Here is a 57,671-nt window from a genome sequence, read left to right as displayed (position 1 = left end):
CTCGCCCCCGAGCATTCGTCGGACACCCGCCCCGAGGGCGACCTGCCGATCACCGCCGTCCCCACCCGGCCCGTGTCCGTGGAGGTGCCCGCATAGAGGACCGCACACCCATCCCGCGATGTCCGACACCCGCCCGATTCGACTTGCCCAGAGGGGACTTGCGCAGCATGCCGCTCAACCGACTCACCCTGATGCCCGAAGGCGTCGGCATAGATCTGCCGCAGGGATCGCCGCTGACAGGCATCGAGAACAAGACGTCCGAGCCATTGATCCCGTTCGGCTGCCGCTCAGGAGCCTGCGGGGCCTGCGTCGTCGAGGTCCTGGCCGGATCCGACGCGCTCGGGGAGACCGACCCCGACGAGGCGGACTTCCTCGAAGACCTGGGCTGGACGGAGGGAAACTACCGCCTCGCCTGCCAGTGCAGCCTGTGGGACTCGGCGACCATTCGCGTCGTGGCGAGCTGATCCGTCCTGCTGCCCGACTCGCCGGCGGCCGACGGTGGTCGACCGTCGGCACCTGACCGACGGCCTGGACGGAGCGCCCCGCACCAGGCCGACCCCACTCACGCCCCAGAGGAGCATCTGTTGTCCGTGATCGACCCGGAACCCCTCACCGCCCACCGCAGCGTGGCCGTGGCACAGGATCCCCGGCAGAGCATGGCCGTCCTCCCGGACTTCCTTCAGTACTCACTGACGATCTTCACAGGCAAGGCCCTTCCCCAGCAGAGGTCCCTCGGCTGGACCCCCACACTCCACCTGGTGACCGCAACGGCGTCGCTGGTCGCAGGCGTTGTGATCAGCGCTCTCGGCTGGGTGCTCAGCGGCGCCTTCCTGCTGCTTCTGCTGCCCGGCTGGGCGATGACCCTGCACGGCATGCGCAATCTGCGGATGATGGTGTACCACCAGTGCTCGCACCGGAACATGTACCGCAACCGCAAGCTGGACCGGGCCATCGGCCACGCGATATCGAGCGTGCTCGTCATCCAGAACTTCGAGCGCTACAGCCGTGAGCACGTCGCCGACCACCATGCGACCAAGCACATGACGTTGCAGGACCCCACCGTCCAGGCCTTCCTCGTCAGCCTTGACATGCACCCAACCATGACGCGTCGCCAGATGTGGCGCAGGCTCCTCGGCAAACTGGTCTCGCCGCGCTTCCACACCGCGTTCGCCGTCTCCCGTGTGCGGTCCTTCTCGAAGGACTCGGCGGGCCCGGAGAAGGCCCTGGCGCTCGCGCTGTACGGCACGGCAGCCGCGGCCGCCACGCTCACCGGCACCTGGCCGGCGCTGCTGGCCGTCTGGCTCGTTCCGCTCGTTCCGCTGTTCCAGATCAGCAACACCCTGCGCCTGTGCGTCAAGCACACCTTCCCCGAGCGAGGCCGGGAAGACCGGCACAGCAGGGCGTACTTCGCTTCCCTCAGCAACGCGATCTTCATCGGGGACCGGACCCCCGCGCCGGAGCTCTCCGCCGGGCGGCGCGCCCTCGCCTGGAGCCGCTGGACCCTGAGGATGCTGTTCGTGCACGCCCCGACCCGCTACCTCGTACTGACCGGCGACACGGTGGTGCACGACTACCACCATCGCCATCCGCGCAGCACGGACTGGTCGAACTACATCTTCGCGCGGCAACAGGACGCCGCGGAGGCGGAGGCGGCCGGAGATCTCAACAGGCCGCCCTACCAGGAGGTATGGGGGCTCGTGCCCGCCATCAGCCACGTCTTCGACTCGCTGGCCGCGGCCGACGCGGACGAGTTCGACGTGCACCGGCTGAAGTCCGTCAGCAAGCGCGAACTCTTCGCCGCCTTCGATGACTGAGCCCGTCACCCGAGGTGCCGGCACGCGGCCTCCTTCCCCTGCCCTCCCTCCCCTTCAGGAACTGCCGATGCGGACAACATCCCAGCACCGTGAACCAGCTCCACGAACGGTCATCCTCGGAGTCGCCGCCAGCGACAGCCACGCGGTGGCCAACCACCTCATCGCCTACTCACTGCGCGGCCTCGGCTTCGACATCGTCAACCTGGGAACCTGCACGCCGGTCGAGGAGTTCGCCGCGGCGTGCGAGCAGCACCCGGATGCCGAAGCCGTCCTCATCGGCAGCCTCAACGGCCATGTCCACGAGGACCTGCGCGGGCTCGACCAGGCCAAGCAGTCCGGCCGGATCACCTGTCCCGTCATCGTCGGCGGCAACCTGTCGGTCGGCAGCCACAAGGACGACTCCGCGCTGGACCGCCTCTACGCCGCGGGCGTCGACCACATCCTGTCCGACCCGGCGGAACTGCCCCGCCTCCTCGACGAACTGCGGGCGGCACGCAGCTGGAGCGCCGCCTCCGAGCTGGCGGCATCATGAGTCTGACCTCACTGCCGTCACGCGGTGTGGGACCGCATACCGCCCGCCGGCCTGCCGGACCGGACACGGAACCGGGAGCACTGCCGACGCCCGCCCAGTGCGCCGCGTACATCGCCGAACTCGGCAAGCCCACCGCGGCCGAGGTACTCGACCGGTGCCGGACGCGAGGGCGGGTGGCGATCCAGCCCCGGTGCGGAGTCGGCGGCCACGAGGAGATGAAGGCTCTTCTCACCACCCTGGAGGCCGAGGCCGCACCCGACATCCTCACGCTCACCATCGACTCGCACACCCGCCTCAAGCGGTTCGAGGAAGCACTGCGCACCCTCAACCGGCGCCCCACCGACCTGAACGGCTACCCCCTCGTGGCCCACGGCTGGCGCCGCGGCAGGGAGATCAACGAACTCCTCGCCGCGCCCCTGGAGATCCGGCACGGCTCGCCGGACGCGCGGACCCTCTTCGACGTGTCCGCGGCCTCCGGCATCACCTCCTTCGAGGGCGGCGGGATCTCCTACAACCTGCCCTACTCGAAGGCCGTGCCACTGGCCGAGTCGCTGGCCGCCTGGCACGACGTCGACCGGCGCTGCGGGGAGCTCGCGGAGCACGGCGTGGTGATCGACCGGGAGCTGTTCGGTACCCTCACCGCCGTGCTCGTGCCGCCCTCCATCAGCCTTGCCATCAGTGTCCTCGAAGCGGTACTCGCCGCCCGGGCGGGCGTGCGCTGCATCTCCGTCGCCTACCCGCAGGGGGGTCACCTCGCGCAGGACGTCGCGGCCCTGCGCAGCATCCCGGTACTGGCGGAGCGCTACCTCCCCGCCGACGTCACCGTCCACGCGGTGCTGCACGAGTTCATGGGTGTCTTCCCGCGCGAGCGCGGCAACGCCGAGGACCTGATCCTGTACGGGGCGCTGGTCGCGCGGCTCGGCGGCGCCTCCAAACTGATCACCAAGACCCACCAGGAGGCGTACGGCATCCCGGACACGACGGCGAACGTGGAGGGCCTGCGCCTGGCCGACCGTGCCAATTCGGTCCTCCTCGACTTCATCACCGTCGACCAGGACCAGGTCGCCCGGGAACAGGAGTGGATCCTCGCCGAGGTCGCCGATCTCGTCGACCCTCTCCTGGACCGCGCCGATCTGACGGACGCGATCGTCGAGGCTTTCGCGCAGGGCCTCCTCGACATCCCCTTCAGCGCCAGCCGGTACGCCGGCTCCGCTCTGATCCCCAGGCGGGACGGCACGGGAGCCATCCGCTACCGGTCGGCCGGCAAGCTGCCGTTCTCCGCGAGCAACCTGCGACGCAACGAGGAACTCCTGCAAGCCGTGGACGGCCCGGAACCGGGATTCGACGCCCTGATGCAAGGGCTGACCGACGACATCAACCACTTCCGGCACGTGTTCCGGGAAGAGGAACCGGCCGCCGCGGCGCGCTCGGCCTCCCCCGCCTCCCCGTCCCTTCCCGCCCCTTCGCCCAGCGAACCGAGGAACTGATCCGATGCGAGCTCTGCACGTCACCGAGCCCGGTGGCCCCACCGCCCTCATCTCCGCCGAACTTCCCGAACCCACGCCCCAGCCCGGCCAGGTCGTCGTCCGCAATGCGGCGATCGGCCTCAACTTCATCGACGTCTACTACCGCAACGGCACCTACCCCGCGCCCTACCCGCTCGTCCCCGGCCAGGAGGCGGCCGGTGTCGTCACCGCCCTGGGCGACGGCGTCGAGTCCGTCGCCCTCGGCGACCGCGTCGCCTACGCGACCCAGCTCGGCGCCTATGCCGAGTACACGGCCGTACCGGCGGCCAAACTGGTGCCCGTGCCCGAGCAGGTGTCGCTGCACGACGCGGCGGCGGTGCTGCTCCAGGGGCTCGCCGCGCACTACCTCAGCCACACCACCCATCCCGTGGCGCCCGGCGAAACCGTCGTCGTCCTCGCGGCGGCCGGAGGCCTCGGCCAACTCCTGGTGAACATGGCCGCGCACCGCGGTGCGACGGTCGTGGCCGTCGCCTCCAGCGAACAGAAGCGCAAGACCGCACTCGCCGCCGGCGCCCACCACGCCCTGCCCTACGAGGAGTTCGACCAGGCGGTGCGCGCACTCACGGACGGCCAGGGCGCGCACGTCGTCTACGACTCGGTCGGCGCGGCCACCTTCGGGACCAGCGTCAAGGCACTGCGCCGCCGCGGCACCCTCGCCGTCTGCGGCCTGTCCAGCGGCCCCGTTCCGCCCTTCGACGTGGAACTGCTCCGCACCTCCGGATCGCTCTACCTCACCCGCCCCACCCTCGCCGACCACGTACCGGACGCGCCGTCACTGCGTGCCGCGGCCGCCGAGCTCTTCGCCTACGTCGCCCAGGGCGTCGTACGGCCCACGGTGCACGCGCAGCTGCCCCTGGACGACGCGGCACGGGCGCACCAACTGCTCGAAGGCCGCGCCACCACCGGCAAGATCCTTCTCACTCCGTGAGCCGGGCGACGACACGACAGGAGGCCGGCGCAAGCCATGAGCGCTGACACCCATACGAGCACCGCGCCCCGGACCTCGGCGAGCGCATGGAAGACGACCGCCGGGCGCACCGGGTCCGGCGCGTTCCCGGCTCCTGTGCTCATGCTCATCGGGATGGTGAGCACGCAATTCGGCGCGGCCTTCGCCAAGCAGCTTTTCGGAACGGCCGGCCCCGCGACGATGACGGTGATGCGGCTCGGCTTCGCGGCCGTCGTACTGCTGCTGTGGTGGCGGCCCTCGTTACGCCTGGACCGCCGCACAGCGGGCAACGTCGCCGCTCTCGGAGTCGCCATCGCCGGCATGAACTTCTGCTTCTACCAGGCCATGGCCCGGATGCCGGTCGGTGTGGCCCTGACGGTGGGCATGGCAGGACCGCTCGCCGTGGCCGCACTGTCCTCGCGCCGGGCCAGGGACCGGCTGTGGATCGTGCTCGCGGCGGGCGGTATCGCGCTGCTCGGCTGGCAGGGCGGTACGGCCCGTCTCACCGGGCTTCTGATCGCCCTCGCCTGCGCGGTCTTCTGGGGGGCGTACGTGCCGCTGTCGGAGAAGGTGGGTGCGGTGCTGCCCGGCGGTGGCGGACTGGCGCTCGCCATGGCGTTCGGCGCGGTGTGCTCACTGCCCGCGGGACTGGCCGAGGGCGGCGGCGCGCTGGCCCGGCCCGAGGTGCTGGCCTTCGGGTTCGGCGTCGCGATGCTGTCCTCCCTCGTCCCCTACACCTGCGAGATGGAGACACTGCGCCGAGTGTCCGCGCTGGTCTTCGGGGTGCTCCTGAGCCTGGAACCCGCCATCGGCGCGCTGATCGCGCTGCTCGTGCTGCACGAAACGCTCTCCCTGACCCAGGCGTTGGGCCTGGTCGCCGTCGTGACGGCGTCAATGGGCGTCATCCGCAGTACGCGACCGGCCCGCGAACGGCCGTCCGCCGCTCTCACCGACTCCGGCCCCACCCTCATCCAAGGAACCGAAGAGAAATGATCGACACCGGCAGCAAGGCGGCGCTGGCAGGCAGCCCGGAGGGCCTGGAACAGCTCAGAGCCCTCCTCGACACGGCTCTCGGCGCCCTCGGCGACGCCGCACACCGGCGTGGTGGCCCGGTCCCTCCTGGCGGGCCGCCGGCGGCGGTGGCCGCGGTCCGCGAGGCGATGGGCGAGGGGAAGTTCCTCACCGACGAGCCCAGCGCCCAGCGGGTGACGAACCTCTTCGAGGCGTACGCGACCTGGGCGGTCGACCTGACGCACCCGTCGGCTCTGGCCCGCATGCAGTGCGCGCCCACGGCCGTGGCCGCCGCCGCCGAGCTGGTGGCAGGCGTACTCAACCAGTCGCTGCACGCCTGGGAGAGCGGTCCTTTCGCGCTCGAACTGGAGCGGCAGCTGATCAGGGAGATGGCCTCCTGGGCAGGCTTCGGTGACGAGGCGTCGGGCACCCTGACCCCCGGCGGCAGCATCTCCAACCTGATGGGGTTGCTCCTCGGCAGGGACAGTGTCCTGAAGGACACCGGCGTGACGGGCCCTCGGCCGGACGGCGTGTCCGCAGCCGGGCTCACGGGACGGCAGATCCGCCCGCGCGTCCTCTGCTCGGCGGCCGCGCACTTCTCCATCGCGCGCGCCGCGGGGTTCCTCGGCCTCGGCCGGGACGCCGTGCTGACCGTGCCGGTCGACGGACGAGGTCGCATGCTCGCCGGCGAGGCGGCACGGATACTCGCCGGCCTCGGCCCCGACGAGATACCGGTGGCGCTGGTCGCGACGGCCGGTACCACCGACCACGGCTCGTTCGACCCGCTGCCCGAACTCGCGGCCCTCGCCGCCGAGTACAGGATGTGGCTGCACGTCGACGCGGCCTACGGCATCGGCGCGCTGTTCTCGCCGACGCTGGCCCCGCTCCTCGACGGACTGGCCGAGGCCGACTCGATCGCCTTCGACCTGCACAAGTTCGGCTGGACCCCGGCCTCTTCGAGCGTGTTGCTGGTGCGCGACCGGCGGCACATGGACTGCCTCGACCAGCAGGCCGTCTACCTGAACCCGTCCGACGACGAGACCTTCGGTTTCACCTCCCTGCTCGGCACGTCACTGCAGACCACCCGGCGTTCCGATGCCTTCAAGATGGCCGCTTCGCTGCTGGCGGTCGGTCGCGAAGGCATGGGCACCTGGGTGGACACCTGCCACGAACTGGCGCACCACGCGGCGGCACGGATCGCCGCCACCGACGGCCTGGACCTGGTGGCCGAGCCGATCCTCAGCACGGTGATCTTCCGCTGCCGGGCTTCGGACACCACCCCGGTGGCGGACGAGAACGCCTGGAACGCGGCGGTGCGCAGGAAGCTCATGACGCAGGGCCGGGCGCTGCTCGCCCGCACGAAGATCACCGGCCCGGACGGCACCCCACAGGTCCACCTGAAGCTGGTCTTCCTCAACCCGACGACAGCCAGGGAGGAGATCGACGCACTGATCACCGACATCGCGGCCGCAGCCCGTGAACTGGCACAGGAGGAACCGGCGTCCGCCCGGACGACTCCTTTCGAACACGTCTAGTGCTCTGACCGGGAAGGTTCGCCGGGGGGCCGTTCCGGCGGCTGGGGGTGTGGGGGCTGAGCCTGTTGCGGGCCGGTGAAGTATCGCTCGCAGCGCCGAACAGTTCACCCTCGCGACATGCCTGGACGGCCCCGGGCCCGACCAGGCGTCCGGGCAGCGCCCGGAACGCCGGCCCGTACCCGTCGCCTGCGTCGAGCAGTTCGTGGTGTCGGTGTGCTGTCGGTTGCCGGTGACGTGTGGCGGTGTGCTGTCGGTGCTTTGTCGGCGGGGTCTGGAACGTTTCGGACAGGTCCTGCCGGGCGTCATCCGGCAGGCGTGAACACGCGAGGAATCACTATGCGCACTCACGTCACGATCATCGGTGCCGGGCTCGGCGGTCTCATGCTCGCCCGTGTCCTGCACGTCCATGGAATCCCGTCGACGGTCTACGAGGCGGAGTCCTCCGCGACGGCGCGCACGCAGGGCGGGTTGCTCGACATCCGCGACTACAACGGACAACCGGCCCTGCAGGCGGCCGGCCTGATGGACGAGTTCCGCGGCATCGTCCTGCAGGGACGTCAGGCGATGCGGGTCCTGGACCAGGACGGGAAGATCCTGCTCGACCTGCCGGACGACGGTACGGGCGGCAGTCCCGAGGTGCTGCGCGGCGAGCTGCGGCGGATGCTGCTCGACTCGCTCCCCGCAGGCACCGTCCGGTGGGGGCACAAGGTCAGCGGTGTCCGTTCCCTCGGCGACGGCCGCCAGGAGGTGGCCTTCGCCGACGGCACCACCGTCGTCACGGGCCTGCTGGTCGGCGCTGACGGCGCCTGGTCGAGGGTCCGGCGGTTGCTGTCCGACGCGACGCCCGAGTACATCGGCATCTCGTTCGTCGAGACCTACCTGTTCGACGGCGACACCCGGCACCCGACCAGCGCGAAGACCCTCGGCGCCGGAGCGACGATGGCGCTCGAGCCGGGAAAGGGGATCATGGCTCACCGGGAGCGTGACGGGAACTTCCACTCCTGGGTGATGCTCTCCAAGCCGCAGGACTGGTTCGCAGGCATCGACTTCACCGATCCCGCCGCGGCCACCGCGCGGATCGTGCGGGAGTTCGACGGCTGGGCGCCGGAGCTCACCGCGCTGATCACCGACGGCGAGACCCCTCCGGTCCTGCGCACTCTCCACACCCTGCCCATCGACCACCGGTGGGAGCGGACACCGGGGGTGACCCTGCTCGGTGACGCCGCGCACCTCACGGGCCCGAACGGCGAAGGCGCCAACCTGGCCATGTACGACGGCGCCGAACTCGGCAAGGCCATCGCCGCTCACCCTGACGACATAGAGACCGCGCTCACCGAGTACGAGCAGGCGATGTTCCCCCGCAGTGCCGCCTCCGCCGCCGGGCAACCCGATCTCCACGAGGTCCTGGGCGACGACACACCCCACAGCCTGATCAACAAGTTCGCCGGGAGCTGAGCGTTCTGTCCGCCTTGGTTCGCCGGGTTGTTCAGGCGACTGCAGCGGTGAGGAGGCGTCCGCCCCAGCGGACGCCCTTCTCGCCGCGGACGCGGGAGCGTTCCCTGCGCTCGGCGGCCAGGAGGTCGCGGTGGCGTGCGTTGGCGTTGCGCCACCGCAGGTAGGCGGGCCTCGATCGAGTTGGCCCACGAGGCGTAGGTCGGGGTGAAGCACCGTTCGACCTTGTTCTTCTTTGCCCATTGAGGGATGTCGGCACCGGGTACCGGATCTCCGCCGAGCTGCGGGCCCGGGCCGGCGCGCAGGACCTGAACACCTGGGACATCGACCTCGACGCCACCTGCGGGAACAGCCGCCAGGTGGCGTCGTCGCGGAGCCGGACGGGCACGAGCCTGGCCGTCGGGCGGTGCCAGAAACCCCTGTCGGTCGTGATCCCGGCTCACTGCCGGACCTGCCACCGCGGCCGAACCCGTCGGCCGCCGCGCGGGGAAAACCCGGAAGCCTCGCAGGTCGAAGATCTGCGAGGCTTCCGATCCAGGTGGGACGCCGGCGGAACTCGCGGCATCAGGACGTACGGTCGCGGACGAGGGCGGCGAGCCGCGCGAGACCCTCCTCGATCCGTGCGGGGGTGAGCACGCTGAAGGAGAGGCGGATCTGGTGCGTACCACCGCCCTCGGGATAGAAGTAGCGCATCGGGGTCCACAGCACCCCGAACCGGCTTGCCGAGTACTCGAGCATCGCGGCGTCGGCTTCGAAGGGCAGCGAGACGACCGCGAACATGCCGCCGCCCGGGACGTTCCAGGTCGTCCGGGGAAGCGAGCCGTCGTCCGGGGCGGGGAAGTACCTGTCCAGGCCGGCCAGGACCGCGGCGAGGTTGCGACGGTAGACCTCTGTCTCGCGCTCGGTGGCCCTGGTCATGCTGCAGTTGTTCGCCAGCAGCTTCCCGCCGATCACCGCCTGGGAGATGGTCGACGTGTTCAGCGTCAGCATGCTCTTGAGCTTGGCGAGCTGGTCCGCGAGCAGCGGGCCGTCACCGGGACCGAGGCCCGAGACCGGTTGGTCGGCAACCAGATAGCCCACGCGGGCGCCGGGGAAGGCCGTCTTGGCGAAGGAGCCCGCGTAGACGACGCGTTGGGCGGTGTCCAGTGACTTGAGCGAGGGCAGGCGCCGGCCGTCGGCGTTGAACAGGGAGTACGGGTTGTCCTCGATGACGAGGACGTCCTCCCGCTCCGCGACGTCGAGGAGCCGCCGGCGATCGGCGAGGCTCATGCTGAGTCCACTGGGGTTGGCGAAGTCCGGCACCACGTAGCAGGCGCGCGGGCGCAGTCCCCGCTGCCGGGCTCGGCCTATCTGTCTCACCAGGTCGTCGACGTCGATGCCCCCGGTCCCCTCCGCGACGGGGAGGACCGGCATGTCCATCAGGCGCGCCGCCCCGAGGAAACCCACGTAGGTCGGTGCCGGGGCCAGGATCACGTCCTTGCTGCCCGTACGCAGGGCGCGCAGCAACAGGACCATCGCCTCCTGGCAACCGGTGGTCACCACGACGGACTCGGGGACGGCGGTCACCCCTTCGTCGACGGCCAGGTGCCGCACCAGGAGGTCCGTCAGCAGCCCCTTGGTGTGTCCGTACTGGAAAAGCGCCGTCCGTACCTGGTCGGGGTCGAGGCCGCGCTCCACTTCGAGATACTTGCGGAATCGCTCCAGGTAGTCGTGAATCTGCAGCGGATCGTAGAACTCCTCGTAGGGCCGCCCGGCCGCGAAGGACACGGCCTCCGGGAATCGCCCCGCGATCTCGTTGAGGAGCGTCATGGAACTCAGCACGGGATCGGACAAGGAGCCGTGCAGATCTCCCAGGTGGAGCGTGGCACCACTGGCGCTGCCTGTGATCATGAATACACCTTTCCGTGTGGTGCGGGTCAGCTGTGCGGGATCCTCCGGGGAGCTGTTTCGACGGCGTACGCGGCGGCCAGCCGCCGTATGTCCCGCTCGACTTCCGCGGTGCTCGCTCCGGACAACGCGAACTTGCCGGCGCTGGGGAAGACGGTGATGTCGTCGTTGATCGTCTGGCCGATGTCGGGGATGTCGGACAGCACCACGGAGTCCGGGCACGTGTCGAGACCCCGGATCTGCTTGACCACGCAGGGCTCGCTCCCCGGCAGTGCGGAGTAGAGCCAGCCGGAGGCGCCGACGTCCTCGTGGTCCAGGATGCTGGTGAGGGCACCGACCTCGGACGGCAGTCCCATGCAGGCGAGGACGGACTCGCGGACCAGGTCCACGCCGTAGACCGCGCGGAGGGAGTCGCTGATGTAGGCGCCGCCGAAGCGGTTGCCGACCTCGAGGAAGACCAGCTCGTCGTCGGGGGTGAGGAACACCTCCAGATGGAAGGTGCTGGTGTGAAGCCTCAGCGATTTCAGCACGAGTGCGGTGAAATCGGTGATCCGTGCCAGCGTCGAGGCGTCGTCGAACGTGACGGCCGAAAGATGCCGCTCGCCGTTCTGGAAGTTGAGGCAGTCGCCGATGTACCGGGAGGCGCTGATGAAACGGATCTCGCCGTCCCGTACCACTCCGTCGACATGGCACACGTCGCCCTCGATGAACTCCTCGACCTCGTGATCGTCGGGGATGCCGTGGGCCCGGGCATGAGCGAGGAACTCCGTTCCGTCGCGGAAGACCAGGATGCCGAAGCTGCCGGCCTGCCGTTGCGGCTTGAGAACGATCCGGCCCGGCACAGCGTCCGCGATCTTCTCGAGGTCGGCGTACGGAGTGGCCGCGTCCACCGCCCAGAACGCGGGGACGCGTATGCCGCCGCTCCGCATGACCTCCTTCATGCGGACCTTGTCGCGGCAGAGCAGCGCCGTCTCGGTGTCGACTCCCTGTACACCGAAGTGGTCGCGCAACCGCGCCGCGGGCAGCGTGACGTGTTCGTACATGGCGACGACGGCGGTCGGCGGGCCGAGTTCCACGGCGAACTCGTCGACCAGGCGGATCATCTGGTCAAGGGCCCGGTCGTAGTCCTCGAAGTCCAGCGTGTGCGGCACGTCGAGAACGCCGATGCGGGCGAACCGCCGCCGCGCGGCGTGTGACATGCGCTCGGCGACATGCCGGTGCACCAGCAGGGACACCTGATGCTCGCCGAACTCGATCGAGTCGATGTGGTGTTCGGCGAAGCCGAGATGGACTACATGACTGCTCGTGGTGTCCACGGCAGTTGCCTCCTTCGGGGTCCAAGTGTCACGAGTGGGAGATGATCAGGTCGGTGTGCCGGCGCCCGTTCCCCGCGGGCACGGAGCCCCCGTCGTGGGTCAGGCCTCCTGCCCTGTGGTCACGTGGGGACGGCCTCTCGGGCGGGCCGCCCGGAGGCAGCGGCCGCGTCGAGGGCGGTACGGACCGTCCTCACCACCCGCTCCGCGGTGAGGCCGTAGTGGTTGACGAGGTGTTCCTGGTTGCCGACCGTGTCGACGAACTGGTCCGGCATGCCAAGTCGCAGCACCCTCGTGGGCGCTGCCTCCGCCAGTGCTTCGGCCACCGCGCCACCGAGACCGCCGCCGCGCCAGTGCTCCTCCAGCGTCACCACGAGTGAGGCCGGCCGGGCCGCGGCCACCAGTGCCTCCGTGTCGAACGGCCGCAGGGTGTGCATGTTCAGCACGGTCGCGTCGATGCCCTGTCCGGCCAGGACGTCCGCCGCGGTGAGGCAGGCGAGCACGGGGTACGGACCGCAGCTCGCGAGCACCACGTCGCCGCCCTGGCGCAGCGTCTGCGCCTTCCCGATGACCGGCGGCGGCGCCGCGGGCAGGGCAGGCGTCGCTTTGCGGCCGAGCCGGACGTAGAGCGGTCCGGGCAGGTTCGGGCTCTGCTCGACGAAGGCCTCCGTGGCGGCGGCGTCGGCCGGCACCACCACGGTCATCCCGGGCAGTACCCGCATCACGGCGAGGTCCTCCAGGGCCTGGTGGGTCGGGCCGAGGTGGCCCGCGGCGAGACCGCCGTGAGTGGCCATGATGCGGACCGGCAGCCGGTTGTAGGCGATGTCGATCTTGATGGCTTCCAGTGCCCGGGACGTGGCGAAGGCGGCCATCGTGTTGACGAACGGGACCCGCCCGCACGCCGCCATCCCGGCGGCGATGCCCATCAGGTTGTGCTCGGCGATACCGAGGTTGAGGTACTGCTCGCCGGCCGCCTCGGCGTACTCGGCGTTGAACAGACCGGTGTCGGAGTCCAGGCACATCAGCTCGGGGCGGCGCTTCAGCAGGGGGAGGAGACGGTCCCGGTACGCCTCCCTGGTCGCGCGGCTCATCCCTCGGCCTCCGGAGCTCGCAGGGCGCGGACCGCCCGCGCGTGGGTGCGCGGTGACAGGGTCACGTAGTGGCTGGCGCTGCGGCCGGCCAGGAACGGCAGCCCCTGGCCCTTGACCGTGCGGGCGATCAGCACGCTCGGCTTGCCCGGTTCCCACGGCGCGGCACCCAGGTGGTCCGCCAGCCGGTCCGGGTCGTGGCCGTCCACGTCGCGGACCGCCCAGCCGAAACTGCGCCAGCGGTCGGCCAGCGGTTCCATCGGCGCGATGCCGTCGGTGGCACCGGTCAGCTGCAGTCCGTTGCGGTCCACCACCGCGACCAGCCGGTCCAGGCGCAGCGACGCGGCCGCGATGGCCGCCTCCCACACCGAGCCCTCCTGGAGCTCGCCGTCGCCGAGCAGGACGAAGGTGCGCGCGTCACGGCCGGCGTACCGGGCGGCCAGCGCGAACCCGCACCCCAGCGCGAGTCCGTGGCCGAGCGATCCGGTCGGCATCTCCACACCGGGCACCGCGCGCACCGGATGACCCATCAGTCTGCTGCCGGGGCGCCCGTATCCGGCGAGTTCCGCGACCGGGAAGAAGCCCCGTTCGGCCAGCGTCGCGTAGAGGCCGACGGCGGCATGGCCCTTGCTGAGCAGGAAGCGGTCGCGATCCGGGTCGTCCGGCCGCAGCGGGTCCACGTTCAGCACCGAGAAGTACAGCGCGGCGAGCACGTCGGCGCAGGAGAACGCACCGCCGAGGTGGCCGCCCTCGGGCCCCGCGCACATGTCGACGACGTGGGAGCGGATACGTGCGGCAACCGTGTCCAGGACGGCCCGCTCCAGGACCGGGGTGACGGTCATGAGGCGGCCTTCGCGAGCGTGGCCACCATGTCCCTGTTCGCCCACACCTTGTCGAAGGCGTCCGCGTACAGGCCGAGCAGTTCGCCCGCCCCCGGGTGGAGGTGACGTTTCTGGATGGTCAGGGAGTCGGCGATGACCGCGCGGGTCACCGGGTAGCCCTCGCCCTTGACCGTTCCGCGTGCGCCGGTCACGGACCACGGGTAGCCCGAGCCGAAGCCGACGCGGTCCACGAACACGTTCTGATCGGGCAGCGGCATGAGCTGGTACTGCGACATCGGTACGCCCTCGGCCCGCAGCAGTCGCCGCAGAGCCGAGCGCAGCGCCTCCGGTGGCACGCCGTCCAGGCCGAACGCGGCCGGGTCGAAGCGGAACCGCAGGATGTGCCAGGCGTGGGTGGTGTCCGGGAGCGCGGTCGGCACCTGCAGGCCGGGCAGCTGCGAGAGTCGTGCGAGGAACTCGGTGACGTTCTGCTGCCGCGTGCGCTCGTACCCGTCGAACCGGGCGAGCTGCGCGTTGGTGAACGCGGCCTGGAGGGCGTTCATCTTGTAGTTCCAGCCCAGGCCGTGGGACACGTAGTCGCGCTCGCGGCCGGCCTCGATCACCTCGCCGAACTGCCTGCCGCGGCGCATCGCCTCGGCCAGTTCGGCGTCGCGGGTCACCAGCAGGCCGCCCTCGCCGCAGGTCGGTATGTTCTTGCTGACCTGGAGGCTGAAGGCGCCCGCGTCGCCGATCCCGCCGACCGGCCGCCCATGGTGGGTGGCTCCGGGAGCCTGCGCGGCGTCCTCGATCACCGCGAGGCCGTACTTGCGCGCGATCGCGGTGATCCGGTCCATGTCGGCGGGCGCGCCGTGCAGGTGCACGGGGACGATCGCCTTGGTCCGGGGCGTGATCCGGCGCTCCATGTCGTCCGGGTCGATGTTGAAGGTGACCGGGTCGATGTCGGCGAAGACCGGAACGGCCATCTGGTGCACCGGTGCGAGCCCGGTCGCGATGAAACTGAGCGCGGGCACGATCACCTCGTCCCCCGGTCCGACGCCGAGCGTGGCCAGGGCGAGGGCCAGGGCCGCGGTGCCGTTGGACACCGCGACACAGTGCTCGAAGCCGAAACGGCGGGCCCAGTTCTCCTCCAGGTCGGACACCGGATTCACCCCGTCGGTGTCGGACACCAGCCGTGCGCCGTCGAGCGCGTCGAGGACGGCCTTGCGGTCCTCCTCCTCGACCAACGGCCACTGCACACGGCGCCGGTCCCTCGGCACGGCCGCCGTGCCGCCGAACGCTGCCAGCTTGCTCATCACTCTCCACTCCACAGGGCCACGGTGGTCGATACGTGTGTGGTCACAGCCGCACCGCCGCCGCACCGACGGCGTCGACCGCACGCTCGTACGTGCCGCGCAGCGCCGTGACGTGGTGCGCGATGTCGGATGCGGCCGCGGCCGGGTCCTCGAGCCCGTGCGCACCGGTGAACCGCAGTCCGGTCCACGCGTGCGCGACGGCCTCGACCGCGCGTCCCGCTCCGGCGAGCGCCGGATCGTCCCATTCGCGGCCGCAGCGGCGCAGCAGCTCACCGTGGAGTGATGCCTGCGCCTGCATGGCCCAGCCGAACGGGTACAGCTCCCGCAGCGCGCCGGCGTCCGCGGCCCGGCACCGGTCGAGCAGTTCCGCGGCGAACTCGCCGTATCCGGCGAGACCGGTGCGGGCGGAGGTGGTCGTGGTGAAGCCGTCGACGTCGGTGCGCAGGTAGCCGCCGAGCAGTTCGGGCGTCAGGGGCGCCGGCGGGACGTCGAGGCGGACGTCGAGACACCGCCGGCCGATCCGTGAGTCGCTGAAGAACTTGTCCTGGACGTCGGTCGGGTTCGCCGAACCCCAGCTCAGCAGGAACTTCTCGATCGGGACGGCACCGCGGAACGCGGGCGGCATCGCGTCCGAGACGTAGACCACCCCGCGGGTCTCGTCCAGGCCGTAGATCACCACCAGGTGCGCGGCGTGCACGTCTCCGTACGCGGGCCGGAACGGCAGGTGGTAGTTGTCCACGGCCGCGATGACCAGCCGGTCGTCGGCCAGCGCCGCACGCACCTCCCGCCAGACGTCGTTCTCGTCGGCGGGCTGCCACCAGCGCGCGTGCAGTTCGTGGTGCGGTGCCAGGGCGGCGCCGAGGTCGGTGCCCCCGGACTCGTCGGCGGGGCACGGGTAGTAGAACTCCTCGGACCTGACGTCACCCTGCAGGTGCAGGAACCGCCAGCCCGCGCCGAGCACGGCCAGCGGGTCGGCCCCCTCCCGTATCAGGAGGGCGCCGAACGTGGACTGGAGGCAGCTGACGAGGTCGCGGTACCACCACTCGGGTTCCGCTCCGTTGATCATGTACGTCTGTGTCGTCACGTCGACGGTCATGTCAGGGCTCCGTCCGCTGGAGGGTGACCGCGAAGACATGCACCGCGACGTTGCGGGGCAGCAGGATGCCGGTGAGGCCGGCCCGCCGGGTGACCGGCACGCGCTGGGCCCACATCACGGCCGGAACGCCTCGTTGCACGTGGTGCGGGTAGTGCATGACGAGGCTCTCGAACGCCTTGACCTCGCCGAACCAGGCGGGCGCCGCCCAGAAGTCGGAGATCCGCAGCGGTTCCGTGTCGACCGAGCCGTCGGCGAAGTTCAGCTCGACGGTGTCCTCGCAGCGCCGTTCGGACGCCGCCAGGACATGGATCCAGTCGTACCGGCCCTCAGGGACCCGGATGAACTGTCCGGCGCAGCGGACATTGTCCGGTCCGTCGCAGACCGGAGGAAACTCGAAGGGAACACCGGCCACGTGGACAAGGCTCTTGCCCGCGGGCAGGTATTCGGCCGCAAACGAGTTTCGCCATACATTGAACGCCCCCGCTCTGGTCTCCGTCGCCGCGGAGATGGCTATGTTGTTGCGATGGCCGGAGATGTCGACCGTATCGCACAGCCTGCTTCGGGCGGAGGACACCGAAATATCTGTCAAGTGACCCACCTCATCGATATGCCATTTTACGTCCCAAATCTAGCCCGGTCATTCACGCTCTTCGTCCGTACCGTGATTACCTTGAATACCCGAAACGCCGTTCGGCGCACTCGCCGGGTAATCATGTCGACTATTCCGGTCGGCATGGTCACGGCCGGAGCGCGACGGCGCGCAGCTTCTCGTAGTACGGCAGGTGGTAATCGCGATAGGCGCGCAGTGTCGGGTCCGCCGCGACCGTCTCCGCTCCACTGCCCGAACTGCGTGCGAAGCCGGCGGTCCGGCTGGTCGACCGGTGCCATTTGCTGGTCGACTGCCATTCCGACCGCATTCCGGGCTGCCAGCTCAGCGCGTCGGGCAGGAAGGGGATGCCCACGGCCTCGCAGTACGCCCGGACGGTGTCGGCCGGCCGGTCGAGCAGGTCGTCGGAGTCGATGACGACCGGCGTGGTGCCGGTGGCGGCCTGCACGGCGGTGAAGATCTCGTACAGCCGGGCGAAGCCGATCTCGTCGCGGCCGAGGTCCGGGTTGAGCGCATGATGCGACGCGATCGCCTCGGCCGGGTCACGGATGATGAAGGTGTGCGTCGCGACCGAGAGGAATTCCTCGTCGGCGAGGAGCGCCGGGTACGGGAAGTCCGTGGTGTCCTTGAAGAACACCGGCCTTTCCGCCGCGATGGCACGAAGCGCCGCCAGCACATCCTGCTCGGTGTGCGCGATCCGGTCGCCGACTTCCACCTCGCCGAAGTCGACCACCCGGGAGAACGGCTCGTGCACGACGACACGGTCGTCCCGCTCCGTCATCATCCGCGCGAACGCGGTGGAACGGCAGCGCGGCGCGCTCCACAAAGCGAGTACCGCTGTCCGCCCCGATGTGTGTCCCACGATTTCCCCTCGTCTCTTGTACGCAGTCTCTTGTGCGCAGAGAGCCAATGCGACAGGTATTCAAGGCAAGAGTGGCACAGCGGCCGGCCGCACCACGTAATCAGAATTCGCAGCCACACGGCGGAAAAGTCAACGAAATGCGTCCCCGTCGATGAACTTATCGCGGACGCACAAGGTGCCGGTGTGCTCCTAGTTTTCTTTCCACGCGACGGACCGGTTGTCCCGTCCGGTCAATCAGTGGTTCTAATACGGAGGTCACGTGTCAGCGACACCAGAGCGCCTGAGTGACCGCAGGATCGCGGTGCTCGCCAGCAGGGTCGGCGCGGACGAGAAAAGGCTGTTCGACGCTTTCGACCGGCGAGGTGTCCCCTTCGACCACGTCGACACGCGTCGGCAGTGGTTCCTGGCCGGTGCGCGTGACCTGCCCTGGGGTCTCGCACTGAACCGGGAGATCGGACAGGTCCGCGCGGCGTACGCGGCCCGCTGCCTCACCGCGGCGGGAGTCGACGTGGTCAACAGCGTGGACGCGACCGAGGTGTGCGGCGACAAATGGCGGTCCACCCTGGCCCTGGAGGCGGCCGGGGTGCCGACACCGCGCACCGCGCTCGGCCTCACTCCGCAGGCCGCGCTGGCCGCCCTCGACTCCATCGGCTACCCGGCGCTGATCAAACCCCTGGTCGGCTCGTGGGGCCGGCTGGTGGTCCAACTGCCCGACCGCGCCAGTGCGGAAGGTGTGCTCGAGTACGCCGCCGCACTGCCCGGCCCGCAGTCGCACCTCGGGTACGTGCAGGAGCTCATCGAGAAGCCCGACCGGGACATCAGGGTGATCGTGGTCGGTGGCCAGGTGCTGGGCGCCGTCTACCGGACCGGTGAGTCCCTGCGCACCAATGTGGCACTCGGCGGGCAGACCCGGCCGTGCGAGGTGACACCGGAGATCGACAAGCTCTCCCTCAACGCGGCCGCCGCCGTCGGCGCCGACATCGCCGGTGTCGATCTGATCGAGGACCGCGACGGCCGGCTGCTGGTCCTGGAGGTCAATCACCGGGTCGAGTTCTCCGGCTTCCAGTCCGCGCTCGCCGACCGGGTCAACGTCGCGGACCACATCGTCGACCACCTACTGGAACGAGCGCAACGATGAACTGGGCGTTCACTTCTTCGGGCGGCGTCACCGAGACGTACGCCGCCGGACTGCTGCGCGAGATGCTGGAGATCCCCTCCTCCTCCTACCAGGAGTCCCAGCTGGCCGGCTACCTGGCCGAAGCTATGACGGACCTGGGCTTCGGGGCCCACATCGACGGCGTGGGCAATGTGATCGGCGTGATCGAGCGCGGTGCCGGACCGACCGTGATGCTCCTCGGGCACATGGACACCGTCTCGGGCCGGCTCCCGGTCCGCTCCGAGGACGGCAGGCTCTACGGCCGCGGCGCGGTGGACGCGAAGGGACCGCTCGCGGCGATGATCTGTGCCGCGGCCGGCGCGGTGGACTTCCGCGGCCGGATCGTGGTGGTCGGCGTCGTCGAGGAGGAGACCCCGCGCTCGCGTGGCGCGATGGCGATCCGCGCCACCCACGCCCGGCCGGACGCGCTGATCATCGGCGAACCGAGCGGCTGGTCGAGCGTGGTACTCGGCTACAAGGGCAAGCTGGACCTGCGCTACACCGTCAAGTGTCCTGCCACCCACCCGAGCAACCCGGTGCCGAAGGCGTCCGAACTGGCCTTCGCCTGCTGGGGCGCGCTGGTCGATCTGCTCGGGCCGGACGCGAGCCACGCCGTGTTCGACCAGCCCGGCGCGACCCTGTGCCAGTTCAACGGCGATCTGACCGCGGCGACGGCCGACCTCAGCATCCGCATCCCGCCGGGATTCGACGTCGACGAGCTGGTGAGCGGGCTGCGTGACCGGCTGACGGCGGGCAAGCTCGAAGTGCTGAACTCGGTGGCCGCCTGCCGGGTGGGCCGGGCCGACCCGGCGGTGCGCGCGCTGGTGTCCGGCATCCGGAAACTGCACGCGCGGCCACGCCTCGTGGTGAAGACGGCCACCTCCGACATGAACACCCTCGCCGAGGTCTGGGACATCCCGATGGCGACCTACGGCCCGGGCGACAGCAGCCTCGACCACGCCGACGACGAGCACATCATGCTCTCGGACTACCTGCGCGGCATCGACGTACTGACCATCGCCCTCTCGGAGTTGGCCCGCCTGCCCGTGCGCTCGGACGACCGGGTGAGCGACGCGCCGGTGCCCATGAGGAGTCTCAGGTGACCGACATGACCCAGCGCCTCGCCGCGCTGCCCGCACAGCGCCGTGCGCGGTTCCTCACCCGGCTGAGGGAGCACGCGGAGGCCGTGGCGAGGCGAGGCCCGACGCCGCGCGGCGACACGGGTCCGACGCCGCTGTCGCACGCGCAGCAGAGCTTGCGGTTCCTCGACGCCCCGGCGCCGGACAGTCCCGCCTCCGGCACGTCGCTGTGCCTGCGTCTGCGGGGCGGGCTGGACACGGACGCGCTGCGCTCGGCGCTGGCCTCGGTCGTATCCAGGCACGAGGCGCTGCGGACCGCGATCGTGGTGCGTGAGGGCGCTCCGATGCAGGTCGTCGCCACCGAGGTCCCGGTCGAACTGCCGGTGGTCGAGGCGGAGGGCGACGACCACGAGCAGCGGTTGGCCGCCGCACGGGCACTGGCCGGGCGACGGGCCCGCGAACCGTTCGACCTGAGCCGGACGCCGATGTGGCGCGCGGTGCTGATCAGGGTGGCGCCGGACGACCACCTGTTCATGTTCGAGGTACCCACCGCCGTCTGCGACGCCTGGTCGCGCGGGGTGCTGATGCGTGAACTCGCCGAGTTCTACCGGTCGTCGCGCGACGGCGACGCGCCGCGGTTGCCCGGCCTTCCCGTGCAGTACCCGGACTACGCGGTGTGGCAGCGCGACCGGCTCGACAGCGCGCAGCTGGACAGGCTCGCCGCGTACTGGCGGGACAGGCTGGCCGGCGCCGAGGTACTGGAGTTCCCGACCGACCGGCCACGGGGTGAGACACGGACCTTCGCGGGTGGCAGCGCCCGCGGCATCGTCGGGCACGAGGCCCTGGAGCGCGCGGGAGAACTGGCCCGGCAGGAGGGCGTGAGCCCGTCCGACGTCCTCGTCGCCGCGTTCTTCACGCTGCTGCATCGCTACTCGGGCCTGGACGACCTGGTGATCGGCTCGCCCGACGCGAACCGGCGGCACGACGCCGTGTCCTCGGTGATCGGCCTCTTCACCGACCTGCGGGTGCTGCGCGCGGACGTCTCCGGCGACCCGACCTTCCGCGAAGTGGTCCAGCGGGTCGGGCGCGCGTCGTCCGAGGCCCGCACGCAGGGCGGCCTGCCGTTCGACAAGCTGGTCGACGCGGTGGACCCGGTCCTCGACCCGTCGCGCTCGCCGGTCTTCCAGATCGTGTTCGGCGTGGAGAACCCGGACACCACGACCGGCCTGCCCGGCATCGCCACCTCGCACGAGGACGTCCCGTCCGGCACGTCCCGGTTCGACATGAGCTGGAATCTGGCGGAGCCGGCGGCTCCCGGCGCCGACGCGGTCCTCGGCATCGAGTTCAACACCGGCCTGTTCGACGCCGAGAGCATCGCCAGGTTCGCCCGGCACTACGACGGGCTGCTGCACACCCTGACCGCCGCCCCGGACGCCCCGCTGTCCGCCGCCGAGGTGCTGAGCCCGGCGGACGAGGAGTTCCTGGCCGAGGCCGGCCGGGGACCGGTGCGACCGATCCGCGAATCCACCGTGGTGGCGGAGTTCGAGGCACGCGTCCAGGAGTCCCCGGACAGCGTGGCGGTCGTCGTCGCCGGCGTCGAGACCAGTTACGCCGAACTCAACGCCCGGGCGAACCGGCTCGCCGCCCTGCTGCGCGAGCGCGGTGTCGAGCCGGGCACCCGGGTCGGCCTGTGTCTGCGCAGGAACCTGGACGTGCCGACCGCGATCCTCGCGGTGCTCAAGACCGGCGCGGCCTATGTGCCGCTCGACACGGCACATCCCTCCGGACGGGTCGCGGAGATCGCCGCCGACGCGGAGGTGCGGGTGGTGATCGCCCACGCCGAGGCCGACAAGACCGTGAGCGAGGTCGACGCGCCCGTGGTGACCCTGGACGACGTCCGTGGGGAACTGGCGGCGCTGCCCGGCCACAACCCCCCGCTCGCGGCGCGGCCCGGGGACGTCGCGTACGTCATCTACACCTCCGGCAGTACCGGCAAGCCGAAGGGGGTGCTGCTCGAACACCGGGGCGTGGTCAACTTCATCGACTCCACGCGGGACCTGTTCGGCCTGTCCCCGGCCGACCGGGTGCTCGGGTTCGCCTCGGTGACCTTCGACGTCTCCGTGTTCGAGACGTTCTCGGCGCTGCTGACCGGAGCCCGTCTGTGCCTGGCGACCGACGACGAACGGCTGTCCGTCGACCGGCTCCAGGCGCTGATGGAACAGGCCGGCATCACCGTCATCGACCTGCCTCCGACCGTGATGCCGCTGCTGGCGCCCGAGAGGTTCACCGACCTGCGGATCGCGTTCGTCGGCGGCGAGGCGTTCAGCGGTGAGCTGGTGAACCGGTGGAACCCGGGCAGGCGGCTGTTCAACGGCTACGGGCCGACCGAATGCACGGTGACGATGATCGTGGAGGAGTGCCCGGGCACCTGGGAGGCCTCACCGCCGATCGGTCTGCCCATGACCAACCACGTGGCGCACGTGCTCGACCGCGACCTGCGCCGGGTGCCGATCGGGGTGCCGGGTGAACTGGTCATCGGCGGCGGCGGGTTGGCGCGCGGCTACCTCAACCGGGACGAGCTGACGGCGGAGAAGTTCATCGCCGACCCGTTCGGCACCGCGCCCGGTGAACGGCTGTACCGGACCGGAGACCTGGTGAAGCGGCTGGCCGACGGGCGGCTCGTCTTCCTCGGCCGGATCGACCAGCAGGTCAAGATCCGCGGGCTGCGGATCGAACTGGGCGAGGTGGAATCGGCGTTGACCGGCTTCGACCGGATCGGGCCGGTGAGCGTACAGGCGTGGACCGACGGCAACGGGGACAAGCACCTCGTCGGCTATCTGACCGGGATCACCGAGCAGCAGGTGCCGGCGGTACGCGAGCACCTGGGCACGCTCCTGCCGTCGTACATGATTCCGTCGTACTTCGTGGTCCTCGACGAGCTTCCGCTCACCAGCAGCGGCAAGGTCGACTGGCGCAGACTGCCCGCACCGGACCTGAGCCGTACGGGCGAGGGGCCCGGCGACGAGACGCTCACCGCGACGGAACGCAGGCTGCTGCGCGATGTGCTCGCTCCCCTGCTGCGCGACGACCGGATCGGCGTGCGCGACGACTTCTTCCTGGCAGGCGGCAACAGCCTCCAGGCCGTTCAGCTGATGTCGGCGATCAACCGCAGGTTCGGGGTGGAGATCGCGCTCGGCGACTTCTTCGTCTCGCCCACCGTCGCCCACCTCGCCGCCACCATCGACGCCGTCCGCGCCGCACAGCGCGATGACGACGGCGATCCGCTCGATGCGCTGGAGAGCCTGTCCGGGCCGGAAGCCGCCCGGACGGCCGCGCCGGGTGACGACCGGGCACCGGTGGTGATGCGTGCGTCGGGTCCGGCGCAGGCGATCCTGCTGCACCCGTCGGGCGGTGAACTTTTCTGCTACATACCGCTGGCCAGGGCACTGCGCGCGGACATCGGCGTGACCGGTTTCGCCGCCGATCCACGCGACTTCCTCGTGGCCCCGCAGGACGGACTGGCGGCGGCCGCCGCCAGGATCGCGCACTCCCTGACCGAGGCAGGCCTGCCTCGGTCGTGCTGCCTGGCCGGCTGGTCCTACGGCGGTGTGCTCGCCTTCGAAGTCGCCCGGCTCATCGAGCGCAAGACCGGGGAACGACCGCCGCTGGTCCTGCTGGACGCCGCCTACGACGAGGACTCCGTCCCCCTCGACGAGACGACGGTGCGGCAGCGGTTCGTGCACGACGTCGCCAGGCTGACGGGACGCGACGGCCCCCAGGTGCGCGAGGTCCTCGACGACCCCGCCGTCGGCGTGGCCGACGTCAGGGCGACGCTTACCCGCCTCGGCGTCGAACTGGAGCTCACCGAGCAGGAGTTGACCTCCCGCTTCGAGACGTTCCGGTCCTCCGCCCTGTCCATGCAGGCGTACCGCCCGCCGGGCCCGTACGGCGGACCGGTCACCCTGCTCACCGCCTCACCTCACCTCGCCATGGAGGAGCAGTGGCGGACGGTGTGCACGGGCCCGTTCCGGGCCGAAAGCGTTCCCGGCGACCACTACACCCTTTTCACGGAACCGGCGTTGAGCCGGGTCGTCGCCGCCATCGAAGAGACGCTCGCCCCTTGAGGAGACGTACATGCGGTTCGGATTCACCGAGGATCAACAACGGTTCCGGGCGGACGTGCGCAAGGCCCTGCGCTCCGCCGAGGTGCGTGCCGCGGCGGCGGAGGCCACCGGCGCGGACGGTGTCGAGCCGGACGCGCGCCCGCTCTACCGTCTGCTCGGAAAGCTGGGCCTGCTCGCCGTGCACTGGCCCGTCGAGTTCGGCGGAGAAGGCCGTCCACTGGCCGATGCCGCGATCGTCGCCGAGGAACTGGTGCGCGCGGGAGTGCCGGACACGTTCCATGTCAACAGCATCCAGATCGTCGGCCAGTTCCTGCTGATGGCGGGCAGCGACGAGCAAAAGAGCCGGTATCTGCCCGCGCTGGCCCGCGGTGAGAGTTTCGCCTCGGTGCTCTACACCGAACCGGACGCGGCATCGGATCTCGGTGCGCTGCGGTCCGTGGCCGAACCCGACGGCGACGGCTACCGGATCACCGGCACGAAGGTGTTCAGCCTCAAGACACGGTTCGTCGACCTCGGACTGTGCGCGGCCCGTACGACACCGGGTGCCGGGAAGTACCAGGGGATCAGCCTGTTCCTGGTCGACATGGGCGCCCCCGGTGTGACGGTGTCGGTGATACCCGGCGTCGGCGACGAACACTTCCACCGGGTGGACCTCGACTCGGTCCCGGTGCCGGGCGGCGACCTCCTCGGTCCGCGCGACGAGGGGTGGCCACTGCTCAACGAGGCACTGGCCATCGAGCGCACCGGGCTCGACTACTGCCTCAAGGCGGAGCACTGGCTCGAGGCCGCGCTGGACGCGCTGGTCGACGGCGACCCGGGCTCCCCGCACGACGACCGCATCGAGCAGATCGGCCGCTGGTACGGCGCGCTGACGGCCGACCGGGTGCTCGCCTGGGAGGTCCTCACCGGCATCGCGTCGGACCAGGTCGATCAGGTCTCGACGGCCGTCGCCAAGTACCACAGCAGCGAACTCGCCCAGAGCATCGCGGCGTGGGCCGCCGACATCCCCAGCCCCGAGCAGCGCGCGAACCGCATCAGGGCTGCGCTGACCCTGGACTCCGCCTACCGGGAGGCGCCGGGGCTCACGCTGTCGGCGGGGACCTCCGAGGTGATGCTCCAGATCATGGCCGCCGCGTTCGACTCCATCGGACAGGAAGAGCACTGACATGGACCTCACCCCCGATCCGCTCGGCATCCAGTTGCGCAGGGCATTGCGTACCGGCCTTGCCGGCGTCCCCGCCCGGACGGAGCTGCACGGCGCACCGGTGACCGACGGAGCCTTCGGCCCGACCCGGACGGTGCTCGACGAACTGGGCGCGGCCGACTTCGAACGGCCCGCCTCCGTCGGCGGCCTCGACCTCGGTCTGACGGCCGGGGTGCTGGTCAGCGAGGAACTCGGCCGCGCGGCACGCGGAAACCCCTACCGGGCCGACGCGACGGCAGCCGACATGGGCGGTCCGGCGGGCGCGGCACTGGCGGGCTGGGAAGCGCTGCCGGCCGGCAGTGGGGTCACCGCGACCCCGCGAGCGGGTGGCTGGGAGCTGACCGGCACGGTCACGGTCGACGACGCGAGCGCCGGGACGCTTCTGGTGGCGACCAGGACGGACAGCGGGCCGGTACTCGTCGCGGTGGATCGCGGGGCGTCCGGCTGCACCACGGAGGGCGGGTGCTGGCCGCCGGTCGCCCGGTTCGCGGCCACGCCGGTCACCACGGCGGACGCCGTCGGGACCCTGGACGACTCGCCCACCGGTCCGCTCACGCGGGCGCGCCTGCGGCAGGCCGCCTACCTGCTGGGCATCGCCGAGGGCGCGCACCGGGCCGCGGTGGAATACACCGGTTTCCGGCGGCAGTTCGGCACCAGGCTGCGTGATCTGCCCGCGGTCTCCTTTCCGTTGGCGCGAGCCCTGGTGGGGCTGCGCGCGGCCAGGGCGGCGGTGTACCGGGGGGCCTGGCTGGTCGACTCCGAGCCGGACTCCGTCGGCACCGCGCCGGTCATGGCGCTGGCGCTGGCCGCCGAGACCGCGCGCGACGTGGTGCGGCTGAGCATGCAGAGCTGCGGGGTGCGCGCGATGACCGCGGAACTGGGCCTGCACCGGTACTTCCGGCTGGCCGCGGCCGAGTCCGCCCGGTACGGCGATCCCGCCGCGCTGTGGCGGACGGTCGGCGCCGACCGCATCCGAACGGCTCGGCGCGCCGCGGTCGGCACGGAGCTTCCCGTCGCGACGGCAGCCCGGCCGTAGGGGGTCAACTGGCACGCAGGCCCCCCGTCGACAGCACCCTCTCGTCGCCGAGGGGCCGGCCGACCGAGTGGGTGAGTCCGGTCCGGTAGGCCAGTGACACGAGCTCGGCGCGGTCGCGGACGCCGAGCTTGGTACGCACTCGGTAGAGATGGGTACGGACCGTGGCCTCACCGATGATCAGTTCGCGGGCCACCTCCTCGGTGGACATGCCCAGCGCCACCATCCTGGTCACTTCCCGTTCCCGCGGGGTCAGCTCGGTCATCTCCGGGCACGTCGCGGCCTCCTGGGGCTCCGGCTGCGCACGGAACCAGGTGACCAGGCGCTCCGCGATGTTGGGCGCGAGCATGGTCTGCCCGGCGGCTGCCGCCTGGATCGCGGTGATCAGCTCCTGCGGACTCGCGTCCTTGCCGAGCAGGCAGCTCGCGCCGGCATGCAGCACGTCGCTCACCGTCTTGTCGGCATCGGACGCCGTGAACACGACGACGCTGGGCGACTCGTCCTCCTTGTCGAGTCTGCGGATCAACTCAAGACCGGAAATGGTCTGGAGATTCAGATCCGTGACCACGACATCGGGCCGCATGGTGCGCACCAGAACGATGGCTTCCATGCCGTTGTGGGTCGTGCCGATCACATCGATGTCCGGCACCGCGTCGAGGAGGGTCTTGAGACCGTCCGCGATCACGGGCAGCTGATCACAGATGAGCACCCGAATGGCCATTATGTTCCCCCTCGATGCGGATTGCGTAGAAGCCTCGTTGTCACGAACGGGTTCACGGCGCCCCGACGGCGCGAGGCTCGCCCCGGAACAATGACTCTTCCGGGTGGGGGGGGGGGTGGGCCCAAACCTGTGGTTGCGCCCCACCGGCTCAGCCGTTGCCGTTGTTGTCCGTCGTCCCGAAAACGATCGCTTCCGTCGAGGAGGCGGCGGCGACGGCGCGCTGCTGGACCGTCCCCTGCGCGCCGGCGTCGGAGGAGGTCGTGAATCCCCCCAGAAGCGCACCGAGAGCGATGACGGAGGCGGCGGCGATAGGGGTGAAGCGCATGGTGAACTCCTTTGGAGAGAACGTCCGTTTCGACTCCACTGATGTTCGCGATCTGCCTTCCCGGCCCGTTCCCCTCCGGACACCCGCCGGATCCCCCTGCCGTGGGCCGCACGACCTGCGGGGGACTCAGCGTGCGCTCTCCGGCACCTTCATGAGGGAGAAGAGGTCGTCCGCCGCCGAGCGGTGCTGCCGGGCCAGCTGCGCGTCTCCCTGGGCCTCGGCGGTATGGCTGAGGCCCCACAGCGCGCAGGCCTCGTCGTAGCGCAACTCCATACGGCAGGCGATCTCGTGGGCCAGCAGCTGCTGAGCCTGCGCCGTGTCCAGATCTCCCTGCGCGTACCGCACCCGCCCCACCGAGAGGTGCACGGTGGCACGGTGGATGTCGTCGGTGCTGCTGGTGGCCTTGGCGAGGGCGTGGTCGGCACTGTCCGCCGCCTCCTCCAGCTCCCCCATACGCGCCAGCACGTCGGCCCTGCGGGCGAGGACGAGCGGCAGCACCGAGGGCATGCTCATGCGCTGGCACCGTTCCAGGGCCGCGTCGGCCCAGGCGAGCGCCTCCTCGAAGCGGCCGAGGCGTTCGATCGCCTGGGAGAGATTGCTCAGCGCGTCCACGGAGAGCTGTATCTCCTTGATCGAGTCGAAGATGGTCACCGCCCTCTCCGCCGACTGCGCCGCCTCGTCGAACATCCCGAGCCGCACCTGGACCAGGCTGAGCGTGCTCAGCGACGAGCCGTCGAGCCGCGTGAAGCCGAGCTCCTGCGCACGCGCGTTGGCCTCCTGGCACAGCTGCAGGGCGCGTTCCAGCTGCCCCATGCTGTTGCAGGCCTGTCCCAGCCGGGCCCGGCACTCCGCCTCGCTGTGCACATCGTCCATCTGCCGGGACAGGTCCACGGCCTCCTCCAGCCGGGCGACGGCCTCGCTCAGCTGCCCCAGCCGCCACTTGCCCATGGCCAGATTCATCAGGTTCAGCCGGGTCAGCGACCGGTCCCCGAGCTGTCGCGACGCGCTGACGCCCTTCTCCAGCGCCGCGTTCGCGCTGGCATCGTAGGCGCGGATGCTGGAGTGGAAGCCCAACTCACGCGGCAGCCGCGCCGCGTGCCACAGCAGTCCCTCCTGGTACGCGGCGTCCACCGCCGCCAGCAGACTCTCGCGGTGTTGGTCGAGCCACTGGAGCGCCTTGTCCTTGTGGTCGAACTCGCCGCGTGCCTGGCCTCTTTCGTCGCCGTCCCCGAAGTGGCGCCGTCCGGGAAACAGCGTGTCGCACGCGCGTTCCGCCGCGATCAGGTAGTGGTCCAGCAGCCGCCGCACCGCCTGCCCGTCCTCCGGCGCCTTCTGGCTCTGCGCGACTCGCTGCACGAAGCTGCGCACCAGGTCGTGCAGCGCGTACACCCCCGGCTCCCTGGCCTCCAACAGCCGTACGTCCACCAGTTCTTCCAGCACGTCCTCGGCCGCCAGCACGTCGGTGTCCAGCAGCGCGGCGGCTTCTTCGGCATCCAGATAGCGTCCGGGGTGATGCCCCAGAAGCCGGAAGGCCGTTCGCTGCTCCCGGGGCATGGACTGGTACGACAGCAGCAGCGCGCCCGCCACTCCCCGGCCCTCGCTGGTGAGTTCGTCCAGGCGCCGGTCGTGGTCCCGCAGCCGTTCGACGAGTCGCTGGACAGTCCACTGCGGACGGTTCGCGAGCCGGGCGGCGGCGATCCGGACCGCCAGCGGCAGACCTCCGCACAGCCGCAGCAGCTCACGGGCCGCGACCGGCTCTCTTTCGACGCGTTCGGCACCGAGGGTGTTACGCAGGATCTGGTGGCTCTCCGGCTCCGGAAGGGCGCCCAGGGAGAGCCACTCGGCTCCGTCGAGTCCGGTCAGCCGCGGCCGGCTGGTGATCAGGACCAGGCTGTCGGACGAGGCGGGGATCAGCTCCCGCACCTGCTCCGAGGCGGCGGCGTTGTCCAGGACCAGGAGCATGCGACGCCCCCGCATGTAGGACTGCCACCGCGCGGCACGGCCCGCAGGCACCGTGGGCAGTTCCTCGCTGGGGATGCCGGCGGCGGCGAGCAGGTCTCCCTGTGCCTGGAACGCGCTGAGCGGCGTCTGCCCCGGTGTGAAGCCGTGCAGGTCGATGAAGAGACTGCCGTCCGGATACTGCTCGGCCAGTTGATGGGCGGCGCGGATGGCCAGTGCCGTCTTGCCGCCGCCGCCCATGCCGTCGAGGGCCAGGACCGTGGGTGCCCCCTCCAGGGCACGCCTGGCCGCGTCGCAGACCCACTCCAGCTCGGAGCTGCGGCCCGAGAAGTCGGGCACGTCGAACGGCAGCGCGTGCGGAGCCTCCGTCGCCTGGTGCTGGACACGGGACACGGCGCGTTCCGGGCGGGTGAGCGACGGGTCCTGGCGCAGGATGCGTTCGTGCAGACCGGTCAGCTCCGTGCCGGGGTCGATACCCAGTTCGTCCGCGAGGTGTCCTCGGGTACGGGCGAACTCGTCGAGCGCGGCGGCCTGCTGGCCGGAATGGTAGAGAGCGAGCATCAGCCGGCTGCGCAGCGTCTCGCGCAGCGGATGCTCGTCGACGAGGACCCGCAGCTCACCCGTGACCTCGGCGGCCTCGCCCGCGTCGATGCACAGGTCGTAGAGCTGCTCGGCGGCGGTCAGCCGCTGCTCCTCCAGAGCCGTCGAGGCGGCGTCGACCACGCGGCCGCCGGAACCGGCCAGCACCGGCCCGCGCCACAGCGCCAGCGCCTCACGCAATTGTCCGGCGGCCTGCTCGGCCTCCCCCGTCTCCAGTGATGCTCTAGCGAGCCTCAAGAGTTTCTGGAAGCGCAGGAGATCGAGTTGCCCGGTGTCGACGACCGCGCGGTATCCGGGCCCGTCGGTGACGATGATGTCGGGGCCGTGCGGAATGCGGCTGCGCAGTTTGGCGACCGTCTTTCGTACCTGATGCTCGGCGCTGTCCGGCGGTTCGTCGTTCCATGCGGCCGTCACCAGACGGGAGACGGGCACGACACGGCCCGCTTCCAAGAGCAGCATCACGAGAACGCGCTGCTGGAGAGCCCCGTTGACCGATACGAGTTCGCTGCCGCTACGGACTTCCAGAGATCCCAGAACGGCGAATTCCGCTCTGGGACCTGTATCGCCTTCTATTTGACTCGATGTCGCGGCCCGCACCTTATCCTCCCCCGTCAGCGATGAGATGGGACACACGCCACAGAGGGTAGATCATCTCGCGGAGCACACGCACCAGGCATGTCGGATCCCGCGTCTCGTCCCCCCGTGCCTTCGCCTCGTGCAGAAGGAAAACATAACTACCCGGCGCGCGTCACCGGGCAGTTGGCCGGATATCGGCGACGAGATCCTGTCGTGCCTTGGCGACCCGCTCACGGGTGACCTCCGGTGTGCTCCCCTCCACGACCACGTAGGCGCGCCGGGCGCGCGGATCACCGACCGGCGCGATACGGTCACCGACCGTATACGGGAAGCGGGCCCCGCGGACCCACGGGGTCACGGCGATGTCCTCCGTGCCGGTGTACGTCTCCAGCCGCCCTTCGGGCAGCAGGAAGAAACCGAGCTCCGCGTACTGGGAAGCCTTCGGCACGACCGGGCGTTCGCCCCGGAAACCGGCGAAGACCGCCGCCTCCAGGTCGAACCCGCGTGCGATCTCGACGAGCAGGGGGATACGGTCGGCGCCCAGGTGCGGGCGGCAGGACACGACCCGCGGCCCGTAGGGCAGCAGCGCCACCTGCGTGTGGGCCGGGCCGAAGCGGTATCCGCCGGCCGTCAGCCGCTCCTCGACCGCCGCCGCGATGATCTTCTGTTCGTCGTCGGTCAACGGCGCCGGATGGAGGTAGCCGGTGACGAGGAAGTGCGGTGGCCCCGTGGTGCGTTGAGCCGTCATCCCCACGACGTGATGGGTCCCGTTCACGGTCAGCGTCTCGACGCTCACCCTGGGAGCCTCCACCGGGGCCGAGCCTTCCCCGTCGCCGGACCGGAGCCGTTCGTACACCGCCGGCGGGTTCGGAGACAGGCCCAACTGCCATGCCTCCCGGGCCACCGGCAGGACGGAACTGCCATGTCCGCAGTGCAGCACGGCGCCGATGTCATGGCGCCGCGCGGTCCGCGCGATGGTCTCGCGCAGTGCGGTCTCGTCGGTGAAATCGGTGAACAGCAGTTCCTCGGAGACCTCTTCGACGCGGGGCGCGAAGTCGGCCTCCAACTGCGACGGATCCCATACCGACCAGATACGGAACCCCTGCTCGGCTCCCTTTCGCACGAGTTGATGACTCGGCATCACGAGGAGCAGCCTGAACTGCGAGCTTCTGGAAGAGAATGCACACATACATGCCACTGTGTAGTGCGGTCTTCCCTCCCCGATCCCCTTCCCTTCCCCTCACCGGGCGGCCTCGGCCGACGGCGGCTCAGCGCTCGTGCCGACTCGCGCTCCGCTGACCTCCGTTGCCCGGACGGCAGCGCGCACCCCGCCGTGACCGAGCGGCCTCGCGTCGGCCGCTGCCACTGCCGCGGCCGCCGGACTCCGGACTCCAGACTCCGGACTCCGGACTCCGGACTCCGCTGCCGGATTCGGAGACGGGTAAGCGAGATACGCAGCCGCAGCGGAGGAAAGTCAACGCGATGCGTACGGGCGGTTGAACCTGCCGCGGACGCGCAGAGTGACGGTGTGTCCGTAGCGTCCGACGTACTCGCCGGCACGGCGCAAGTCGCCCCGATAGCACCGGTGATGACACGCCGATCGATATACAGAACCTGGTGGTGAGATGTCCGAAAACCAGTGGAGCAGTGTCGCCGTTTATCACTACCATGCTGCCGGGCCAAGTCGTCTAGTCAAGGACAAACCGTTGTACACCCTGTGAAGCCTCCCGAGCGCTAATTCGTCGCGCGTCGCGCATATGCGTCGCGCTGCTTTTTGCTGCGAGCTTCTCACTGAAACAGGTGTACTTCTGTGCTCGAAAACTGGGTAGTCGAACCCGTCTGTCTGCCGCTCATTCGCCGCCGTTGCCACGTGTGCGCGTCCGACAGTTTCCGGACCAGCGGCAAATTCCGCGTCAACGCGAACCACAAACTTATCGACGTCTGGCTCCTCGCGCTCTGCACCGCTTGCGGGGAGACCACAAAGCTCACGGTCATGGAGCGGATGAACGTGCGCTCCGTACGACCCGAGTTGCTGGACCGACTGCATGACAACGACCCCCGCCTGGCGGCCGAACTGCTCCAGGATCCGGTCGTGCGGCGCCGCAATCGCATCGCCCTCGACTGGGACGACGCCTGGCGACTCGACACCGGCGGATCGGATCACCTGGACCGCGAGGTGATCGACGTCTCGGTCCGCTTCGCGGCGCGGATCCCCGTCCGGCCGGTACGGCTGATCGCTGAAGGCTGCGGTCTTTCACGGGCCGAGGTCGAGAAACTGATCACGGACGGGAAACTCGTTTCCGCGGTCCGGCTGAGCGGCAAACTCTCCGGCGACTTCACCTTCACACTGAAGCGCTGAACCCCCACCCGACCAGGGCCTGTCCGGCGAAATCCACCGGACAGGCCCTGGAGGACTGATGAATTCACGTCCGCGAACACGTCCATTCACCGGGACGCCTCACGCGTGAGGTGCTGCCGAAGTGACACAGGTTCCGACGCGACGGGAGGGTTGCCCTGGGAAAAGGGTCAGAAGTGGGTGGCGATCCCGAATGCCTGCCGGAGTCGGGCCATGTCCTGACGGTCGTGATCGGTCGGTTCGTAGCCCCGGTGGAAGTAGACCTGCTGCTCGGGCGACAGGCACGGGACGGTGGACCCCAGGATCGTGCCGGTGACGAAGCACGACGCGGGATAGACGAACGGCTGCTCAGGGTCGGGAGACGCCTGCACCGCGGATCCGTCCGCGGCAAAGACCAGAGGGTGCAGATCGATCTCTCGCCCCTGAGGGTCGGTGACGACGAACCGCACGGGACGCCAGTCGAGGGTCTCGACGAATCCCGCATCCGCGAGAGCGGCCACGACAGCCGGTTCCTGGCCCGTGCGATGCATCAGGTCCAGGTCACGATGCTGACGGGTTTGCCGGCCGACCAGGGCATCGATACCCCAGCCGCCACCGATCCAGATGTCGACGCCGACATTCCGCAGCACGGCAAGGATGGACAGCACGTCGTCGCCCGTCATCACCCGCGCAGGCTAGCGTTGATCATCTGGGCGGGCGAGTGGATTTGCCCGGTCCCGGCGCCCTCAGCGGGAACTCCCCGGCAGAAGCGGGATGCGCCCGACAGGGGAAAGGGCCCTCACCGGGCCAAAAGGCCCCGCACTCCCCCTTCCCCCGCCCTACGGGATCACCAGGTGTGAGCCACGTCCACTACGAGATGGTTGGCCGTCTGGAACACCCGGAACGGCAGCCGGGCGCGGACGCCCAGTCCGGCCTGGGTGTAACCCTCGGAGCCACCCGTGAACTTGAACTCACGGAAGGTCCGGTACCCGGTGACGTCGACGGCCGGAAGCGGCGGGTAGGGCTGCCCGGTCGCCGGGTCGTAGCGCGGGGAGAACAGCGAGATCTCCAGAATGGCTCCGCCCGCGATCGGGATCACGACGTCGGACGGGTCCTGGTGCAGTACGTCGACGTAGCGGACGGTGTAGCCGACGGCGTCGGCCGCCGTGCCCTGGGCGTCGAAGACCAGCCGGTCGAAGCACTCGTGCTGCCCGGTCCTCACGTCGGCCAGCCGCCTGGAGGCAACAGGGTCACCGGTCTTGTCCAGACTCCCCCACGTCACGGCACAGTCCACGGCCGTCGGCACGGCCACCGCCGGAACCGTCCCGGCCAACAGCCCGCCGCCCGCCAGCATCATCGCGGCCAGTGCAGTACCTATCCGTCGCATGACTACCCCCGGTAGCTCGCGCAGGTGTGTGTCTGTTCAGACCGCCGCCCTTCAGGAAGGTTGTGCGTCGTGGAGCAGTCCATTGCGGCACAGGGGCCCTTCCAGCACCAACTGCCCCGTCAGACCACTGCGTTTCCGCGGGCACCGCCGCCTGGTGCTGTGCTTCCTGCCGTCCCATCTCGGCCTGAGCATCGCGTGAGGTGCGCTCGACATCGACCGGCACCGGCAAGGAGCAGTTCGACCTCGGCTGGAGCCTCCTCGGTTCCGTCGATGCCGGGGACGCTCACGCCCAGACCAGTCTCGGCACCAGCGGTGACGTCCGTGTCCGGGAGTTGGCGCCGCGCTGTGACGACATCGCCCGGGGCAACATCAAGACCGGGTGCGTCCTCCCGTTCTTCAAGCCCACCTGGACGACCTCGGCCCCGGCAACAACGCCGACCCGAACGGAGGCGACTGGACCAATACCAAGAGCCGCGGCAAGGTCTGCCCCAGCAGCTGGACGCCGAACAGCGCAACGCCGAGCGGATCGTGCGACGAGTATGCGCCCGCGAGTACGTACGAGAGCGGTGGCATGCCGGGCGGCCTGAACCAGGTCAGTTCCGGCAACGAGTGCGCCCAGCTCTACACCAAGCCGATGACCGGCGGAACGTGGGGCCTGCTCGCCGAGAACCGCGACGGTTACACCGGTCCGAAGTGGAACGAGAAGTGCGGTCGCGCCTCCGTGCCGCAGGACCAGAACGAGGGCGCGTTCCGTGACCTCGGTATCCAGTTCGTCCCGCAGATGCGGCTGCTCGACAAGGACGAGTTCTTCATCAGCGATCCCGGCTTCGAGCAGTGCAAGAACGCCGACACGGTCTGTGCGTGGAAGAAGGTCGGCTGAACCGACCGCTGACTGACCGATCCTGCGGCCGGAGCACCCCCGTGGTGTTCCGGCCGCAGGGCTATGCGAAGCGCACCCAGTCCGGATCCACCGGATACACGGGGCCGTCCCAGACCAGGGCCTGATCGGCGAGACCGGGCACGGTGGTGTCCTGGCGTCCGTCCGCGTACTCAACGCCGCGGTTCTCGTGCAGGGCGACGGCGACTTCGATGAGGTAGTCGGTGAACGACGACCACACGCCCAGTTCGGGGATGCCGGCCTCTTCGAAGGTTCCGATTCGCCCGTAGCCCGGCCCTGGCGTGCAGTCGGCGAACAGCCCGTACAGGCCACTGCGGTCGGTCGCGGCGAAGGCCAGGTACCGCATCGCGGGGTCTGCGGGTCGGCCGATGGTGTGGGGGCCTTCGTCCCAGGTCGGCAGATGCTGCACCGGGGGGATCGCGTGCTTCACGGGCAGTAGCCAGGCCGTCCCCCGTCCTTGCGGAGGGAGCCCGGTCTCAGGTTCGGGTGTCCAGCCGAAGTCCGCTGGATGACCGGTGCCGTTGCGGATGCGGTAGAAGGCCTTGAGCCCCGGCGGGATGGTGAGGTCGAGTTCCTGCTCGACCTCATGGATGTCGGCCTCCGGGGCGGGCGGGGGAAGCATCCGACAGGAGCGTGGAGCGTACTGCGTCAGCCACGTCTCGATCCTCGCCCAGGCACCCGCCACGGCCCGCTCGTGCTGCTGGTCGTCGGTCATGCCCACGCCCCTAAGGGTCCCCCGCGCACGCAACTGTGGCCTGCGCCACGGACGACTCGGATGCCGCGGATGCACCTGGAGCGGGACGGAGGCAGCGAGACTGGCCTATTGGTTCGCGCTTGCCGATGCCATCGGACGACGGAACAGACCCTGTTCACAAGCCCGCGGCCGGCCACCCGTCTTCCGGGTTGCTCGACCATAAGGCGAGGCAGACGAGTCGGGCTGTACGCCGGGGAGAATCACCGCAGTGCTATGACCTGCACAAACATGCCAGGTGACCACTCCCGCGGCTACTCTGACGGCTACGTACGCGCGGGTGCGCCCCCTCATTGGAAGTCGCGCACCCTGTCGCGAGAACGGGGCAGCACGCGGCACGGTTCACAGGTCAATGCGGCTGCGTGTACACCCAGTGCCCGGCCTTGGCGCCCAACACGTCGAGCGCTCCACGAACGAAGCCCGGCTGCCATGACACCTCGACGACCGCGTCCCATACGCGGTCGAGCAGAGGCTCGTACGCCGACGGGTCGCGCCGGTCGGCGGCCAGCAGTGTCGCTCCGTCCGCGACTTCTCCGCTCTCGCCACGCGCGAGGCAGGTCACCTAATGGCCGCGTTCGATCGCCTGCCGCGACAGCTCCCGAGCCACCCATGCCGTTCCGCCCAGAACCAGGATCTCCATACCGACACACAAGCACCGGGATCACCGCCCGGCCAGGCGGATTCGCTGACAGTAGATGGTCAGCCGTCAGATCGACCTCACCCACGGGCGATAACGTCGACCCGCCGAGGGGTCCAAACACCCGATCACGAAGTCGCACTGGAGTACCAGGCGGCTGTTCCACTCCACGGGCCACTGCCCAGGTACAGCGCTCTCGAGAGAAAGAATCGATCACCAATACCGTTGCAGCACGCCCAAACGCTGCAATTCCTGGATGTGTTCCGCAGTGCGGGCGGGGACTGCACCCCCTGTGATGAGTACTCCAGCCTCGATGTTTCGGTCCACTCCAGACTGTGTGAAGTTGGCACTGGTAGTGAACAAGACTCGTCGGTCGGCCAGCGCCAATTTGGCATGGGTCTTGGCTCCCGGCTCGGTCCTGTTACTGGGAGGCCAGTGCCAAACCCTGATTCCTGGCACGTCGAGGAACGCGGATGCAGGTTCCGCCCCAGAGAGCGCACTACCCGCGCCTTGCAGAGTTTCGACGACAACGTCAATGCACACACCCCTGTGTGCCGCGGCCTCCAAGGCATGCGTAAGAGGCGCGTAGCGTGTCGCCGAGTAGGTCATCAGAAGCAGTTCTTGCTGCGCCGCCTCGACGAGTTGAAGCAAAACGCGGCTCGTCGTTCTGACTGGGACTCGGTGCGTTGAAGGCCCGCTCCAGACGAGCGAGGTCTCCTGTTCTTTGGCCCGCAGAGCATGGCCAGCAGCAAGGCCGCGGAGATACGCAGCCGCCTCTGACGGAGCCAGCCCATCCGCTCCCATTGCCTTCAGAAGCGCCGTCGCTGCTTCCGTAAATCCAGGGATGGCACGGGCAGAGATGACCGAGGCCTTCTGGCGTTGTTTCCCTATCTCTTCGGCAAGAGCACGAACGCCTTCCGCTCCTACCGTCGTCAAGGCATCAGCCGCAGCTCGGTCGAATGCCCTGCCAGTCACTTGACTCCCTGCAACAGCACGAGGTCCGGGTCGTCGATGGGCACAATGAAACGCCGGTCCAGGAATCGGTTGCCACGCTCGCACGTGGTCTCCGACACGAAGAGACACACGTGACAAGCCGCGCCGTGCAGGAAGTCCTCGTGCGGAGGACGCGGAAGTCGCTCGGCGCAGAGCGGATCTGAGGAGCAGCGCTCCGCGTCGGTCAAGGCTCGTCGCACAATGCGAGTGATCGTCTTTGGTTCGGCGAGCGATACCAACCCGCCCAGAGTGCCTTCCGCATCGGGTACAGCTGTGTAGATCAGGATGCCCGTGCGAGGATCTTCGTCTCGGCCGGCGTAGATCCGTTCCGACAAGCTCGCCGAAGAGTATCCGCACTCCAACGCGATGGCCCGGATGAGCAGATGAGAGAGAGTGTGCAGGGCGATGTACCGCGCTCCGGGCCAGCCGCGCAGTGGATTGTCACTGCCTTGGACACGCCCCGAGTAGCGGTTACGACGGAATTCGACGTACGCGTCGCGGTGTGCCGCCACGGCAGCGGAGCCGGCTACTCGTTGTTCCCATGCAGCCACCAGAGGCTCTGGCATGCGTAGGAAGATGCCCTCTCCTCGTACTTCGCTTGCCGGAACCCAGGCGGGTGTGCTGCTGCGGGACAGGGGAGCACGGGTGACCAAATCCGGGTCTTCGGGGTCGGGTGCGTCGAGCCGGGTGAAGCCGACGAGGGCACGCACCTCCCGGAGGCGTTCCGCTTGGACGATGTGCGAGAACATGTCGGCCAGGGCAGCGGGGACAGTGACATCGCGGAGCGCGAAGTCTTCGGTGGGCTCCGGGATATGAGCGCTGGTGAAGATCTCCCACTCCGGGGTGAGGAGATCGGGATAGGCCGTCGGTTGCGCACTCGGTGCCGATTCCGTGGCAGCACGCTGCTTCTGGATGGCTTCGAAAACGCTGGCCTGGTCCCATTGGTGAAGTGGCTTGAACTGCGGGAGATCCCAGATCAGTTCCAGCATGGCGGGTGCGACGACTTTTTGAAGCGTGTCCCAAAGCTGCTCGATCTTGCCCTGCAAGGCGCTGCCGCTGGTGGGCGGGACAGCCAAGACACTCAGAGTCTGCGCAAACCACTGGTTGGACGCACCGATCACCAACGGCTTGGGAAGCTGCTCGCAGCCTCCTGCCGCAAAAGTCGCCAAGTGGGGGTGACGGCCGCGGCAGCTGGGCAAGCTCGACTCCCCTCGGGGGCCCATCGCGTCGCGGATGTTCCGCTCTTTGCCACAGTTCACGCACTTGATTCTCACGTTGGCAGCCTGGTTGCCTCCGTGGTCCAGCATCTGTAGTCGGGGGTGGCTGACCGCCGTGCACTCGCCGCCGCGATGCACGAAGGTCGTATACGGGAAGTCGTCCAAGTGCCCGGACGGGCAGACAAGTACAAAGCGCGCCGCCACGGCCAGCGGACGCTTGCCCTTGCGTTTCGTCGTGCAGTTCTCGTGAAAGAAGCGGGCCTTGTCCGGGCGGCGCGGTTGGGCGTTCTCGAACTTGAAGACCTTCGAGTCCAGCGCGCCCAGTTCATTACACGCGGTACAGCGAAGCCATTGCGGGAACGGTAGGACGGGCACACCGACTTTCGCGGCAAGTCCGTTGGGGTCGGTGTCCGCGCCATCCAGCCAGGGGGCCGGACGCAGTTGAGTGACCTGGGGTCCGAACGGCTCGGCAAGCAGGCTGTTGACAGCTCGCAGCAGTCGCGGTTCCTTCAGATCGTCCAATTCCACGGAGTCGTACTGCCAGTCGTCGATGCCGCGCACGAGGACGGCGAAGTTCGGCAGGTCGACCAGCGCTCCAACACCACCGGTAAACATCAGGTGGCTGGGGCGCACGGAGCCGACGCGGCGGCGGTACTGGGCCTTGTCCGTCATGCGTGCACCTTCTTTCCGCTCTGTCCGTCGGCTACGGCCTTGTTGTCCAGTACGGCTCCGGTCTCGTCGCCTTCGGGCGAGTCCTCGTCGCCGGGACCATCCTGTCCGCCGCCTCCTGGATAGCTCCACGCGGGAGCTCCTCCGACCACGTCGAACAAGCCGCTGCCGGGCAGCAGCAGATTGATCTCGTTCTCCGTCTCTCGCATCGACTGGGCAACGGTGAGTTCATCCCAGCGCGCGCCGGTGGCCCTGTTCAGCAGGCCGGCGAGCTGCTGGCCCTTCCACCTGCCCTCCTCATAGCCCAGTCGCGCGCTGCCCTGCTTCTTCTGCGTCCAGGCGTCCTTGAGGGTCTCGATACGCTCTGCGAGATAGCCGCGGGCCCGTTCACCGCCTACGGCCTCCGCACGCCGAAGGAAGCGCTCGGTGATCTGCTGCGCGGGCGGGCCGTCGAGATCGACGCCGAACGCATCGGCATTGCGGGAGTTGTGATCGGTCGCATTGCGCACCGCGGCGATCCATGCCGCTGCCGTCGTACGGTCCAAGGACCGGCGTGCGAACGGTGTGACGGAGAGGGCTTCGACCTCACGGTAGAAGGTGGCGTGGTAGTGGCCGAAGTTCTCGAAGTGGGCCAGGTCCCGGGGCCGCGTCCAGTTGTAGAGCGTGACGACCAGACCCGGGCGCTTCGCGTCGCGGCCGACGCGGGACGACGCCTGGATGTACTCGGCAGTGTTCTTCGGTTGCCCGACCACGATCATCAGACCGAATCGGGACACGTCCACGCCGACTTGCAGCATGGAGGTCGCGATGACCGTGTCGACGGCGCCTGTGCCTTCGGTGCGAAGGTTCAGCTTCGACAGGTCGAGCCGCTGTTTGTGCTGTGTAGCCGCCTTCAGTTCGTCGGTCAGGGCGGTCTTACGGACGGTCGTGTCCGCCTCCTCGTCGAATCCGATCTCCAGTCGGGCGAGCACCTCCGTGATGTCTCCGGAGGAGATGCGCGAGGTCAGCTCCTGCACGGACAGCATGTCCGTCCTGCGCAGCAGCCGGTTGGAAAGGCCCTTGCGATTGCCGTGGACACGGACGCGAGTGGCGATGTCGTCGTCCAGGAATCGGCGCATCCCCGCGAGCTCACGCGTGGCGTTGAAATAGCCCACGAGCGTCATGTACGGGTCGGCGGGCTTGCCGTGCTTGTCGAAGAGTGTCTGGCCGGCGAGCAGCAGGATCTCGGCCACCCGGATCTCTGCCTGCTTCATCCTCACGCCATGTGCGCAGATGCCCAGGTAGCGTCGGCCGGGCGCCTGTTGCGAAAGCTCGACCTGCTGGGAGAAGAAGGTGTCCTCAACGTCGATCGCCTGAGGCGGGAAGATCGCCGCCTTCCTGGCGAAGACGCCGAGAATCTGATCGGCTGCTCTCTTCGTCGTGGCCGTGGACGCCACGATCTTGGGTCCCACCAACTTCTTGGTGCTCGTTCCGTCGGGAGCCGGCCAGCTACACAACTCGTCGACGGCTGCTTCGAAGAGGCCCACTGTCGTACCCAACGCGCCTGAAATCAGGTGGAGTTCGTCCTGGATGATCAGGTCAGGTGGTCGCAGGCGAGTCACTTCCTGGCTCTGGACCGCTTCGTACTTGCCTTTGGCGTTGTGCTTCTCTCCGCACTTGGTCCGCACGTCCAGGTCGGCCTGCCGGTAACCGTGGCGCGGGCAGAGCTGGGACACACGCCCGAAGAGCATTCCCGCATAACCGCGCCACGGCAGCTGAGCAAGCTTGTCGACTGTGGCGATCAGCAGGCTGGGGGCCAAGCGGTAGATCTCCTCGTCCACGGTGAGGATTGGCAGTCCTTCACGTGGGGAGCGGCGCTGCGAGAACGGGCAGGCGTTCTTGCCCTCGCCATTGGCGCAGTAGAGAAGTACCCGGCGCAGATCATCGTCGGGATGGAGATCGCGCTGAGCGCTGAGCGCCGTACCGCACCAGGGACAGGCCAGGGTCTGCAGCACCTTGGCACCTCGGCTGTCACCTGCTTCTTTCGCTTCGGCGATCTGTTGTGCCGCTTCTTCGTAACGGTTCGGGGAGACAGCTCCACCCACCCACAGCCCGATTCGGAAGGGGGTGGAGCCCCAGCGGCTGTCCCCGCTGTCGAAAGCCTCTCGCCGCAATACTTCCGCAGCACAGACCAGGGCGGCGGCACGCTGGAACTGCTGGGCTGTCAGCAGCCGCAGGGTGTAACGCATCAATACGGCGACTCCCGCGTCACCGCTACGGGCGTCCGCTCCCTCACCGATCGTCCCCTGAAGACGGCGAATGGCGAAGGTGAAGGCGGCAAGCCCGAGATAGGCCTCGGTCTTTCCACCACCGGTCGGGAAGAACAACAGGTCAACGGTGGCGTCGGCGCCCGCTTCTCGTTCGGGAAGTGTCGGAATGGCCAGGGCGCGCAGATTCAGCAGAACAAAGGCGAGCTGGAACGGCCGCCAGGACGCGGCAGCGGGTCCTTGATCCGCGATCCGTTCCTGGGCCTCGCTGAAACTGAGTCCCTCCCTCTCCCGCAGCCCCGCGATGGCGGTGTGCCGTCGTTGGAGCGCCATAGCCCGGTTGGCGAACCGGAATGCTTCCAGCGCCTCGGGCCGGTCCGGGTCGCGCAGGAGGTCCGCTCCAAGGGTGATCCGGACGGACACCTCACGAGCCTGTTCAACCGCGGCGAGCGCGCTGTCCCGGAGAGCGGCGGGCAGCTGCTCGGCCTGCGCCTGTCGCTCGTCGAGCCATGCGCTGTATCCGTCCGCCAATGGGGCGAGTGCCGCCGTCAGTTCAGCAGGGCCCAGCTCGGCGAGCGCGTCCATGGAGAGTTCGAGCCCGGCGAGATGCTCGGCGTCGTCGCCGGACGGCGCAATGGTGGCCGGAACATCGTGGACGGGTAGCCAGGTGGTGGTGAGCGCGCGGGCTCGCCGTTCGCCTTCGTCGATCGTCACGGCGACGGCAACATTGCGGCCCGCCGCGTGCTTCAGCTGATTGCGGTAGAGCAGCGTCAGGTGCTCCTCCTCCGGCTCGGCCCCGCCGAACGCGTCGTCGTGGGCCTCCCCCGCTCCGTCGAGCGGATCGGAGATGGGCAGGAAGACCGGTGCTTCGCCGTCCAGCGCGGTGACCCGCAGCTCCGTCTGGAACAGCCAAGCCGTGTCCTTCGACTGCTGGGGCTCCTCCTGGGCGTTCACCAGGGACAGTTCGACCACTCGGGTCGGACCGCCGGCACCTGGACGGTTCCGTACCTCGGCGATCAATCGCACCCCGGGGGCTTCGGGGTCGTCGGCGGTGAGCGGGAGAACCTGCCGAGACTTTCCGTCAAGCCGGATCTCGGGGTTCTTCTCGACCTGCTCGCGGCTCCAGGTCGTACGGGCGACTCCGTCGTCGCTCAGCACCTGAGATTTGTGGTACCGCCCCCACCGGACCCATACGGAGACCGCATCCACGCCGTCGTCCGCGGCTACGGCGAACATCATGCCCATGGAGGAAGCCCACATACGGCCGGCATTCTGGGTCGTGAGCTTCTCAGGAAGGCTCTGGTCACTGCTGTCGCCTTCACCGTCGGAGTCGTCGTTCAACTGCTCGCCGGTGGCCGCCAAGGAGGTCGTGAGGGTGCGCTTGGGTCCGATCAAACCAACCAGATAGCGATCTCGGGGACCGGCCGCCCGATGGTCGAACTCCTCGCTCGGACCGTCCCAGGGACCGAGCAGATCGCGGCTGATGAGCTTGCCCAAGTCATCCCGGACTTCGTAGGAACTGGCCGGCACGAAGGTCTGCGGTACTTCGCGGACCCGCTGGAGGAGGTCTTCTTCCAACGAGCCCGGCGGCACCGCAGCGGACTGACTGGGCATCGCGGCTTCCCTCTTTCATACGTCATACGCGGCCCAGGAGGGCCTCGCCGGCTTCACGGCAACCATCACCACGACCGTGACGACCTGCCATCACCTGGATGCTAATGGTCACCTCTGACATTCATAACGGGGCGGTCGGCGCAGCGATGGCTTGTTCCCGATGCCCGGTGTGGTGTCCGTCGCTGCATTCCTCGGACCGCTCTGGCGAGGCAACCGCGTCTCACGATCGATAACGCGATCCATCCCGCTGGCCGACCGCCGCTCGACTCCGCAGCTCCGGCGGGAACTTGTGAGGGCGGGACTCGCCACCCGTACCCCTCGCGGTCTCCATCGACCAGCCAGAGCGCTCCTGCCACGGGCCCTCTATTCGATTCGTGCTCGTCCGGCTACCGTCAGTACTGAGGCCTGACCGCGCACCTGCTCGGATCGCCGTGCGCAATCGTTGTCTCGTAGCGGGGGTGCCTTATGGCTATGGGTACGACGTCCGTACGGCACGGTTCCTGGAGGGGCGGCCGGACCCCCGGCAACCGGCCACCAGCAGCGGAAAGCCGTAGCCGGCACGAGGAGTGGCTGAGTCTGGTCACGATGGACGGCCCGTTCCTGGGGATGTCGTCGCTGACCCGCGTATGGCCGCAGCTCGATGCCTTGGACGGACCGGCGAGGCGCTCCTTGCGGCTCGCGCACCGTGAGTGGCAGTCAAAGCCGAGCGTCTACCACGACACGTGGATCGGCTACCTCCTACGTGACCTGCTGGGCTGGAGGGACGCACTGTCCGAGGACCCTGCGCTCCTCGGCAACCTCGCCCTGTCCGTTCCGGAGCACCAGGAAACCATCACTCCGTCATTCGCCCTGATCCACCCGGACGCCTCCGACACGTCTGGTCCTGCACCGGAGGCGATTCCGCTGCTCGGCATCATCTGCGCGCCTGACGTGGTGCCGACGAGTCGGCAGTCCGGCACCGCGTGGTCGGCCGCCCCGGCGGACCGACTGGCTCGCCTGTGCCGCCACCACGGCATCGGTCTCGGACTGGTGGCTGCGGGCCGCTGGTGGACTCTCGTCTGGGCCCCTCGCGAGACAGCGGCCACGTACGTCACCTTCGACACCGCGGACTGGGGCTCGGCCGCCGACCGTACATCAGTACGGGCGTTCGTCTCGCTGCTCAACCGTCGACGCTTCTTCTCCGTCCCGGACGACGAGACGCTGACGTCCCTCCTCAGCAATGCGGAGGATCGTGCGGAGGACCTCACGGAGTCCCTGGGCCGGCAGGTGAAGGAGGCGGTCGAGCTTCTGGTGGCCGCCATAGGCCGCGGGGACCGGGAGGCTCGCGAGGCCAGCCGTCCTGGTCTGGAGAAACAGTCCGCGTCCGAGGTCTACAAAGCTGCCCTCGCGACCCAGATGCGGATCCTCTTCGCCTTCTTCGCCGAGGAGAAGGGGCTGTTGCCTGCCGACAACCCTCTCTACGCGCGCTCCTACTCTGCGGGAGGCCTGTGCGCCGAACTGGAGGCACAGGCCCGGGACACAAGCGAAGAGGATCTGGAACAGAGCACCGCCGCATGGCACCGGCTCGTGGCTCTGTTTCACGCCATCTACCAGGGCGTTGACCACCCTGATCTGCACATCTGCGGGTACGACGGAAGTCTCTTCGATCCCGCCCGACATCCGTGGCTCGAACCGGGCGGCGGAGGGTCACCATGGCCGGTGGACGACCGGACGGTGCTTCACATGCTGCGAGCCGTGCAGCACGTCACGACGGGCCGGGGCCGCACGCGCGAGCGACGCAGGACCACGTTCGCCCACCTGCGGATCAGCGATATCGGCAGTGTCTACGAGGGTCTGCTTGAGTACGAGGGACAGCGCGCCGCCGGTCCCGTGATCGGCCTCATCGGCAAGCAGGGTCGAGAGGTCCAGGTGGAACTGGCCGAAGTCGAGCGGCTCGCCGCCGAGGCCACTCGGGCCGAGGACTCGCTCGCTGCGCTGGCCGCGTCGCTGTGCACCAAGTACAAGAACTCTGGCATCGGCACGGCCAGGGCCGTGGAGAGTGCACTTCGTCCGCTTGCGGGGACTGAACGCGCCGCTGCCAAGCGGAAGTTGCTGGCCGCGGCGGGCGGCGACACGTCCCTTGCCGAGCGTCTCGTGCCGTTCTACGGCATCATCCGTCACGACCTGCGCGGTCTGCCGATCGTGATCCTTCCCGGAGGCCTGTACGTCGGCAGGTCATCGAAGCGGAAGGCCACCGGCGCGCACTACACACCCGAGTGGTTGGCAGCGGAGGTGGTGGAGGGCGCTCTGGAGCCCTTGGTGTATTCCCCCGGCCCGCTGGAAACAGCCGAGAAGGGGCGCTGGAAACTCAAGTCCAGTTCCGACATCCTCCGACTCAAGGTCGCCGATATCGCCTGCGGTTCGGGCGCGTTCCTGGTCGCGGCATGCCGATATCTGGCAGAGCGGCTGGTCGAGGCGCGGGCGATCGAGCGGGAGGAAGCCGCTGAGGGGCGCATCCGGGCGCAGCTCGACGCCGATGTCATCCGCCCGCAGGAACCATTCCGTGAGCGGGAGGACGAGACCTTCGACCTGGTGATGATCCGGGCTCGGAGAGAGGTCGCTGAACGGTGCCTGTATGGGGTTGACATCAATCCGCTCGCCGTCGAACTGGCCAAGTTCGCATTGTGGTTGGACACGGTGGAACCGGGCATGCCGTTCACGTTCCTCGACGATCGGCTGATCGACGGGGACTCGCTTGTGGGCATTTCGCGCTCCGAGCAGGTGAACTACATGCACATGCTGCCTACGGCGGAGTGGACTGTGCACCGCCGCTCACCGGTTGACTACACGTCAACCATTTGGCAACAGACCGGGATGGGTGCCGACCTCCGGCGCGCTGCGGAGTTGCGAACGAGCCTGGTCGACATTCCGGGAGACTCACTAGCCACCCTCGCAGAAAAGCGGCGCATACTCGGGAAAGCCGAACTCTCCGTCCAACTCCTGGAGTTTTTCGGGGACCTTCTCGTAGCCGCCTCCCTGGCCCACGCTCCACGCGGAACACGAGGTCTTGATACAGCAGCCATTGCTGCGGCTACCTATGCAGACCTATTAGGAAGGGCCCTTCCAGAGGATCAGCTCAGCATCAAAGGACGAGCCCAGGAGGATACATCGCGATGGCGCCTCGCAGCAGAGGTCGGGGGATTCGACGAGTGGAAGCCAATAAACTGGCCGCACCGTTTCCCTGAGGTATTCCAGGATGGCGGCTTTGACGCCATAGTGGGAAACCCTCCGTTCTTGGGAGGCCAGAAACTGACCGGCGCCTTGGGGAAGGCATATCGAGAGTACTTAGTCCGAGTCATCGGACACGGCATACGCGGTAGCGCGGATCTGGCTGCCTATTTCGTCCTGCGGGCACATGAGTTACTGAACGCGAGAGGCCAGACGGGACTGATCGCGACGAACACATTGGCGCAGGGAGATACGCGAGAGGTGGGACTTGATCAGCTAGTCGCGGATGGGGTGGAGATCCGCAAGTCAATGAAGAGTGCGCCATGGCCGTCGCGGGGCGCTGTGCTTGAGTACTGCGCGGTGTGGACGAGCCGTGCCGAGGTGGCCGAGGGCGGCATGCGGATGGCGGACGGCTTGCGGGTGAAGGGGATTACACCGTCGCTCGACGCCGCATCACGGGTTACGGGTACTCCACGACGGCTGGCGAAGAACCAAGGCATCGCATTCATCGGTTCGTACGTGCTAGGCCAAGGGTTCACAATATCGCTGAAGGAAGCCCAGACGCTGATCGCGAAAGACAGGCGGTACCGGGAAGTATTATTCCCCTACCTAAACGGGCAGGACCTCAACTCTCGCCCAGATGGATCGGCTAGCCGCTGGGTGATCAATTTTCATAGCTGGGGCGAGATACGGGCCAGTCGATATCCCGAAGCATACGAGCGAGTACGCCGACTGGTCAAACCAGAACGAGACAAGAACAAAAGGAATGTTCGCCGTGATCGCTGGTGGCAGTACGGGGAACGCTCAAAGGGCTTGTACGAGGCTATCGAGGCCTTGGAGCGGGTAATTGCCGTCACTCTGGTGAGTAAGTCCGTCGTGCCAGTTATGGTACCGACAGGCCAGGTGTTCGCGCACAAGCTGGGTATCTTTGCGACCGAAGACTCTGCAATGCTGGCACTACTCAGCAGCGCCGCTCACTACTGGTGGGCCGTCAGCCACAGCTCGACCATGAAGGCAGACCTCAACTACTCGCCCTCCGACGTCTACGAGACCCTTCCGCATCCAGCACTAACCCATCAGCTAAAGAAATTGGGCAATATACTGGACACTCGCCGCCGGGAGATCACCCTCTCTCACGGCGGCCTCACCTCAACATACAACCTTGTCCACGACGAGACCTGCACAGATCCGGGCATCACCGAAATCCGCACCATACACAAAGCCGTCGACGAAGAAGTAGCCCGCGCCTACGGCTGGTACGACCTCCTGGATCAGCCCAGCGGCCTCGACCACGGCTTCCACGACACCCGTCAGGGCCCCCGCTACACCATCGGCCCGGTGGTCCGCCAGGAGATCCTTGACCGCCTTCTGGAAGAGAACCAACGCCGCTACCAGGCCGAGGTAGACGCGGGCCTGCACTCGAGGCAGGAAGTCCTCCCATTCCCCGAAGAGTCATCCCCCGTCATGCATACGATGCCAACAGCGTATCCAGCGTCCAAACAGTCGCCGCAACCCCGGACGTCCGGGCAAGGTACCGGTCCCGCTCGATAAGGATGTTCAGGTCACCACACCCGAGCTGATTGCAGGCATGCTCCACCAGGCTGCTGCCCGTGCTCCCGCCCTCGATCAGCGCGCTGAGGTGAGCCGCGTCCCACTCCACCTCGTTGAGCGCCCACGGCGCGTTGCCCTCCACGACCGTGCGCAGCACGCCGGCGAACCGCTCCGCGCACGTACGCCTCATTCGTCCGTCGGGCAGCTGCGCGATGTGGTTTCCCGTCTCAATGACCGCGGTCACGGGGAGCAGCAGGTCGCAGTCCCGTGCCTCCCTCTTGCGACGCAACTCTTCGATCACCTTCTCGCGGTCCTGGCACTTGCCTGGGACCTCAAGGAGATTGCAGAGAATCGACGTGTCGACGAATTCAACCCTGCGAGCCACGTCTCACCCGATCCCCAGAAGACGGTCAAACTCCGTGTAGTCACGGTCCTGTTGGCCGCGGGCCTCCAGCCGCCCCTGCGTGATCACATCGCCCAGCCGTCCGGCCGCCATGGCCGCCGGATACCCGTCGAGCTCGGTGAGCTTGGTGAGCCGGCTCGTGCCCGAGTCCCTGTCACGCCAGCACACCACCACGCCTTCATGATCGGCGCTGTCGAGCGCCGACAATAGGGCGGGGCTGTGCGTGGTGATCAGCACCTGTGTGTCGTTCTCCGCGCTCGCCTGCCGGACGAGTTGCAGCACTTCAGACGCCTGGGACGGGTGCAACCCGTTCTCCAGCTCCTCGACTACCAGCATGAGTGCGCGTTCCGCGCCGTCCCTGGCACTCCCCGCACTCGATGAACCGAGGTCGAGCCCTCTCCCTCCGGTGAGGAGTGACGTGGTGATGGCGAGGAAACGCAGCATCCCGTCGCTCATCTCCCGGGCTGGGGTCAATCCCAGTTCCCCCTCGTCCAACGCCAGCATCACATCGCCCAGCTCGGACTTGGTGACCGCCAGCGTCTCGATGTCGTGATCGGCGAGCCCACGCAGCAACTGCACGAGCCGGTCGAAGAGTTCGGGGCTCGTCCTCTGTACGTTGCCAATCGCGGCGGACAAGTTCTCCGCCGTGCGTCGCAGATGGACGTCCCGCGAAGGGACGTACTGCCGCATGAGGTGCGGCACCGGATCGAGGTGAAAGGCGCCGGCCAAAGCAGTCATCACCCGCAGGGCGATCCAGATGCAGTCGTGTTCGCCCTCCGTGTCGCCGGCCAGGCGCAACGGCAGCTGTGAGGTGAGAAGACGTGAGTTGCGGAACGGGCCGCTTGGATTCCGGCCGGGCCTGCCGTTGTGCCAGGACGCCTGGATGTCCCCGAGGTGCGGGCTCGGTGCGCCGCTCACGAGTACATCCCGGTGACCGCTGACGGTGGGCCCGGACAGCCGCTCCTCGACGATCTGCACCTCCGGCTCCACCTGGATCGTCACATCCAGGTGGATCGGTCCGTACTCGCTGCTCACGGTGCACCCGAGCGAAAACCTGTCCGATCCGTGCGGCACGCACCCGGCGAGCCCTCCGCGCACCGGCCCTGCGGGGCTGCGCCGGCTCTCCAGCGCTTCAGCGATGTCCTCACCGCGCGCGAGACGGGACAGCACTTCGAGTCCGTCGAGCGCGTTCGACTTGCCGCTGCTGTTGCGTCCGATCAGCACGGTCAGCGGAGCAAGCCGGAAGGCCTCACCGCGGAAACTCTTGAACGCGGTCAGGCGGACCTCTTCGATGCCCTGGGCAGTCACACCGGCCAAGTTACCGCAGGCCATGCCCTGCGGCCTGGTCTGCCGGAGTCGGGGCCTTGGTCAGTTCCGCCCATACGGTCTTGGTGAGCTGATCGTCCGCCCGAGTGCCCCAGCGGGTGGTCAGAGTGTCGACGATGAGCAGACCTCGGCCGGCGGGCGCATCGGGGGTGGCAAGCGTGAGGTCCTGCGGCGGCGGTGGCAGGCGATCCGGGCGGGTGTCCGTGATTTCGATACGGAGGGTGTACGTGGACGGGGTGCCGTCGAGCGCGAGAGACAAGGTCAGCGTCAGGCGGAAGTCGCGGCCCGGGGTGCAGCCGTGTGTGACGGCGTTCGCGGCGAGCTCCGCCACTACGAGGGCGGCACGTTCGGAGAGGTCGGTGTCGTGCGGGATGCCCCACTCGCCGAGCTGGTGAGTTGTGAGGCGGCGGGCGAGACGGGCGCCTCTGCGGCTGGAGCTGAACTGGATGTTGAAGCGGCGGGCTGCTGGCGCAGGTTGGGTGGTGGGGAGGGGGGTGGAGATCTGCTGATTCATGTCACTCAGCGTGGCCGGGCGTGCCTATTTTGAATAGCGACGACATCGATACGGAGCGTAGTTGTCGGGCTGTCCAGGCAGGTTGTCCGGGCTGTCGGGCGTGACTGCGCGCGGGATGGAGCGGTGTCGGGAGTGTGCGGGGCGATGACGTTACGGCCGGAGGTGACTGGCATGGCGGGTAGGGAACCTGAGGAGACGAGTGGCGGCACGGGAGGCCTGGAGGAGGAGCAGGACTGGGATGAGGGGATGTCCGAGGTCCTGGAGATGGTGGGGCGGCATGTGCGGCGATGGCGGGAGCGGGCGGGGCTGACACAAGCCGAGTTGGGGAGCGCGATCGGGTACACCGAGCATCAGGTGTCGGCTGTTGAGCGGGGGCGGCGGATTCCCAAGCCTGCGTTCCTCGACAGGGCCGACGAGGTTGTGGGGGCGGAGGGCATGCTGGCGGAGTTCAGGGAGGACGTAGAGAAGGTCCAGTACCCGAAGAAGGTGCGAGACTTGGCTCGACTGGAAGCGGAAGCAGTGGAGTTGGGTGCCTACGCCGGTGCCGTTATTCACGGACTGCTACAGACCAAGGCCTACGCCGAGGTGCTCTACCGGATGCATCGACCGATGCTGGACGAAGAGGTCATCGAGCGAAATGTGGCCGCGCGTATGGCACGGCAAGAGATCTTCAAGCGACGCCCCGCTCCCTACCTGAGCTTCGTCCAGGAAGAGGTGACTCTGCGCCGCCTCATCGGTGGCAGGATGGTGATGCGGGACCAACTCCAACGGCTGCTGGACATCGGTAAGTTGCGAAACGTGGAGATTCAGGTGATGCCGACACTCCTTGAAGACCACGCCGGCCTTCCCGGGTCGTTCCTGCTCCTCGCCCCAAAGAACGGCCACAAGGCAGCCCACTCGGAAGCCGCATTCTCCAGCCAGGTGACAGCGGACCAGAGCAAGGTCCGCATGCTTGAAGGGCGCTATGGGATTATCCGAGCGCAGGCTCTCACTCCGCGGGAGTCACTGGCGTTCATCGAGAAAGTGCTGGGAGAGACATGACGATCAAGCCCTCTGCCAACAGCGCTGCCGCACTGGAGTGGTTCAAGAGCAGCTACAGCACCAGCGAAGGCCCTGAGTGTGTCGAAGTCGCGGCCTCCTTTGGCACGATCCACGTGCGTGACTCAAAGCACGAACAGGGCGCGCGCCTGGGCTTCAGCTCACCGGGGTGGGCTGCGTTCGTCTCGCATGTGCCTGAGCTGGGCTGAGTGGTAGGGCAGGTGGACGTGGCCCCGGCGGAGGCGAGGACCACGGCCTTGCCGCGGTTGGCTCAGAAGAGGCCAGGGGGCTCCTCGGCCGGAGGCCTGGGGCGTGCCGCCCTCTTGGCCGTGGCCAGAGCGGTCTTCTTGGGTTGCTTCCTGGCGTGGAGACCCGCGTCCACCTCGGCCTGATAGCGGCGCTGGTTCTCTTCGAGGAGGCGGTCAAGGATCTCTTGACGGACGGTGGGACCGACGGTGTAGCGGGGCCCCTGGCGGGTGGGGTGGAAGCCGTGGTCAAGGCCACCCGGCCGGTCCAGGAGGGCGTGCCAACCGTAGGCGCGAGCCACTTCTTCGTCGATGGTTTTGTGAATGGCCCGGAGTTCGAGGATGTCCGAGTCCTGACATTCCTGGTCGTGGACCAAATTGTACGTGGCAGTCAGGCCCGCGTTTCGGCGCTGCATTAGGTCGCGCCGGAAAGTATCCAAGAGATCACCCAATGGGTTCAACCCTCCGAAGGTCCCGGGCTGGGGCAACGTTTCAAAACATCGCTCTGGCGCATAGGTCGCGGTCCCAGCCTTGCCATGGGTAGTCTTCTGCTGATCTGCCCACCAGTAATGCATTGCACTCGACATGAATGCCAGAAATTCAGTGGACTCTCGAGCGACCACCACTAGCTTCTCGTGGAACACTTGCCCATTGGGAACCAACATCGGCATGAGAGTGTCACTCACGCGCGCAATCACCAGAACTCGCTGCATTCCATTGATAGCAGCTCTCAGTTCACCGCGTGGCCGCCAGTACAGCCACCAACGAGCCATTAGCCCAGCGTACGTTCGTACGTCTTTCATGGCGCGTTCAGTTTTAACCAGATCCTGTACCTGCTTGTACGCCTCCGGGTAAAGCTTCGCCCGCTCCTCGCTCCAATCGTGAAAGTTGATCACCCAGCGACGCGCCGTACCACCTGGCCGTGAGTTGAGATCCTTCCCGTCCAAATAGGGGAAGAGCACGTCCTCATAGCGCGAATCCCTTGCAATGAGATCTTCGGCGGCCTCAATCGACATGGTGAACCCCTGCCCAAGGATGGTGGCCCCCTGAAAGGACAGCCGTCGGTTCTCTGCCAGTCGCTCCGCTAGCCCTGAGACCTGCGAAACGGAGTCCAGCGATGACGTAATCCCCTTCGCTGGAACCCCATCGACAACTCGTACCCCACCCTCGGCAACCCCCGTCTGGCTTGTCCAGACCACGCAATACTCCAGATCTGCACTCTTCGACGGCCAGGGTGCACTCTTCACCGACTGGCGAATTGTCACCCCATTGGCGATCAATTGATCCAGCCCGACCTCTCGACTTTCACCCTGTGCCAGCTTGCTCGTCGCGACCAGCCCCGTCTGCCCACCCTTATTCAGAACCTGGTGTGCTCGCAGCAAGAAGTAGGCTACAAGATCAGCATTTCCGCGAGCCGCATGCCCCAACCTCTCCACAAGGTACTCACGGTACGCAACACCCAATGCCCCGGTAAGCTTCTTGCCACCCAGGAACGGCGGATTCCCCACCACCGCATCAAACCCTCCCCGCTCATCCCAAACCTCCGGGAAAACCAACGGCAAATGCACGGGCTCCCGATCAAACGCCCCCTCAGGCTGCCCCGTAGCCAGCCACCCCCGCGCCATCCCCTCCGCTCGCCGCAACTCCCCCGCAGCCAACTCCTCGTCATCCCCCGCATCAACCACCGCATGAGCCGCCGTAACAGCATCAAACGCCAGCTGATCCCGCTCCCTTTCCCCTCGCCCAGCCCCCGCCAGAGCCGCCCCCACCACCAAATCCGCGAACACCCCAGCCTGCCGAGTCTTCTCCCGCACAGAAGCCAGAATCGCCCGCTTCTCTCCAAGCTCCTCCAGCCCCACCCCTGGAATCCCCGCCAACTTCCTCCGCTCATCGGCGACGTCACGCGCCAGCCGCCGTACACCCCCTGTAAAATCAATCCCATCCCCATGAATCCGACGCCCCCGCACCGGATCCAAATGCATGGCCTCCAGCTGCTCCACAGACGTGATCCCGAGCAGCGAATCCCCCGCCACCAGCCGGTCGTCCAGGAACGTGAACGGCCGCTCCGGATCCATGGACACCAGCCACAACGACAGCTTGGCCATCTCCACGGCCATCGGGTTGATGTCGACCCCGTACAAGCAATGCTCGATAACCTGCCGCCGCGCCTCGACCATCACAGGATCAGCCTCCGCGTCCACTGCCGACGCAGACAGCGACCCCGCCGCCTCCAGATACGCGATAGCCCGCGCATCCTTTTCGCGAGCCCACGCCTCCACCAACGCGTGCGCCAGATACCGGCAAGCAGCCACCAGGAACGCCGCCGAACCCATCGCGATGTCCGCGACCTTCAGCTTCAGCAGTTCAGTGGACGTCTTCGGCCTCCACTGCGAACGGTCAGAGGTCGTCAGCGGCCCAAACTCGGCCTCATACACCAACGGCTCCAACGCCCCGTCCGCCACCTGCTGCGCAAGGGACTTGGGCGTGTAGTGCGTGCCGGTGTTCTTCCGGAGCGCGGACTCCGTGACGTACAAGGCCCCCGGCCGGATGACCACCGGCAGGTCCCGCAGGTCGCGCCGGATGATCCCGTAGAACGGCAGCAGCCGCTCTGTCAGCTCCGCATCGCCGCCCGTCGCAGCGAGGAGCTTGCGCCTCGCGGCCTCCCGATCCGAATTACCCAGCGGCGCGAGCGACTTAGTGACCTTGGCCGCGCTGCCCAACCCCGTCGTCTTGTTGTACTCCTCCGCCAGGAGCGCCCCGAAGTCCGCCAGCTCCCGGGCACCCGCCACCCTCGCCTCAAGCCAGGACAGCAGCACCTCCGCCTCAAGCCCCGGCTTCCCTACCAGCCCGACGACCGTGTCCTCGGCCCGCCGCCCCTGATACGAGAGCAGGCCCTCGTACACGTAACCGATCTGCTCGACGTCCAGCGTCCGGAACGTCAGCCGTCGACGCTCCCGCTTCTTGCCCGTGCCGATCGAGACGTGCTGCACGGACTGGAGCATGTGCAAGACGGTTCGGTCGTCGATCGGCAGGGGGTCGCTCGGGTCGTCCTCGCCCGTTCCGCGCCCCTCCAGCCAGGGGTAGGTGTTGGGATCGAAGATCGAGCCGTCGTACGCGTACATGGTGAGCTTCGGGTGGTCCACTCCCCCGTACACCGCGTTGAACAGGGCGATCAGCCGGTGCCAGCCGGCCCTCGTCTGCTCCAGGTCCTCCTCGGTGGTCTCTCTGGCCCGCCGCTCCAACTCTTCGGCGAGGCGGCTTGCCGAATACGCCTGCGTGTACAGCTCGTTGTCGCTCGGAAGCAGGCCGCGCTCCTCGGCGAAGAGCAGGAACACCACCCGCATCATGATGGCGACCGCGCCCCGGTAGACCTCCTGCGCGGGGACGTCGGAGAGCCCCCGACCACCCTTGGCGCGCTCACTTATATCGGCTCGGCCGATCGCCTCCACCAACAGCTCGACAGCCTGTCGGACCTGGACGCCGAGGGCATCCGTCACGTCTTCCTGATTGTCCAGGGACTCCCTCAGCAGCGGGAGCAGCGTCTCGTCATCCTCGACGGAGAAGAAACGGCGCCTGCTAAGGAGCGACACGAAGGCTCGTACGACGACGCGCTCGGCCTGCTCAGTCCAGGCCACTGTGTCGAAGACGGCCGCCGTGGTGACGCCACCTCGCGGCGCCCACACCAGGGCCCACCAGCGGCCGTCCGTCACCAGGCCCAGTTCCACGCCGTGGTGACGGCACAGGTGGGCCATGCGGTCGATCGGGGTGGCCGACCAGGGCGAGTCCGGGAGGCGGCGGGCTGGATGCTGTCCGGCCGGAACCGTCAGGCCGAGCATCGAAGCGCCGGCCACGAGCCCAGCCGCACTGTCTTCTTCAACCTCCGCGTCTGGGTCGAGCAGCGCGAAGGTCGGTGCGACCCGCTCGTCGTGTTCCGGTACGTCGACGGCGAGGGCCTCGGTCAGTGTCTCGCCCTCCCTCAACGCCTCGCCCCAGCCGAGGAGTTCACGTAGCAGGAAGTGGATCCACGCCTCCTGCCCCGCCTCCTGGTCGGACAGCCAGACACCATGCTCGTACCGCAGCCGCGCACGCATCGGTTTGTCGATCGAGTCGAGCTGCTGCCAGGTCCTCAGCAACACGGGCAGCGTCAGGAACGGTCCCGACACGTCGACCAGGCTCAGCCAGTCCAGGTGCTGCTGTCTGCCGTCGGGCAGCGGTGCCCCACTGCGGGCGCGTCCGCGGCCGTGGTTCGTACGGACGGTGGTGCTCACTTCACGGCCTCCCGGCGGGGAACGACGAAGACGACGGCGACGGGGAACAGCAGCGGTTTGGGCTGGGCGTAGCGCGCGGCGATCGAGGCGAACTCGCGTTCCTTCTCGGTCTCCAGGGCATCGAGGCGTTTCGCCCAGTTCTCACGATCCCGGCGCTGCTGCTCTGCCTCGTCGAAGATGAGCTCCAGCTGTCCTTCCTCCTCCGCCGGTTTACCGATGGCGGCGCGCAGAGAGGCACGGAATGCGTCGATGTTGGCGGCGATGCGCTCCGTCTCCTCACGGCGACGGTTTTCGAGGCGGCCTTCCAGCGCGGTCTGGCGGTTGCGGGCGCGCCATTCGAGGGAGGAGACCAGCGCTTCGCTCACGTGTGGCCAGGCATCGGTCAGCCGGCGTTCAAGGAGTGTGGAGGCCTTGGTGGAGTCGGCAAGTGCGTTGTCCAGGATCTCGCGCAACGTGGTGATCTTCTCAAGGCGGTTGAAGCGGGCCGGGCTGCCGGCCGTCTCGTCATCGCGAAGCCAGCCACCTGCCTGGAGGACCTCTTCGTGGAGGCGTACGCCGTCCGCACCGACCAGGACGAAGCGAGCGAAGGCTCCCACAAGCGTGGTCTCCAGCTCCAGGTGGTCGCTGACGACGGCGGCTACGCGGGCGAGGCCGGTCTGGTCCTTGTTCCACACTGCCGCTCGAAGCAGGCGCGTGGACATGCTGACCAGGGGGTGACCAAGGTGGGCGAGGACCACGTCGTCACGGCCCTTGGCACCTTGTGCGTCGAACGTGATGGGGCGCTGGATCTCCGGGCGCAATTTGTCCGCAAGGCCCTGGCTGGCACGCTCCCAGGAACCGGTGAGCGTGGGGACTTCGTAGAAGCCAGGAGCGAATTCCCGTTCGTCGATGACTGGGGTGATGTCTTGTTGACGGGCGAGGGGCAGGGCAGTGGAGACCACGCGTGCGACCCTTGGTGGCGTGATGCCAAGCGCGCTGACGGTGGCGTCCACCTGTTCCTTCAGACGCTGTGCCTGTGCCTGGACGTCCCGTTCGGCGGTCACGTTGCCACCACGCTTGGCCTTGCGGCCCGCGTACGCCTCAGCCCGCTCGACATCGAAGTCGGCTCCGAGGTCACCGGTCATCCTGCGCTGCACGGCGTCAGCGAGGACGGCGTTGACCTTGCCGAGGTCCTCTTCCATGCGTGCGACTTTGTTCGCGACGCGGGCGAGAAATTCGAGGTCGGCCTCGTAGGTGTCGGCTGCCTTCTCGTAACCGCTGCCGATGAAGTGGACGATCTCCGGGGCTGTGCGCTGACCGTAGCGGTCGATGCGGCCGATGCGCTGTTCCAGCTTGTTGGGGTTGAACGGGATGTCGTAGTTGACCAGGCGGTGGCAGTGCCGCTGGAGGTCGATGCCCTCGCTGGCCGCGTCCGTGGCGAGGAGGATGCGTACCTCGTTCTCTGCGGGCTCGGCCTGGAAGGCGAGGCGCAATGGCTCACGGTCGTCGGTGTTCATGCCGCCGTGGAGTAGGGCCACGCGGTCGCCGCCGAGTCCGTGATCGCGCAGGAGGTTCTGGAGCCAGATCTGGGTGTCGCGGTATTCGGTGAAGATCACCACGCGTTCGTTGGTCCAGTGCTTGCCATCAGGCAGGCACACCGCCTTGACATAGCCGATGAGCTCGCGCGCCTTGGAGTCGGCCTGCGCCTGGTGGCGCTGTGCCCAGTCCTGCATCTGCTCCAGGAGACCGGCTTCGTCGTTGTCGGTACTCGGCTGGAGCGTGGTGGCGCGGGCGATAGCGTCGTCCTCGGCTT

The 57,671-nt window shown here is 68.4% G+C and carries 42 protein-coding genes and 2 pseudogenes (2 of these 44 only partly in view); 19 read left to right on the top strand and 25 right to left on the bottom strand.

Translation table 11 applies throughout. The features are described 5' to 3' along the window. The 9 genes from ACFWXC_RS28610 to ACFWXC_RS28570 form a co-directional block, all read left to right on the top strand. On the top strand, positions 1–96 hold the 3' end of the coding sequence (locus ACFWXC_RS28610) for an NAD(P)/FAD-dependent oxidoreductase (RefSeq protein ID WP_384483161.1). It extends 972 nt beyond the left edge of the window; the window shows 96 of its 1,068 coding nt (coding positions 973–1,068); the start codon falls outside the window, past its left edge; it ends in the stop codon at positions 94–96. A 71-nt stretch (positions 97–167) separates the two neighbouring features. Then, positions 168–464, top strand: coding sequence for a 2Fe-2S iron-sulfur cluster-binding protein (locus tag ACFWXC_RS28605; RefSeq protein WP_384483160.1), 297 nt, complete (start codon positions 168–170; stop codon positions 462–464). 126 nt (positions 465–590) lie between these two features. Continuing rightward, positions 591–1,814, top strand: a complete 1,224-nt coding sequence (locus ACFWXC_RS28600; RefSeq protein WP_384483176.1) for a fatty acid desaturase — start codon at positions 591–593, stop codon at positions 1,812–1,814. Between the two features lie 67 nt (positions 1,815–1,881). Continuing rightward, the gene (locus ACFWXC_RS28595) at positions 1,882–2,346 is read left to right on the top strand and encodes a cobalamin-dependent protein (RefSeq protein ID WP_384483159.1); all 465 of its coding nucleotides are present in this window, start codon (positions 1,882–1,884) and stop codon (positions 2,344–2,346) included. Between the two features lie 26 nt (positions 2,347–2,372). After that, a complete protein-coding gene (locus tag ACFWXC_RS28590) occupies positions 2,373–3,833 on the top strand; it encodes a methylaspartate mutase (protein ID WP_384483158.1) in 1,461 nt (486 codons plus the stop codon). Positions 3,834–3,837: 4 nt separating this feature from the next. Continuing rightward, positions 3,838–4,800 carry a quinone oxidoreductase family protein gene (locus tag ACFWXC_RS28585; RefSeq protein ID WP_384483157.1) on the top strand — a complete coding sequence of 321 codons (963 nt, stop codon included), beginning with the start codon at positions 3,838–3,840 and terminating at the stop codon, positions 4,798–4,800. A gap of 36 nt (positions 4,801–4,836) precedes the next feature. Continuing rightward, entirely contained in the window at positions 4,837–5,811 is a 975-nt protein-coding gene (locus ACFWXC_RS28580) for a DMT family transporter (protein ID WP_384483156.1), read from the top strand. Continuing rightward, complete coding sequence (locus ACFWXC_RS28575; RefSeq protein ID WP_384483155.1) at positions 5,808–7,364, top strand: pyridoxal phosphate-dependent decarboxylase family protein; 1,557 nt, start codon at positions 5,808–5,810, stop codon at positions 7,362–7,364. The genes ACFWXC_RS28580 and ACFWXC_RS28575 overlap by 4 nt, the downstream gene beginning before the upstream one ends. 336 nt (positions 7,365–7,700) lie before the next feature. Beyond that, entirely contained in the window at positions 7,701–8,819 is a 1,119-nt protein-coding gene (locus ACFWXC_RS28570; protein WP_384483154.1) for an FAD-dependent oxidoreductase, read from the top strand. A gap of 31 nt (positions 8,820–8,850) precedes the next feature. Here the strand turns inward: ACFWXC_RS28570 and ACFWXC_RS28565 are convergent. From ACFWXC_RS28565 to ACFWXC_RS28525, 9 genes and pseudogenes are all read right to left on the bottom strand, one after another. Further along, positions 8,851–9,076, bottom strand: a pseudogene (locus tag ACFWXC_RS28565) (IS630 family transposase); the annotation flags it as partial. Between the two features lie 304 nt (positions 9,077–9,380). Further along, entirely contained in the window at positions 9,381–10,706 is a 1,326-nt protein-coding gene (locus ACFWXC_RS28560; protein ID WP_384483153.1) for a PLP-dependent aminotransferase family protein, read from the bottom strand. A gap of 26 nt (positions 10,707–10,732) precedes the next feature. After that, entirely contained in the window at positions 10,733–12,019 is a 1,287-nt protein-coding gene (locus ACFWXC_RS28555; RefSeq protein ID WP_384483152.1) for an acetyl-CoA carboxylase biotin carboxylase subunit family protein, read from the bottom strand. A gap of 119 nt (positions 12,020–12,138) precedes the next feature. After that, positions 12,139–13,107, bottom strand: coding sequence for a transketolase family protein (locus ACFWXC_RS28550; protein ID WP_384483151.1), 969 nt, complete (start codon positions 13,105–13,107; stop codon positions 12,139–12,141). Next, positions 13,104–13,946, bottom strand: a complete 843-nt coding sequence (locus ACFWXC_RS28545) for a transketolase (RefSeq protein ID WP_384483150.1) — start codon at positions 13,944–13,946, stop codon at positions 13,104–13,106. Before ACFWXC_RS28545 ends, ACFWXC_RS28550 begins: the two co-directional genes overlap by 4 nt. Then, positions 13,943–15,238, bottom strand: coding sequence for a DegT/DnrJ/EryC1/StrS family aminotransferase (locus ACFWXC_RS28540; protein WP_384483149.1), 1,296 nt, complete (start codon positions 15,236–15,238; stop codon positions 13,943–13,945). Before ACFWXC_RS28540 ends, ACFWXC_RS28545 begins: the two co-directional genes overlap by 4 nt. A 43-nt stretch (positions 15,239–15,281) precedes the next feature. Next, entirely contained in the window at positions 15,282–16,334 is a 1,053-nt protein-coding gene (locus tag ACFWXC_RS28535; protein WP_384483148.1) for a BtrH N-terminal domain-containing protein, read from the bottom strand. Between the two features lies 1 nt (position 16,335). Next, positions 16,336–16,746, bottom strand: a complete 411-nt coding sequence (locus tag ACFWXC_RS28530; protein ID WP_384483147.1) for a hypothetical protein — start codon at positions 16,744–16,746, stop codon at positions 16,336–16,338. A gap of 325 nt (positions 16,747–17,071) precedes the next feature. Beyond that, the gene (locus tag ACFWXC_RS28525; protein ID WP_384483146.1) at positions 17,072–17,803 is read right to left on the bottom strand and encodes a sulfotransferase family protein; all 732 of its coding nucleotides are present in this window, start codon (positions 17,801–17,803) and stop codon (positions 17,072–17,074) included. A 259-nt stretch (positions 17,804–18,062) separates the two neighbouring features. Between ACFWXC_RS28525 and ACFWXC_RS28520 the strand changes: the two genes are divergently transcribed. From ACFWXC_RS28520 to ACFWXC_RS28500, 5 genes are read left to right on the top strand one after another with little or no spacing between them, the layout of a single operon-like run. Further along, positions 18,063–18,941, top strand: coding sequence for a RimK family alpha-L-glutamate ligase (locus ACFWXC_RS28520; RefSeq protein ID WP_384483145.1), 879 nt, complete (start codon positions 18,063–18,065; stop codon positions 18,939–18,941). Further along, positions 18,938–20,062 carry a M20/M25/M40 family metallo-hydrolase gene (locus ACFWXC_RS28515; protein ID WP_384483144.1) on the top strand — a complete coding sequence of 375 codons (1,125 nt, stop codon included), beginning with the start codon at positions 18,938–18,940 and terminating at the stop codon, positions 20,060–20,062. Before ACFWXC_RS28520 ends, ACFWXC_RS28515 begins: the two co-directional genes overlap by 4 nt. 5 nt (positions 20,063–20,067) lie before the next feature. Next, the gene (locus ACFWXC_RS28510; RefSeq protein ID WP_384483175.1) at positions 20,068–24,162 is read left to right on the top strand and encodes an amino acid adenylation domain-containing protein; all 4,095 of its coding nucleotides are present in this window, start codon (positions 20,068–20,070) and stop codon (positions 24,160–24,162) included. Between the two features lie 10 nt (positions 24,163–24,172). Beyond that, positions 24,173–25,327: an acyl-CoA dehydrogenase family protein gene (locus tag ACFWXC_RS28505; protein WP_384483143.1), complete on the top strand. Its 1,155-nt coding sequence runs from the start codon at positions 24,173–24,175 to the stop codon at positions 25,325–25,327. A 1-nt stretch (position 25,328) separates the two neighbouring features. After that, positions 25,329–26,402, top strand: coding sequence for an acyl-CoA dehydrogenase family protein (locus tag ACFWXC_RS28500; protein ID WP_384483142.1), 1,074 nt, complete (start codon positions 25,329–25,331; stop codon positions 26,400–26,402). 4 nt (positions 26,403–26,406) lie between these two features. Here ACFWXC_RS28500 and ACFWXC_RS28495 read toward each other — a convergent pair whose 3' ends face one another. From ACFWXC_RS28495 to ACFWXC_RS28480, 4 genes are all read right to left on the bottom strand, one after another. After that, positions 26,407–27,120: a response regulator gene (locus tag ACFWXC_RS28495; protein ID WP_384483141.1), complete on the bottom strand. Its 714-nt coding sequence runs from the start codon at positions 27,118–27,120 to the stop codon at positions 26,407–26,409. 148 nt (positions 27,121–27,268) lie between these two features. Next, positions 27,269–27,445, bottom strand: coding sequence for a hypothetical protein (locus ACFWXC_RS28490; protein WP_384483140.1), 177 nt, complete (start codon positions 27,443–27,445; stop codon positions 27,269–27,271). A gap of 126 nt (positions 27,446–27,571) precedes the next feature. Further along, positions 27,572–30,601, bottom strand: coding sequence for a BTAD domain-containing putative transcriptional regulator (locus ACFWXC_RS28485; protein ID WP_384483139.1), 3,030 nt, complete (start codon positions 30,599–30,601; stop codon positions 27,572–27,574). Between the two features lie 151 nt (positions 30,602–30,752). Further along, positions 30,753–31,703: a phosphoribosylglycinamide synthetase gene (locus ACFWXC_RS28480; RefSeq protein ID WP_384483138.1), complete on the bottom strand. Its 951-nt coding sequence runs from the start codon at positions 31,701–31,703 to the stop codon at positions 30,753–30,755. Positions 31,704–32,390: 687 nt separating this feature from the next. Here ACFWXC_RS28480 and ACFWXC_RS28475 point away from each other — a divergent pair. Further along, positions 32,391–32,939, top strand: a complete 549-nt coding sequence (locus ACFWXC_RS28475) for a DUF1062 domain-containing protein (RefSeq protein ID WP_384483137.1) — start codon at positions 32,391–32,393, stop codon at positions 32,937–32,939. Between the two features lie 167 nt (positions 32,940–33,106). On the opposite strand, the gene ACFWXC_RS28470 is transcribed toward ACFWXC_RS28475, so the two are convergent. Both ACFWXC_RS28470 and ACFWXC_RS28465 read right to left on the bottom strand, forming a co-directional pair. Next, the gene (locus ACFWXC_RS28470; RefSeq protein WP_384483174.1) at positions 33,107–33,598 is read right to left on the bottom strand and encodes a nucleotidyltransferase domain-containing protein; all 492 of its coding nucleotides are present in this window, start codon (positions 33,596–33,598) and stop codon (positions 33,107–33,109) included. Between the two features lie 164 nt (positions 33,599–33,762). Further along, positions 33,763–34,302: a hypothetical protein gene (locus ACFWXC_RS28465; RefSeq protein ID WP_384483136.1), complete on the bottom strand. Its 540-nt coding sequence runs from the start codon at positions 34,300–34,302 to the stop codon at positions 33,763–33,765. 379 nt (positions 34,303–34,681) lie between these two features. Between ACFWXC_RS28465 and ACFWXC_RS28460 the strand changes: the two genes are divergently transcribed. Further along, positions 34,682–35,182, top strand: coding sequence for a hypothetical protein (locus tag ACFWXC_RS28460; RefSeq protein WP_384483135.1), 501 nt, complete (start codon positions 34,682–34,684; stop codon positions 35,180–35,182). A gap of 61 nt (positions 35,183–35,243) precedes the next feature. Here ACFWXC_RS28460 and ACFWXC_RS28455 read toward each other — a convergent pair whose 3' ends face one another. From ACFWXC_RS28455 to drmA, 5 genes and pseudogenes are all read right to left on the bottom strand, one after another. Next, entirely contained in the window at positions 35,244–35,915 is a 672-nt protein-coding gene (locus ACFWXC_RS28455; RefSeq protein WP_384483134.1) for an SMI1/KNR4 family protein, read from the bottom strand. Positions 35,916–36,315: 400 nt separating this feature from the next. After that, positions 36,316–36,513, bottom strand: a pseudogene (locus ACFWXC_RS28450) (oxidoreductase); the annotation flags it as partial. Between the two features lie 288 nt (positions 36,514–36,801). Further along, complete coding sequence (drmC, locus tag ACFWXC_RS28445) at positions 36,802–37,563, bottom strand: DISARM system phospholipase D-like protein DrmC (RefSeq protein ID WP_384483133.1); 762 nt, start codon at positions 37,561–37,563, stop codon at positions 36,802–36,804. Then, positions 37,560–39,470, bottom strand: coding sequence for a DrmB family protein (gene drmB / locus ACFWXC_RS28440; RefSeq protein ID WP_384483132.1), 1,911 nt, complete (start codon positions 39,468–39,470; stop codon positions 37,560–37,562). The genes drmC and drmB overlap by 4 nt, the downstream gene beginning before the upstream one ends. Continuing rightward, on the bottom strand, positions 39,467–43,327 hold the full coding sequence (drmA, locus tag ACFWXC_RS28435; RefSeq protein WP_384483131.1) for a DISARM system helicase DrmA: 3,861 nt from the start codon (positions 43,325–43,327) through the stop codon (positions 39,467–39,469). Before drmA ends, drmB begins: the two co-directional genes overlap by 4 nt. Before the next feature lie 585 nt (positions 43,328–43,912). Between drmA and ACFWXC_RS28430 the strand changes: the two genes are divergently transcribed. After that, positions 43,913–48,085 carry an Eco57I restriction-modification methylase domain-containing protein gene (locus tag ACFWXC_RS28430; protein WP_384483130.1) on the top strand — a complete coding sequence of 1,391 codons (4,173 nt, stop codon included), beginning with the start codon at positions 43,913–43,915 and terminating at the stop codon, positions 48,083–48,085. Here ACFWXC_RS28430 and ACFWXC_RS28425 read toward each other — a convergent pair. Genes ACFWXC_RS28425 through ACFWXC_RS28415 form a run of 3 tightly spaced genes read right to left on the bottom strand, consistent with a single transcriptional unit; the run spans position 47,997 to position 50,328 of the window. Further along, complete coding sequence (locus tag ACFWXC_RS28425; protein ID WP_384483129.1) at positions 47,997–48,470, bottom strand: hypothetical protein; 474 nt, start codon at positions 48,468–48,470, stop codon at positions 47,997–47,999. The genes ACFWXC_RS28430 and ACFWXC_RS28425 overlap by 89 nt on opposite strands. Positions 48,471–48,473: 3 nt before the next feature. After that, entirely contained in the window at positions 48,474–49,796 is a 1,323-nt protein-coding gene (locus ACFWXC_RS28420; protein WP_384483128.1) for an AAA family ATPase, read from the bottom strand. A 10-nt stretch (positions 49,797–49,806) separates the two neighbouring features. Beyond that, positions 49,807–50,328: an ATP-binding protein gene (locus ACFWXC_RS28415; protein WP_384483127.1), complete on the bottom strand. Its 522-nt coding sequence runs from the start codon at positions 50,326–50,328 to the stop codon at positions 49,807–49,809. Positions 50,329–50,499: 171 nt separating this feature from the next. Here ACFWXC_RS28415 and ACFWXC_RS28410 point away from each other — a divergent pair, with 171 nt between their 5' ends. Both ACFWXC_RS28410 and ACFWXC_RS28405 read left to right on the top strand, forming a co-directional pair. Then, entirely contained in the window at positions 50,500–51,369 is an 870-nt protein-coding gene (locus tag ACFWXC_RS28410; RefSeq protein ID WP_384483126.1) for a helix-turn-helix domain-containing protein, read from the top strand. Then, positions 51,366–51,575, top strand: coding sequence for a DUF397 domain-containing protein (locus ACFWXC_RS28405; RefSeq protein ID WP_384483125.1), 210 nt, complete (start codon positions 51,366–51,368; stop codon positions 51,573–51,575). Before ACFWXC_RS28410 ends, ACFWXC_RS28405 begins: the two co-directional genes overlap by 4 nt. A gap of 62 nt (positions 51,576–51,637) precedes the next feature. Here the strand turns inward: ACFWXC_RS28405 and ACFWXC_RS28400 are convergent, their stop codons facing one another. Next, entirely contained in the window at positions 51,638–55,879 is a 4,242-nt protein-coding gene (locus ACFWXC_RS28400; RefSeq protein WP_384483124.1) for an Eco57I restriction-modification methylase domain-containing protein, read from the bottom strand. Beyond that, a protein-coding gene (gene drmD, locus ACFWXC_RS28395) for a DISARM system SNF2-like helicase DrmD (protein WP_384483123.1) crosses the window boundary here: on the bottom strand, positions 55,876–57,671 show its 3' portion. The gene runs 1,450 nt beyond the window's last position; the window shows 1,796 of its 3,246 coding nt (coding positions 1,451–3,246); its start codon lies beyond the right edge, outside the window; its stop codon occupies positions 55,876–55,878. Before drmD ends, ACFWXC_RS28400 begins: the two co-directional genes overlap by 4 nt.

The sequence above is a fragment of the Streptomyces sp. NPDC058683 genome (assembly GCF_042716195.1).
In the GTDB taxonomy this organism is placed as follows: Bacteria; Actinomycetota; Actinomycetes; order Streptomycetales; family Streptomycetaceae; genus Streptomyces.
The sequence above is the reverse complement of the archived record's forward strand: the minus strand, read 5'-3'. Positions and strand labels throughout refer to the sequence as shown.

What these genes read in the sequence shown, in the direction of transcription:
- ACFWXC_RS28605 (WP_384483160.1), top strand. Translation starts at nt 168, where the DNA reads ATGCCGCTCAACCGACTCACCCTGATGCCCGAAGGCGTCGGCATAGAT.
- ACFWXC_RS28595 (WP_384483159.1), top strand. Translation starts at nt 1,882, where the DNA reads ATGCGGACAACATCCCAGCACCGTGAACCAGCTCCACGAACGGTCATC.
- ACFWXC_RS28585 (WP_384483157.1), top strand. Translation starts at nt 3,838, where the DNA reads ATGCGAGCTCTGCACGTCACCGAGCCCGGTGGCCCCACCGCCCTCATC.
- ACFWXC_RS28580 (WP_384483156.1), top strand. Translation starts at nt 4,837, where the DNA reads ATGAGCGCTGACACCCATACGAGCACCGCGCCCCGGACCTCGGCGAGC.
- ACFWXC_RS28575 (WP_384483155.1), top strand. Translation starts at nt 5,808, where the DNA reads ATGATCGACACCGGCAGCAAGGCGGCGCTGGCAGGCAGCCCGGAGGGC.
- ACFWXC_RS28570 (WP_384483154.1), top strand. Translation starts at nt 7,701, where the DNA reads ATGCGCACTCACGTCACGATCATCGGTGCCGGGCTCGGCGGTCTCATG.
- ACFWXC_RS28560 (WP_384483153.1), bottom strand. Translation starts at nt 10,706, where the DNA reads ATGATCACAGGCAGCGCCAGTGGTGCCACGCTCCACCTGGGAGATCTG.
- ACFWXC_RS28550 (WP_384483151.1), bottom strand. Translation starts at nt 13,107, where the DNA reads ATGAGCCGCGCGACCAGGGAGGCGTACCGGGACCGTCTCCTCCCCCTG.
- ACFWXC_RS28545 (WP_384483150.1), bottom strand. Translation starts at nt 13,946, where the DNA reads ATGACCGTCACCCCGGTCCTGGAGCGGGCCGTCCTGGACACGGTTGCC.
- ACFWXC_RS28540 (WP_384483149.1), bottom strand. Translation starts at nt 15,238, where the DNA reads ATGAGCAAGCTGGCAGCGTTCGGCGGCACGGCGGCCGTGCCGAGGGAC.
- ACFWXC_RS28535 (WP_384483148.1), bottom strand. Translation starts at nt 16,334, where the DNA reads ATGACCGTCGACGTGACGACACAGACGTACATGATCAACGGAGCGGAA.
- ACFWXC_RS28515 (WP_384483144.1), top strand. Translation starts at nt 18,938, where the DNA reads ATGAACTGGGCGTTCACTTCTTCGGGCGGCGTCACCGAGACGTACGCC.
- ACFWXC_RS28510 (WP_384483175.1), top strand. Translation starts at nt 20,068, where the DNA reads ATGACCCAGCGCCTCGCCGCGCTGCCCGCACAGCGCCGTGCGCGGTTC.
- ACFWXC_RS28505 (WP_384483143.1), top strand. Translation starts at nt 24,173, where the DNA reads ATGCGGTTCGGATTCACCGAGGATCAACAACGGTTCCGGGCGGACGTG.
- ACFWXC_RS28500 (WP_384483142.1), top strand. Translation starts at nt 25,329, where the DNA reads ATGGACCTCACCCCCGATCCGCTCGGCATCCAGTTGCGCAGGGCATTG.
- ACFWXC_RS28495 (WP_384483141.1), bottom strand. Translation starts at nt 27,120, where the DNA reads ATGGCCATTCGGGTGCTCATCTGTGATCAGCTGCCCGTGATCGCGGAC.
- ACFWXC_RS28490 (WP_384483140.1), bottom strand. Translation starts at nt 27,445, where the DNA reads ATGCGCTTCACCCCTATCGCCGCCGCCTCCGTCATCGCTCTCGGTGCG.
- ACFWXC_RS28470 (WP_384483174.1), bottom strand. Translation starts at nt 33,598, where the DNA reads ATGACGGGCGACGACGTGCTGTCCATCCTTGCCGTGCTGCGGAATGTC.
- ACFWXC_RS28465 (WP_384483136.1), bottom strand. Translation starts at nt 34,302, where the DNA reads ATGCGACGGATAGGTACTGCACTGGCCGCGATGATGCTGGCGGGCGGC.
- ACFWXC_RS28455 (WP_384483134.1), bottom strand. Translation starts at nt 35,915, where the DNA reads ATGACCGACGACCAGCAGCACGAGCGGGCCGTGGCGGGTGCCTGGGCG.
- drmB (WP_384483132.1), bottom strand. Translation starts at nt 39,470, where the DNA reads ATGACGGACAAGGCCCAGTACCGCCGCCGCGTCGGCTCCGTGCGCCCC.
- drmA (WP_384483131.1), bottom strand. Translation starts at nt 43,327, where the DNA reads ATGCCCAGTCAGTCCGCTGCGGTGCCGCCGGGCTCGTTGGAAGAAGAC.
- ACFWXC_RS28430 (WP_384483130.1), top strand. Translation starts at nt 43,913, where the DNA reads ATGGACGGCCCGTTCCTGGGGATGTCGTCGCTGACCCGCGTATGGCCG.
- ACFWXC_RS28415 (WP_384483127.1), bottom strand. Translation starts at nt 50,328, where the DNA reads ATGAATCAGCAGATCTCCACCCCCCTCCCCACCACCCAACCTGCGCCA.
- ACFWXC_RS28410 (WP_384483126.1), top strand. Translation starts at nt 50,500, where the DNA reads ATGGCGGGTAGGGAACCTGAGGAGACGAGTGGCGGCACGGGAGGCCTG.
- ACFWXC_RS28405 (WP_384483125.1), top strand. Translation starts at nt 51,366, where the DNA reads ATGACGATCAAGCCCTCTGCCAACAGCGCTGCCGCACTGGAGTGGTTC.